This is a genomic window from Streptomyces sp. NPDC050433 (assembly GCF_044458565.1).
In the GTDB taxonomy this organism is placed as follows: Bacteria; Actinomycetota; Actinomycetes; order Streptomycetales; family Streptomycetaceae; genus Streptomyces.
In genome coordinates this window covers 1-56,585 of record NZ_JBITIB010000035.1, presented here as the reverse complement: position 1 = coordinate 56,585, position 56,585 = coordinate 1, and the positions used below count along the sequence as shown (strand labels likewise).

The 56,585-nt window shown below is 70.7% G+C and carries 49 protein-coding genes, 1 other RNA gene and 4 pseudogenes (1 of these 54 running past the window's edge); 27 read left to right on the top strand and 27 right to left on the bottom strand.

All coding sequences use genetic code 11. The features are described from left to right. The 3 genes from ACIBLA_RS32315 to ACIBLA_RS32305 all read right to left on the bottom strand — a co-directional run. Positions 1-691 carry the 5' portion of an ABC transporter ATP-binding protein gene (locus ACIBLA_RS32315; RefSeq protein ID WP_399200688.1) on the bottom strand. The gene continues 449 nt to the left of window position 1, outside the view, so only the first 691 of its 1,140 coding nucleotides appear in the window; the start codon lies at positions 689-691; its stop codon lies off the left edge, out of view. Then, positions 684-1,796, bottom strand: coding sequence for an ABC transporter substrate-binding protein (locus tag ACIBLA_RS32310; RefSeq protein ID WP_399200687.1), 1,113 nt, complete (start codon positions 1,794-1,796; stop codon positions 684-686). The genes ACIBLA_RS32315 and ACIBLA_RS32310 overlap by 8 nt, the downstream gene beginning before the upstream one ends. An 82-nt stretch (positions 1,797-1,878) precedes the next feature. Further along, positions 1,879-3,012, bottom strand: a complete 1,134-nt coding sequence (locus ACIBLA_RS32305; RefSeq protein ID WP_399200686.1) for a peroxidase-related enzyme — start codon at positions 3,010-3,012, stop codon at positions 1,879-1,881. A 376-nt stretch (positions 3,013-3,388) separates the two neighbouring features. On the opposite strand from ACIBLA_RS32305, the gene ACIBLA_RS32300 reads away from it, so the two are divergent. Then, complete coding sequence (locus ACIBLA_RS32300; protein WP_399200685.1) at positions 3,389-4,159, top strand: GntR family transcriptional regulator; 771 nt, start codon at positions 3,389-3,391, stop codon at positions 4,157-4,159. A 79-nt stretch (positions 4,160-4,238) separates the two neighbouring features. Next, entirely contained in the window at positions 4,239-6,575 is a 2,337-nt protein-coding gene (locus ACIBLA_RS32295; protein WP_399200684.1) for a zinc-dependent metalloprotease, read from the top strand. Positions 6,576-6,751: 176 nt separating this feature from the next. Here ACIBLA_RS32295 and ACIBLA_RS32290 read toward each other — a convergent pair whose 3' ends face one another. From ACIBLA_RS32290 to ACIBLA_RS32275, 4 genes are all read right to left on the bottom strand, one after another. Beyond that, on the bottom strand, positions 6,752-7,591 hold the full coding sequence (locus ACIBLA_RS32290; RefSeq protein WP_363243093.1) for a hypothetical protein: 840 nt from the start codon (positions 7,589-7,591) through the stop codon (positions 6,752-6,754). A gap of 281 nt (positions 7,592-7,872) precedes the next feature. Beyond that, on the bottom strand, positions 7,873-8,859 hold the full coding sequence (locus ACIBLA_RS32285) for an N-acetylmuramoyl-L-alanine amidase (protein WP_399200683.1): 987 nt from the start codon (positions 8,857-8,859) through the stop codon (positions 7,873-7,875). A gap of 31 nt (positions 8,860-8,890) precedes the next feature. After that, complete coding sequence (locus tag ACIBLA_RS32280) at positions 8,891-9,565, bottom strand: class I SAM-dependent methyltransferase (RefSeq protein WP_399200682.1); 675 nt, start codon at positions 9,563-9,565, stop codon at positions 8,891-8,893. 52 nt (positions 9,566-9,617) lie between these two features. Beyond that, on the bottom strand, positions 9,618-11,384 hold the full coding sequence (locus tag ACIBLA_RS32275) for an MFS transporter (protein ID WP_399200681.1): 1,767 nt from the start codon (positions 11,382-11,384) through the stop codon (positions 9,618-9,620). A 186-nt stretch (positions 11,385-11,570) separates the two neighbouring features. On the opposite strand from ACIBLA_RS32275, the gene ACIBLA_RS32270 reads away from it, so the two are divergent. Then, the gene (locus ACIBLA_RS32270; RefSeq protein WP_399200680.1) at positions 11,571-13,049 is read left to right on the top strand and encodes an MFS transporter; all 1,479 of its coding nucleotides are present in this window, start codon (positions 11,571-11,573) and stop codon (positions 13,047-13,049) included. Positions 13,050-13,085: 36 nt separating this feature from the next. Here the strand turns inward: ACIBLA_RS32270 and ACIBLA_RS32265 are convergent, their stop codons facing one another. The 4 genes from ACIBLA_RS32265 to ACIBLA_RS32250 all read right to left on the bottom strand — a co-directional run bounded on the left by ACIBLA_RS32265 (position 13,086) and on the right by ACIBLA_RS32250 (position 16,706). Further along, positions 13,086-13,691, bottom strand: a complete 606-nt coding sequence (locus tag ACIBLA_RS32265) for a response regulator transcription factor (RefSeq protein WP_363243088.1) — start codon at positions 13,689-13,691, stop codon at positions 13,086-13,088. Beyond that, entirely contained in the window at positions 13,688-14,980 is a 1,293-nt protein-coding gene (locus ACIBLA_RS32260; protein WP_399200679.1) for a sensor histidine kinase, read from the bottom strand. Before ACIBLA_RS32260 ends, ACIBLA_RS32265 begins: the two co-directional genes overlap by 4 nt. Before the next feature lie 175 nt (positions 14,981-15,155). Then, positions 15,156-15,326, bottom strand: a complete 171-nt coding sequence (locus tag ACIBLA_RS32255; protein ID WP_363243086.1) for a hypothetical protein — start codon at positions 15,324-15,326, stop codon at positions 15,156-15,158. Positions 15,327-15,467: 141 nt separating this feature from the next. Beyond that, positions 15,468-16,706: a hypothetical protein gene (locus ACIBLA_RS32250; protein WP_399200678.1), complete on the bottom strand. Its 1,239-nt coding sequence runs from the start codon at positions 16,704-16,706 to the stop codon at positions 15,468-15,470. A 287-nt stretch (positions 16,707-16,993) separates the two neighbouring features. On the opposite strand from ACIBLA_RS32250, the gene ACIBLA_RS32245 reads away from it, so the two are divergent. The 5 genes from ACIBLA_RS32245 to ACIBLA_RS32225 all read left to right on the top strand — a co-directional run bounded on the left by ACIBLA_RS32245 (position 16,994) and on the right by ACIBLA_RS32225 (position 21,787). Then, entirely contained in the window at positions 16,994-18,037 is a 1,044-nt protein-coding gene (locus tag ACIBLA_RS32245; RefSeq protein ID WP_363243084.1) for an iron-siderophore ABC transporter substrate-binding protein, read from the top strand. Between the two features lie 68 nt (positions 18,038-18,105). Next, positions 18,106-18,942 (top strand): Nif3-like dinuclear metal center hexameric protein, encoded by an 837-nt coding sequence (locus ACIBLA_RS32240; protein WP_363243083.1) that lies wholly within the window; start codon positions 18,106-18,108, stop codon positions 18,940-18,942. Then, positions 18,939-19,682 (top strand): C4-type zinc ribbon domain-containing protein, encoded by a 744-nt coding sequence (locus ACIBLA_RS32235; protein ID WP_363243145.1) that lies wholly within the window; start codon positions 18,939-18,941, stop codon positions 19,680-19,682. Before ACIBLA_RS32240 ends, ACIBLA_RS32235 begins: the two co-directional genes overlap by 4 nt. Then, entirely contained in the window at positions 19,683-20,936 is a 1,254-nt protein-coding gene (locus ACIBLA_RS32230; protein ID WP_363243082.1) for a bifunctional RNase H/acid phosphatase, read from the top strand. It abuts the gene before it with no gap. A gap of 17 nt (positions 20,937-20,953) precedes the next feature. Beyond that, positions 20,954-21,787, top strand: coding sequence for a GNAT family N-acetyltransferase (locus tag ACIBLA_RS32225; RefSeq protein WP_363243081.1), 834 nt, complete (start codon positions 20,954-20,956; stop codon positions 21,785-21,787). Between the two features lie 233 nt (positions 21,788-22,020). Here the strand turns inward: ACIBLA_RS32225 and eda are convergent, their stop codons facing one another. From eda to ACIBLA_RS32205, 4 genes are all read right to left on the bottom strand, one after another. Then, complete coding sequence (gene eda, locus ACIBLA_RS32220) at positions 22,021-22,635, bottom strand: bifunctional 4-hydroxy-2-oxoglutarate aldolase/2-dehydro-3-deoxy-phosphogluconate aldolase (protein ID WP_363243080.1); 615 nt, start codon at positions 22,633-22,635, stop codon at positions 22,021-22,023. A gap of 75 nt (positions 22,636-22,710) precedes the next feature. Beyond that, positions 22,711-23,511, bottom strand: a complete 801-nt coding sequence (gene yaaA, locus ACIBLA_RS32215; protein ID WP_363243079.1) for a peroxide stress protein YaaA — start codon at positions 23,509-23,511, stop codon at positions 22,711-22,713. A 55-nt stretch (positions 23,512-23,566) separates the two neighbouring features. After that, positions 23,567-24,421 (bottom strand): hypothetical protein, encoded by an 855-nt coding sequence (locus ACIBLA_RS32210; RefSeq protein WP_399200675.1) that lies wholly within the window; start codon positions 24,419-24,421, stop codon positions 23,567-23,569. After that, positions 24,414-25,166: a MerR family transcriptional regulator gene (locus ACIBLA_RS32205; RefSeq protein ID WP_399200674.1), complete on the bottom strand. Its 753-nt coding sequence runs from the start codon at positions 25,164-25,166 to the stop codon at positions 24,414-24,416. Before ACIBLA_RS32205 ends, ACIBLA_RS32210 begins: the two co-directional genes overlap by 8 nt. A gap of 95 nt (positions 25,167-25,261) precedes the next feature. Here ACIBLA_RS32205 and rnpB point away from each other — a divergent pair. Next, positions 25,262-25,663: RNase P RNA component class A (gene rnpB, locus ACIBLA_RS32200), an RNA gene on the top strand. Between the two features lie 315 nt (positions 25,664-25,978). Continuing rightward, positions 25,979-26,140: a hypothetical protein gene (locus ACIBLA_RS32195; RefSeq protein ID WP_363243061.1), complete on the top strand. Its 162-nt coding sequence runs from the start codon at positions 25,979-25,981 to the stop codon at positions 26,138-26,140. On the opposite strand, the gene ACIBLA_RS32190 is transcribed toward ACIBLA_RS32195, so the two are convergent. After that, a complete protein-coding gene (locus ACIBLA_RS32190) occupies positions 26,107-26,685 on the bottom strand; it encodes a hypothetical protein (protein ID WP_399200673.1) in 579 nt (192 codons plus the stop codon). The two genes, ACIBLA_RS32195 and ACIBLA_RS32190, sit on opposite strands and share 34 nt — an antisense overlap. A 19-nt stretch (positions 26,686-26,704) precedes the next feature. On the opposite strand from ACIBLA_RS32190, the pseudogene ACIBLA_RS32185 reads away from it, so the two are divergent. The 3 genes and pseudogenes from ACIBLA_RS32185 to ACIBLA_RS32175 form a co-directional block, all read left to right on the top strand. Beyond that, positions 26,705-26,902: pseudogene (locus ACIBLA_RS32185) on the top strand (transposase); the annotation flags it as partial. A gap of 23 nt (positions 26,903-26,925) precedes the next feature. After that, positions 26,926-28,146 (top strand): hypothetical protein, encoded by a 1,221-nt coding sequence (locus tag ACIBLA_RS32180; protein ID WP_399200672.1) that lies wholly within the window; start codon positions 26,926-26,928, stop codon positions 28,144-28,146. Between the two features lie 27 nt (positions 28,147-28,173). Next, a complete protein-coding gene (locus ACIBLA_RS32175; protein ID WP_399200671.1) occupies positions 28,174-28,362 on the top strand; it encodes a hypothetical protein in 189 nt (62 codons plus the stop codon). Between the two features lie 280 nt (positions 28,363-28,642). Here ACIBLA_RS32175 and ACIBLA_RS32170 read toward each other — a convergent pair whose 3' ends face one another. The 6 genes and pseudogenes from ACIBLA_RS32170 to ACIBLA_RS32145 all read right to left on the bottom strand — a co-directional run bounded on the left by ACIBLA_RS32170 (position 28,643) and on the right by ACIBLA_RS32145 (position 32,611). After that, positions 28,643-29,305 carry a hypothetical protein gene (locus ACIBLA_RS32170; protein ID WP_399200670.1) on the bottom strand — a complete coding sequence of 221 codons (663 nt, stop codon included), beginning with the start codon at positions 29,303-29,305 and terminating at the stop codon, positions 28,643-28,645. Between the two features lie 222 nt (positions 29,306-29,527). Further along, positions 29,528-29,785, bottom strand: a complete 258-nt coding sequence (locus tag ACIBLA_RS32165) for a Txe/YoeB family addiction module toxin (RefSeq protein ID WP_363243056.1) — start codon at positions 29,783-29,785, stop codon at positions 29,528-29,530. Continuing rightward, positions 29,782-30,054: a type II toxin-antitoxin system Phd/YefM family antitoxin gene (locus tag ACIBLA_RS32160; RefSeq protein WP_329144506.1), complete on the bottom strand. Its 273-nt coding sequence runs from the start codon at positions 30,052-30,054 to the stop codon at positions 29,782-29,784. Before ACIBLA_RS32160 ends, ACIBLA_RS32165 begins: the two co-directional genes overlap by 4 nt. A 431-nt stretch (positions 30,055-30,485) precedes the next feature. Next, positions 30,486-31,517: pseudogene (locus tag ACIBLA_RS32155) on the bottom strand (CBS domain-containing protein); the annotation flags it as partial. Then, positions 31,514-32,123, bottom strand: a pseudogene (locus ACIBLA_RS32150) (hypothetical protein); the annotation flags it as partial. The pseudogenes ACIBLA_RS32150 and ACIBLA_RS32155, both read right to left, overlap by 4 nt. 167 nt (positions 32,124-32,290) lie before the next feature. Then, complete coding sequence (locus ACIBLA_RS32145) at positions 32,291-32,611, bottom strand: DUF6059 family protein (RefSeq protein ID WP_363243055.1); 321 nt, start codon at positions 32,609-32,611, stop codon at positions 32,291-32,293. Between the two features lie 207 nt (positions 32,612-32,818). On the opposite strand from ACIBLA_RS32145, the gene ACIBLA_RS32140 reads away from it, so the two are divergent. The 4 genes from ACIBLA_RS32140 (at position 32,819) to ACIBLA_RS32125 (ending at position 36,357) form a co-directional block, all read left to right on the top strand. Then, complete coding sequence (locus tag ACIBLA_RS32140) at positions 32,819-33,619, top strand: BTAD domain-containing putative transcriptional regulator (protein ID WP_399200668.1); 801 nt, start codon at positions 32,819-32,821, stop codon at positions 33,617-33,619. 112 nt (positions 33,620-33,731) lie between these two features. Continuing rightward, positions 33,732-34,502: a thioesterase II family protein gene (locus ACIBLA_RS32135; RefSeq protein WP_399200667.1), complete on the top strand. Its 771-nt coding sequence runs from the start codon at positions 33,732-33,734 to the stop codon at positions 34,500-34,502. A 64-nt stretch (positions 34,503-34,566) separates the two neighbouring features. After that, positions 34,567-34,983: a DUF4260 family protein gene (locus tag ACIBLA_RS32130; RefSeq protein WP_363243052.1), complete on the top strand. Its 417-nt coding sequence runs from the start codon at positions 34,567-34,569 to the stop codon at positions 34,981-34,983. A gap of 138 nt (positions 34,984-35,121) precedes the next feature. Further along, a complete protein-coding gene (locus ACIBLA_RS32125; RefSeq protein WP_363243051.1) occupies positions 35,122-36,357 on the top strand; it encodes a cytochrome P450 in 1,236 nt (411 codons plus the stop codon). A gap of 131 nt (positions 36,358-36,488) precedes the next feature. Here the strand turns inward: ACIBLA_RS32125 and ACIBLA_RS32120 are convergent, their stop codons facing one another. Then, positions 36,489-37,748: an FAD-dependent oxidoreductase gene (locus tag ACIBLA_RS32120; RefSeq protein WP_399200665.1), complete on the bottom strand. Its 1,260-nt coding sequence runs from the start codon at positions 37,746-37,748 to the stop codon at positions 36,489-36,491. A 183-nt stretch (positions 37,749-37,931) separates the two neighbouring features. On the opposite strand from ACIBLA_RS32120, the gene ACIBLA_RS32115 reads away from it, so the two are divergent. The 10 genes from ACIBLA_RS32115 (at position 37,932) to ACIBLA_RS32070 (ending at position 51,741) form a co-directional block, all read left to right on the top strand. Beyond that, positions 37,932-39,854 (top strand): HAD-IIIC family phosphatase, encoded by a 1,923-nt coding sequence (locus ACIBLA_RS32115; RefSeq protein ID WP_399200663.1) that lies wholly within the window; start codon positions 37,932-37,934, stop codon positions 39,852-39,854. A gap of 128 nt (positions 39,855-39,982) precedes the next feature. Beyond that, positions 39,983-41,788 (top strand): fatty acyl-AMP ligase, encoded by a 1,806-nt coding sequence (locus tag ACIBLA_RS32110; protein ID WP_399200662.1) that lies wholly within the window; start codon positions 39,983-39,985, stop codon positions 41,786-41,788. 1 nt (position 41,789) lies between these two features. After that, entirely contained in the window at positions 41,790-43,610 is a 1,821-nt protein-coding gene (locus ACIBLA_RS32105; RefSeq protein WP_399200659.1) for an acyl-CoA dehydrogenase family protein, read from the top strand. Beyond that, positions 43,604-45,394 carry an acyl-CoA dehydrogenase gene (locus tag ACIBLA_RS32100; protein ID WP_399200658.1) on the top strand — a complete coding sequence of 597 codons (1,791 nt, stop codon included), beginning with the start codon at positions 43,604-43,606 and terminating at the stop codon, positions 45,392-45,394. The genes ACIBLA_RS32105 and ACIBLA_RS32100 overlap by 7 nt, the downstream gene beginning before the upstream one ends. A 107-nt stretch (positions 45,395-45,501) precedes the next feature. Beyond that, positions 45,502-45,789, top strand: coding sequence for an acyl carrier protein (locus ACIBLA_RS32095; RefSeq protein ID WP_363243045.1), 288 nt, complete (start codon positions 45,502-45,504; stop codon positions 45,787-45,789). Further along, entirely contained in the window at positions 45,789-48,845 is a 3,057-nt protein-coding gene (locus ACIBLA_RS32090) for a type I polyketide synthase (protein ID WP_399200657.1), read from the top strand. The genes ACIBLA_RS32095 and ACIBLA_RS32090 overlap by 1 nt, the downstream gene beginning before the upstream one ends. Next, the gene (locus ACIBLA_RS32085) at positions 48,842-49,864 is read left to right on the top strand and encodes a 3-oxoacyl-ACP synthase III family protein (RefSeq protein WP_363243043.1); all 1,023 of its coding nucleotides are present in this window, start codon (positions 48,842-48,844) and stop codon (positions 49,862-49,864) included. Before ACIBLA_RS32090 ends, ACIBLA_RS32085 begins: the two co-directional genes overlap by 4 nt. Then, positions 49,861-50,133, top strand: a complete 273-nt coding sequence (locus tag ACIBLA_RS32080; protein ID WP_363243042.1) for an acyl carrier protein — start codon at positions 49,861-49,863, stop codon at positions 50,131-50,133. Before ACIBLA_RS32085 ends, ACIBLA_RS32080 begins: the two co-directional genes overlap by 4 nt. Next, complete coding sequence (locus ACIBLA_RS32075; protein WP_363243041.1) at positions 50,130-50,978, top strand: 2-oxo acid dehydrogenase subunit E2; 849 nt, start codon at positions 50,130-50,132, stop codon at positions 50,976-50,978. Before ACIBLA_RS32080 ends, ACIBLA_RS32075 begins: the two co-directional genes overlap by 4 nt. Next, a complete protein-coding gene (locus tag ACIBLA_RS32070; protein WP_399200656.1) occupies positions 50,890-51,741 on the top strand; it encodes a 4'-phosphopantetheinyl transferase family protein in 852 nt (283 codons plus the stop codon). The genes ACIBLA_RS32075 and ACIBLA_RS32070 overlap by 89 nt, the downstream gene beginning before the upstream one ends. A 154-nt stretch (positions 51,742-51,895) precedes the next feature. Here ACIBLA_RS32070 and ACIBLA_RS32065 read toward each other — a convergent pair whose 3' ends face one another. From ACIBLA_RS32065 to ACIBLA_RS32050, 4 genes and pseudogenes are all read right to left on the bottom strand, one after another. After that, complete coding sequence (locus ACIBLA_RS32065; RefSeq protein ID WP_399200708.1) at positions 51,896-54,640, bottom strand: BTAD domain-containing putative transcriptional regulator; 2,745 nt, start codon at positions 54,638-54,640, stop codon at positions 51,896-51,898. A 38-nt stretch (positions 54,641-54,678) separates the two neighbouring features. Then, positions 54,679-55,683 carry an AfsA-related hotdog domain-containing protein gene (locus tag ACIBLA_RS32060; RefSeq protein ID WP_363243038.1) on the bottom strand — a complete coding sequence of 335 codons (1,005 nt, stop codon included), beginning with the start codon at positions 55,681-55,683 and terminating at the stop codon, positions 54,679-54,681. 156 nt (positions 55,684-55,839) lie between these two features. Continuing rightward, positions 55,840-56,160, bottom strand: a complete 321-nt coding sequence (fdxA, locus tag ACIBLA_RS32055) for a ferredoxin (protein WP_399200654.1) — start codon at positions 56,158-56,160, stop codon at positions 55,840-55,842. Then, positions 56,157-56,585, bottom strand: a pseudogene (locus tag ACIBLA_RS32050) (2-oxoacid:ferredoxin oxidoreductase subunit beta); the annotation flags it as partial. The pseudogene ACIBLA_RS32050 and the gene fdxA, both read right to left, overlap by 4 nt.

The following is a 56,585-nucleotide window of genomic DNA, read 5'->3' as shown; positions in this document are numbered from 1 at the left end:
CAGGGGTGCCCACCTGCTCGATCAGACCGTGGTTCATGACGGCGACACGGTCGGCCATGGACAGGGCTTCCTGCTGGTCGTGCGTGACGAAGACGGTGGTGACGCCGGTCTCGCGCTGGATCCGGCAGATCTCGTCGCGCATCGCGGAGCGCAGCTGGGCGTCCAGATTCGACAGAGGCTCGTCGAGGAGGAGCACGGCGGGTTCCACCACCAGCGCACGGGCCAGCGCGACGCGCTGCTGCTGTCCGCCGGAGAGCTGCGAGATACGCCGGCCGGCGAGATGACCGAGCCGCACCAGACTCAGAGCGTCGTCCACGCGGCGCTTCACGTCCACCTTGGAAATCTTGCGCATCTCCAGGCCGAAGGCGATGTTGCGGGCCACGTCCAGGTGCGGGAAGAGCGCGTACGACTGGAAGACCACGCCCATGTCGCGGCGGTGCACCGGCGCGTCCGTGATGTCTCGGCCGTCGACCCGTACGGTCCCCGCGGTGGGCGGGACCAGGCCGGCGATCATGCGTAGTGTGGTCGACTTCCCGCAGCCCGAGGGACCGAGGACGGCGAGCATCCGGCCGCGCTCCACGGCGAGGTCGATGCCGCGCACGGCGGCGCCGTCCTTGCCGGGATAGGTCTTGGCCAGGCCTTCGAGCACCAGGTGCCCGGCGCCGCCGTCGTGGGACTTCGTGTCACCCACCGATGACCTCCTGCTTGATGCGGTCGACCCAGCCGGTGTAGCGGGTGGTGAGCCAGTTCCAGTCGACGGGGATCTGGTTCTTCTGCTGCTCGGGGGAGGCCTGGGTGCGGTTCTCGGTGTCGGCGGCGAGCTTGACGTCCTTGTTCACGGGTGCGTAGAAGGCCTCGTCGTCGAACGCCTTCTGCGCCTCGGCGCCGATCGCGTAGTTGATGAACTTCTGTGCGGCCGCGGTGTTCTGGGACTTGTTGACCAGGTTGATGGTGTTGACCTGGGTGACCGTGCCCTCCTTGGGGAGGACCGGCTGTACGACTCCGCCGGACGAGTCCTTGTAGTACTGGCCGCGCGCGTTCCAGCCGACGGCGATGTCCGCGTCGCCCGACTGGATCGCGGTGTAGACATCGGGCGAGGGCTGCCAGGTCTGGACGCCGGAGGACAACTGCTTGAGCTTGTCGATCGCCGGATCGATGTCCTGCTTGTAGTCGGCCTGAAGGATCTTCTCCAAGGCGACGATCAGGGCCACTCCCCGGGTGTCCGCGATGGGCATCGCCAGCTTGCCCTTGTACTCGGCGTTCCAGAGGTCGTTCCAGCTGGTCGGCGCCTTCTTGACGTTCTTGGTGTTGAAGAGGATGGAGAGGCTGTCGAACGTGACGGCCGGCCCGTGGCCGTCCTTGCTCTTCGCGGCGTCGACGAGCTGGGCGAGGTTGGGCACCTTCGACGCGTCGAGCGGGGCGAACAGCTTCTCCTTGTTGGCCGTCGGCGCCACGGAGCTGTCCATGAGGGCGACGTCGGCGACCGGGCGCGCGGTGCTCGCGCGCAGCTTGGCCAGCACCTCGGTGGAGTTCTGAATCGGTACGTACTTGACCGTGATGTTCGGGTTGGCCTCCTCGAAGGGCTTGATCACGGTCTTGGTGAAGGCGTCCTGGAACGTGCCGTAGAAGCCCATGAAGGTGACGGTCTGCTTACCGCCGGAGTCGCCGGAGCCACCGGACGGCGAGGTGGCGGAGGACGAGCAGGCCGTCGCCAGCAGCGCGGTGCTGGTCAGCACGGCGGCGGCGGTGAGCGCGGGACGCAGGGAAGTGCGTGAGGAACTGCGGAGGGAAGGCATGACGGTCTCCGGTCGGACGGGGATCGGGAGGGAGCGGACCACGAGCGCGGGGCGACGTCGGGTCGGAGCCCACGGGGGACGGCTATGCGTCGCCTGCCCGTGAGGCCCGGCCCGACGTCTGGCTACAGGACTCCCGTGCGTCGTTGCGCGGAATGTCAGAGTCCGGCTGCCGCACGGGGTGTGCGTCGCCGAGGACCAGCATCAGACGGTTGGCCCAGCCGAAGAGCGCTACGGCGTGCACCAGGTCCGTGAGTTCGGCCTCGTCCAGCCCGGCCGCCCGGAGCGCGTGCACATCCTCGGCGCTGCCACGGGGCGGTGTGCGGGTCTGGGCTTCCGCGAAGCGGGCGATGGCCCGGCCGCGGGCGTCGTCGGCGGCGAGCCCGTCGCCTCCCTCGCTCAGGACGCGCTGGGCGGCGGCCTGGTCGCGGGACAGCTGCGCGTACTTGCGGCCGTGTACGGAGGCGCAGTAGACACAGCCGTTGGCCCGAGACACCAGCAGGGTCGCCAGCTCGCGTTCGGCCCGCGGCAGACCGCCGCGGCCGTACATGACGGCGTTGTAGACATGGGTCCGGTGGTCGAGCGCGGCCGGGTCGTGGAGCAGCGTCCGGTAGTACGGCGAGGTGACCGACAGCGTGGTGTGCGCGTCGATGACAGCCTGCTGCTCGGCGGTGAGCGCAGCGGCGTCGACCGAGGATATTCGTGGGCGCCAGGTCAGCTCGTCCAGGGTGAGGCGCTCCGCCCCGGGCGCGTGCGGCGCAGCCGGAGGCGGAGCGGGTATGTGGGTGGTCTCGGCCGCCGGGTGTCCGGCCAGCAGTGCGAGGCCGGAGACGACGCGGGCCTCGTACGAGACGAACGCGCAGATCTGCGCGAGTGCGACGACGGCCGGTGCGTCCAGCCCCTGTGCGGTGAGGCCACGCAGGACGTCGGGACCGGCCAGGCCTGGTGCGAGAGTGACGCGGTCGGTGAAGTCGTGGACGGCCGCCGTCAGCGAGGGGGCCGAGTCCGGGTCGACGCGGGGTGCAGCGGTTGCCATGGCCCGGTACTCCGCGGCGAGCCGGGGCTGTCCCGCCAGCTCGGCGGCGCGGGCGGCGGCCGAGATCCGCAGCCGGGGCGTGAGGATCTCCACGGCCCTCGGGGACCGCGGAGTGAGCAGGACGCGACGGGAGGCGGCAGTGTGCTCGCCCAGCCCGGCGCGGTGCTGCGTGCCGTCGCTCATGGTCGTCCTCCTCACCATCGCGTGCCTGTCCACCGCGTGTCTGTCCACGGCCGCGTCCGGCTGGTAAGACGCGCCTGCCGGACAGGAGGTGAAAGTTAGCTCCGCGCAGGGCCCTGTGCAAAGCCCCTGCCGCCTGGAACAGGGCTGCTCAGAGGGTCCGCGCGGCTCCATCGGCGGCCTGGGGGCGCCGCGTGCTTGATGCAACAGGTCCCGCTTGGGCGTGGCACACTGCGTGTGAAAGTGGATTATCGGCCTCACCTGATGCACCAAGTGCTCGGTGAGCCATCCAGAAGATCCGTTTCGGGTGCTCTCCGGTGGGTCTGACCCCATGGAAAACTTCTCACATATTGAGACGCGGCCCGGAAAGTGAGACACGATGGCCGTCGCTGCTTATCAGGTGGTTGCGGAAGACCTTCGGCGCCGTATCGAGGAGGGCGAGTTCACGCCCGGCGACCCGCTCCCGTCGCGCGCCGATCTCTCCCGCGCCTACGGCGTCGGCTCGAACGTCGCGGCTGCCGCGGTACGCGTCCTCGTCGCGGAGGGCCTGGTCAAAGGGCGTGCGGGGCTCGGCGTGTTCGTACGGGAGCAGCCCTCCTCCAGGACGATGGCCAGGTCGTGGACCCATGAACGCCTGCAGGGCAGGCTCGCGGTCACGGGGTACGGGCGCGATGTCACGGACGACGACGGCCGTTCGGTCCGTGGCACCCCTCGCTCCACCACGGGTGAGGCTCCGCAGGAGATCGCCCGGCGCCTCGGCGTCCCCGCCGCCGAAGCGGTGATCCGCAGCGAGTACCTGATCACCCGGGACGGCAGACCGGCCATGTTCTGCGTCAGCTGGGAGCCCCTCGGTATCACCGGGGGCACAGCCGTCTCCCTCCCCGGAGCGGGCCCCATGGCGGGCAGCAGCGTCGTGGCCCGTATGTCGTACATCGGGCTTCAGATCACACGCTCGACCGAGACCGTGACGGCCCGCACCGCCACCCGCGGGGAGGCGGACGTACTCGATCTGACTCCCGGCGCACCCGTCGCCGCCATCGAGCGCACGTACTACGCGGGGGAGCGCCCTCTGGAGACCGCGGACCTCGTCGTACCGGGCGAACGTTTCCGGCTCGCGTACGAGATCCCCGCCGAGCCCGCCGACGGCTGAGGAAGACCGGGCCCCAGGGCGGGGCGCGCCCCGGACGTACCATCTGCTTCTCCGATTCCGAGAGAGAAGCGAGTCCGGCGTGAGCGACCTGCCCTCAGCCCCGATATCCGCCGCCCCCCGGGACTTCCTCGAACTGTGCGCGGACACCGGCGGACACCGGCTCCTCCTCGGCGTCAGGCGATTCGGCGAGCCCTTCCTGCTGACCGCCGCCCTGTCCCACGGAGTGGGCTCCAGCGCTCTCGGACTCGACCGGGGCAAGGCGGGGAAGGTGAAGGTCGCGGAGTTCCGGCTGATCGCGGGCCGGGTCCTGCTGATGCTGCGCAACAAACACCATCTGGCCACGGGCGACACCGCGGCCGTCCGCGCGGGCGAGGAATCCTTCGCAGGCTCGGTGGTGTGGAGCGCCCCGGTGCTGCGCGAGCGGGACGGCGCCGTGATCGTCGACGGCACGGGACTGGCACTCACCGACTTCCACGGTGTCGCGGACGATCTGCGGGAGCGGGAGCAGGGCGCGTACGAGACCGACCCGACCGCGAGCTTCGCGCTCGTGGAAGAGGCACGGACCGGTCCCGGCGGCACCAGGCTGCCCGCTCTGCTCACGCTCCGGGCGCCGGCACCCGGCCCGGCCCTGCGGGCCGTGGTTCCCGCGCCGCGCTCCCTCACCGTGGTCCAGCAGCTCCATCTCGTCCCGCTGCCCGACCCGCCGCTGCCCGCCCGCCGGTACCACCCGGCCTCCGGCGGATACGGCATCGGCCACCACGACTACGGCGCCGCCACGAGGGCGGGCACCGGGACGAAGTTCCAGCCCCGCCACCGGCTCGAACCCGTCGATCCCACCTCCCCGGCCGGACCGGTGCGCGACCCGATCGTCTTCTACGTCGACCCCGCTGTCCCCGAACCCGTACGCACCGCCGTCGTCGAGGGCGGCAACTGGTGGCGGGACGCCTTCGAACGGGCCGGATTCCACGACGCCTACCGTGTCGAGGTGGCGTCCGAGCGGCTCGACGACAACGACCTCGGTGTCAACTCCGTCCGCTGGGTGCACCGGGACGGCCGCGGCTGGTCGCACGGGCAGGGGCTCACCGACCCGCGCACCGGGGAGATCATCTGCGGCCGGGTACGGCTCGGTTCCCAGCGCGTCGAGCAGATCACCGCGATCGCCGAGGCCCTGTACGCCCCTTACGGCAGGGCGGACGAGCGGGAGCGACTGGCCGCCGTCGAGCATCTGGTGCTGAGCAGGATGCGGCAGCTGGCGGCTCATGAGATCGGTCATGCCCTCGGCTTCATGCACAACTTCGCCAGTACGCACCATCCCCGCCCTTCGGTGATGGACTATCCGCACCCCCGTGTCACCGTCACGCCGGACGGCGGCCTCGACTCGTCGAACGCCTATGCCCAAGGGCTGGGCCCCTGGGACCACTTCCTGGTCGCCCACGCCTACGGACGCTTTCCCGGCGAGGACGAGGAGACCGCCCTGGCGCGACTGCGGCAGACTGCCGCCGACGAGGGGCTCGTGTACATCGCCGACGAGGACGCGCGCGGATCGGAGGCGGCGCACGCCGACGCGGTCGTCTGGGTCTCCCCGGTCCCGGACGCCTTCGCCGCACTGGACGAGGCGCTGGCCGTACGGCGAGTCGCGTTGGAGGGCTTCTCGCGCGCGGCGCTTCCGCCCGGACGGCAGACCGGGGAGCTGGAGGAGCGCGCGGTCCTCCTCCAGCTCTACCACCGCTCCCAGCTCTCGGCCGTCGCCCGGTTGATCGGCGGCACGAGATACGGGTACGGGCTCGCCGGGGAGGAAGGCGCCGGCACCGTACCGGTCGCGGCGGACGTCCAGCGGCAGGCGCTTGCCCGCCTGGCGGACCTGCTGCGCGCCGAGCATCTCGCCCTGCCCGCACACGTCCTGGACGCGCTCACCCCACCGGCCATCCGCCACGGGCGGACCTCCGAGTACTTCGACACCCGGGCCGGTCGCGTCTTCGACCCCTTCAGCGCGGTGGAGGCGACAGCGGCGCTCGTCACCGAAGCGCTGCTGGATCCGGCACGCCTCAACCGGCTCGGCTGGCAGCACGCCGCCGATCCCGCCGTGCCCGGCCCCGGAGACGTCGTGGACACGCTGCTGGACACCGTCTGGCGTCGGCACGACCCTGTCCCCGCGGACCTCGTCGCCGGAGAGGCCGTCCAGGAGACCGCGGGCTGGGTGGTGCTCCGCGCGGTACTCGGCGTACTGAAGAGCGATCTTCCGCACGGCACCGTACGGGCCCGGATCAGCGGTCGGCTCAGGCGGCTCGCCGAAGAGCTGCGCGAAGGCGGCGACACGGAGCGCGAGGCGGCCGGGACCATCACCGCCTTCCTGGCCGGCGAGGACGCGGCGCTTCCCGGCCCCGTACCCCGTGTCCCACCCGGTGCCCCCATCTGAGACCGTCCGAGACCGCGGGGGCCGCCGGCCGGCCATGGCGCAGGCATCACCCAAACGCTCACCTCGGCCGCCGAACTGGGCCACATGCCGTGTCCGGTGGACGCTGACGGCCCCTCACCCGGAAGGGGAGGGGCCGTCGGTGGTGCGTTGGTGCGTCGAAACGGGGTGCGCGCCGCTCAGCCGCGCTGGATGCCGCTCGTGTCCTGGAGCAGACCCCGACGGCCGTCCTGCGTCTGGGCGATCAGGCCCGGACCGCGCTGCTCGACGGCCAAGTACCAGGTACCGGGCGCGAGTTCGGCGATCGGGGACGGTGAGCCGTCCTCGCCGTACAGGGGACGGGCCACCGGCACGGCGAACCAGAACGGCTCGAAGTTACCGGCGGGCGCGCCGTCCTGCTTCGGCCCCGGGGCCCCCGGCTGTCCGCCCTGCGAAGGCTGACCGGGACCGGGCTGACCCGGCTGGGGACCGCCGTACGCGGGCTGCGGCTGGCCCGGCTGGCCACCGTACGGCTGCTGCTGGGCGCCCGGATAGCCGTAACCCTGGCCGGGGTGGCCCGGCTGGCCGTACGGCGAGGCGACCTGCGGCTTCGGGGCCCCGACGAGGGGCGCCTTCAGCGCGGGAACCAGCGGGGTGGCGAGCGCGCCCCCGGCGAGCACGATCGTGGAGAGCAGGCCGAGGATCAGGCCGGCGCCCGCGTTGTTCGCGTCGATGATGGTCCAGAACGCGGTCCACAGGGCGAACACGGTCAGGGCGACACCGAACTGGCCGAGGTCCAGACCGGCCACCTTGCGTCCGGGCATGCCACGACCGACGACGATGAGCGCGGCGCCGATGATGCCGGCGATGTAGATGCTCATCACAAGACCGAGTGAGTCCCAGGCGTTCGAGCTGTAGCCCGAACAGTCGACGCCCTGCGGGCAGTCGATACCGACCAGGTCGAGGAACGAGGCGATGAACAGCACCACCGCTGCTCCGATCACCACGCCATCGCCTCGTGTGAGGGAGCGGATGTTCACGTGAAAAGTCCTTCTTGGATCGTCTCGTCGGGGCGGTCGCCACCGGCGCGAAGGGCGACGGTGCGGAGTGCGAAGCTCGGGGGCGGCTCCCTATCGTACGGATGAATCTATCGTCTGCCCGAGCGGGTCGTCTCCTCGGTTCCTCGCCACCTCAATGAGAGGACCACAGCAGGCCCTCCAACGGTTGCGGGAGAGCGCGCCGAAGAATCGAATCACGGTCTTTTCGTTGTGAATCCGTTGCCGTTTCCGGGTGTTCGGTCACCCGCCGTTCGCGGCGCCGGCTATCGCTTCAGGAAACTGCTGATGCCGTCCGCCATTCCCTGCGCCGCCTTCTGGCGCCAGCCGGCGCTCGTCAGCAGGGCGATGTCCTTGCTGTCGCGCATGTTGCCGCACTCGATGAAGACCTTGGGCACGGTCGAGAGATTCAGTCCGCCGAGGTCGTCGCGGACATCGAGTCCGGTGCCGTCACCGACGTAATTGGAGGGGGCACTTCCGGTCGTACGTACGAAATGGCCCGCGACGCGTTCGCCGAGATCGCGCGAGGGAGCGACGATCTTCGAGGTGTCCGCCCCGCCCGACTTCACGAGTGCGGGGAGGATGACATGGAAGCCGCGGTTGCCGGCGGCCGAGCCGTCCGCGTGGACGGAGATGACGGCATCGGCCCCGGCCTTGTTGCCGATTTCCGCGCGCTCGTTCACACAAGGTCCCCACGGGCGGTCGTTCTCGTGTGTGAGTTTCACCGTCGCGCCCTCTTTACGGAGGAGAGTGCGGAGGCGCTGTGAAACATCGGCGGTGAATTCGGCCTCGGTGTAACCCGCGTTGCCCGAGGTGCCCGTGGTGTCGCATTCCTTGCGGTTGGTTCCGATGTCCACGAGCTTGTTGATCTCGGTGGTGTGCTTGAAGTTGCCCGGATTGTGACCGGGGTCGATGACGACGACCCGCCCCGCGAGCGGCCCGTCGACGGGCGCGGGCCGCGCGTCCCCCGGAGCGTCGTCGCCCGCCGCGGGCTTCGACGGCGACTTCGAGGGGGACTCCGACGGGGACTCCGACGGGGACGGCCTGGGCTCGGGGCCGGGGGAGCCGGGCTGCTCGGCGGGGGCCGACGTGCTCGCGGCCCGCGCGGCGGCGCCGTCGTCGGATCCGCCGGTGGTCTGCCAGATCAGCCACCCGGCGAAGGCGCCGGGCACCAGGGCCCCGACCGCGAGGACGAGCGGGGTGCGCGGGATCCGGCGGCGGGGGGCGGGGGAGTGGCTTTCGTCGTACGGCACCCGGCGATGCTAGTCCGTGAGGGACGGAGCGTCAGGTACCGACGCCGGTACGTCGCAGGACTCGCAGCGACTCGTACGCCGAGACCTCGGCGAACGCGCCCGACGCCAGCGCCCGCAGCCACACGCGGTACGGGGCCTGGCCGCCGTCCGCCGGGTCGGGGAACACGTCGTGGACCACGAGCAGCCCGCCGTCGGCGAGATGCGGCGCCCAGCCCTCGTAGTCGCCGTTCGCGTGCTCGTCGGTGTGGCCGCCGTCGATGAACACCAGGCCCAGCGGGCCGCCCCAGACGGCGGCGACCTGCGGGGAGCGGCCGACGAGCACCACGACATGGTCTTCGAGACCGGCCGCGTGCAGTGTGCGGCGGAAGGTCGGCAGGGTGTCCATCAGGCCGACCTCGGGATCGACGACCGCCGGGTCGTGGTACTCCCAGCCGGGCTGCTGCTCCTCGCTGCCGCGATGGTGGTCGACGGTGAGCGCGGTGACACCGGCGGCGCGGGCGGCGTCGGCGAGCAGGATGGTGGAACGGCCGCAGTACGTGCCGACTTCGAGCAGCGGCAGCCCGAGGGCGGCGGCCTCCGTGGCGGCGGCGTACAGGGCCAGTCCTTCGCCGGCCGGCATGAAGCCCTTGGCGGACTCGAAGGCCGCGAGGACGTCGGGGGAGGGGGAGGGGGCGGGGGCTGGAGCGGGGGCGGTCCCGGCGGTCATGGCTTCCTCCTGCGTCGTGCGCGCGTGCGGTGGGCCCATGCTGCCGTACGTCTTACGAGGACCGGACCGCCGCCCGAGGCGCCAGCACCAGATCGACATCCACCACAAGCGCCTCGCCCGGATACAGCGCGGAGTGGGCGTACGGGGCGAAGCCCGTGGCCGAGCCCGCCAGGACGTACCGGCCGGCCGCCGGAGCCACGAGGGAGTATCTGCCCTCGTCGTCCGCCGTGGTGAGACCCGCCTGACGGCCACGAGGGTCGATCAGCGTGACGTTCGCCCGCGCGACGGGAGCGCCGTCGGCGTCGAGCACCCGGCCGCGGAATCCCCGGACTCCGGACAGGGCGGTGTCGTCCTCGCTGCTGGCCAGCAACTCGGTGCGGGCCGGGGCATGGTGGGACGGCAGCAACGCCGCCAGAGCCAGACCGCCGAGCACGGCGGCGGTGGCGATCACGAACGAGATACGGAAGCCGTGCATGCTGGGCACGGCAGTGGGCCCCGTACCGATCGCCGTACGCGCCAGCACCATCCCGATGACGGCGCTGGAGACCGACGTACCGATCGAACGCGCCAGCGTGTTAAGCCCGTTGGCCGCGCCGGTCTCCTTCGGGTCGACGGCACCGACGATCAGGGCGGGCAGCGAGGAGTAAGCGAGACCGATGCCCGCGCCGAGGACCACCGAGATCACGACGGTCTGCCAGGCGGCGCTCATCATGACCAGCCCGGCGCCGTAACCGACCGCGATGACGGCCATGCCGATCATCAGCGAGACCTTCGCGCCGCGCCGTGCCGAGATCCGGGCGTAGAGCGGGGCGACGAGCATCATCGTCAGGCCGAGCGGGGCGACGCACAGGCCCGCGACCACCATCGACTGGCCGAGGCCGTAACCGGTGGAGGTGGGCAGCTGAAGCAGTTGCGGGAGGATCAGCGACACCGCGTAGAACGCGACGCCGAGCATGACCGAGACGAGGTTGGTGAGCAGCACCTCGCGGCGGGCGCTGGTGCGGAGGTCGACCAGCGGCGCCTTCAGCCGCAGCTCCATCCAGCCCCACAGCCCGAGGACGACGACGGCCACGCCGAACAGACCGAGCGTCGTGGACGAGGTCCAGCCCCAGGTGCTGCCCTTGGTGACCGGAAGCAGCAGGGCGACGAGACCCACGGAGAGTCCGAGCGCGCCGAACCAGTCGAACCGGCCGCCGGCCCGTACCGAGCTTTCCGGTACGGCGAGGACGGTCAGCACCATCGACAGCACGCCGAGCCCGGCGGCGCCGAAGAACAGCGTGTGCCAGTCGGCGTGCTGGGCGACCAACGCGGCGCCGGGCAGGGCGAGTCCGCCGCCGACCCCGATCGACGAACTCATCAGCGCCATCGCCGAGCCGAGCTTCTCGCGGGGCAGCTCGTCGCGCATGATGCCGATGCCCAGAGGTATCGCGCCCATCGCGAAGCCCTGGAGAGCGCGACCCACGATCATCACGGCCAGATCGTCGGTGAAGGCGCAGACCAGCGAGCCGACGACCATGACGGCGAGACTCGCGAGCAGCATCCGGCGCTTGCCGTAGAGATCACCGAGCCGTCCCATGATCGGGGTGGACACCGCACCGGCGAGGAGGGTCGCCGTGATGACCCAAGTCGCGTTGTCGGGCGACGTACGGAGCAGCGCCGGCAGGTCCTTGATGATCGGGACGAGCAGGGTCTGCATGACGGCGACGGTGATGCCGGCGAACGCGAGTACGGGAACGACACCGCCGGTCCCCCGCTCACGCGGAACGGCCCCGGGGACGGGGCCGGATCCGGTGTACTGGTCGGGCGTCGCTTGCGGCATAGGTGAAGCCTCCGGGCAGGCAGCGGGTGGTCGGCGAAGGGCGGCGCAAGGCATGGCGGCCCAAGTGGATGCATGCTGCAACGCTTCTTGGTGGCCCGCGTATTCCTGGCCTAGGTCTCGGGGTCCGGAGACATGGACCGAAATCCCGATGTACGGGGCAGGGATGGGGGTGGAACCATTACCGCCATGTCCCACGTCCCTGCAGGCACCGAAAACGACACCGCCAGCGAAACCGCACTCTATCCCCGGCCCGGCGCCGACCACGATTCCGGTGCCGTCGGTACGCGGTCGGCCCGCACCTGGGCCGTCATCCTCGCCGCGTGCGCCGGGCAGTTCCTCGTCGTCCTCGACGTCTCGGTCGTCAACGTCGCCCTGCCGTCGATGCGTACCGACCTGGGCCTGAGCACCACCGGCCTCCAGTGGGTGCTCAACGCCTACTCGATCGCCTTCGCCGGGTTCATGCTCCTCGGCGGCCGGGCCGCCGACATCTTCGGGCGCAAGCGGATGTTCCTCGCCGGACTCGGTGTCTTCACCGTCGCCTCCCTGGCCGGCGGTCTCGCGCAAGAGGGCTGGCAACTGCTCTCCGCCCGCGGGGTGCAGGGTCTCGGCGCCGCCGTACTGGCCCCCGCGACCCTCACCATCCTGACCGCCGCCGTCCCGGCGGGACCCGCGCGGACGCGGGCCATAGCGACCTGGGCGGCCGTCGGGGCGGGCGGTGGCGCGGCGGGCGGGCTCGTCGGCGGCGTCCTCACCGACGTCCTGTCCTGGCGCTGGGTGCTGCTGATCAACGTGCCCGCCGGCGCGCTGGTCGTTCTCGCCGCCGTGCTCTGGCTGACGGAGAGCCGGGCGAAGGAGGCGCGGCGCCGGCTGGACCTGCCGGGCGCCGTACTCGTCACCGGCGGGCTCGCCGTCGTCGCCTACGGCATCGTGCAGACCGAGCAGTCGGGCTGGACAGCCGCGGTGACCCTCGTGCCGCTGCTCGGGGGACTGCTGCTCCTGGCGGCCTTCCTGCTGGTGGAGGCGCGTACGAAGGAGCCGCTGATGCCGCTGAGACTCTTCCGGGTACGGGCGGTCTCGGCGGCCAACGCGGGGATGCTGGTGACCGGTTCGGCGTCGTTCGCGATGTGGTTCTTCATGACCGTCTACGCCCAGAACGTGCTCGGATACACGCCGCTGGAAGCGGGTCTGGCGCTCATACCGAGTTCGCTGAGTGTCGTGCTCGGCTCCAAGCTGGCGCCCTTGCTGATGCGGCGCATCGGTGCCCGGCACGTCGCGGTCGTGGGCGCGTTCGTGGGCGCCGCCGGATTCGGCTGGCAGTCGATGATGACCGCCGACGGCACTTTCCTCAGGACGATCCTGGGACCCGGCATCTTGATGATGGTCGGCGCCGGGCTGGCCATGACACCGCTCGCCGCGCTCGCGACGGCGAGCGCCGCACCCGGCGAGGCCGGTCTCGTCTCCGGCCTGGTGAACACCTCGCGGACCATGGGCGGGGCCATCGGCCTCGCGATCCTCTCGACCGTCGCGGCGGCGCGCACGTCCCACGGGACCGGTCCTGTCGCGCTCACCGAGGGGTACGCGCTGGCCTTCAGGACGGGTACGGGACTGCTGCTCGTGGCGGCGGTGCTGATGTTCTTCTGGCTGCCGCGTCACTCGGACACGTAACACCGCCCGGCACACCGCCCGGCCGGAGCGGCTGGTTCAGAGCCAGCCCTGCTGACGGGCGGCCCGTACGGCCTCCATACGGTTACGGGTACCGGTCTTGCCGATCGCCGACGAGAGGTAGTTGCGTACGGTCGACTCGGACAGACGCAGCCTCTCCGCGATGTCGGCGACGGTCGCCCCGTCGACAGAGGCGTTCAGGGTCTCCCGTTCGCGGTCGGTCAGCGGGCTCGGCCCGGCGCTCAGCGCGGCGGCGGCCAGCACCGGATCGACGACGGTCTCGCCCGCGAGCACCCGCCGGATCGCCTCGGCCAGCTCCTCCACCGGCCCGTCCTTGACCAGGAAGCCCGCCGCCCCGGCATCCATGGCCCGGCGCAGATAGCCCGGCCTGCCGAAGGTGGTGAGGATCAGCACCCGGCAGTCGGGGACCTCGTCGCGCAGATCGGCGGCGGCGTCGAGGCCGCTGCGGGCGGGGAGTTCGATGTCGAGCAGCGCCACGTCGGGGCGCGTGGTGAGCGCGGCGGAGACGATGGCGTCCCCGGTGGACACCTGGGCGACCACCTCCATGTCCCTCTCCATGCCGAGCAGCAGCGCGAGGGCGCCGCGCATCATGCCCTGGTCCTCGGCGAGAAGGACTCTGATCATGCCGGTCGCTCCGATTCGGTCGATGAGGGTGAGGTTTTGCCTGGAACCATTGCCGGATCCACCGGGAGCACGGCCGTCACCCGGAAGCCGCGTCCCGCCCTGTCCCGCGAACCGTCCGCCGCACCGTCCGTGGAATCGTCCGCCGAATTGTCCGCCGAACCCGCTTCGAGTGAACCTCCGGCGGCGGCCAGCCGTTCGCTCAGGCCCTTGAGCCCCGTACCCGCCAGGCCGACCGGTCCCGAGCGTACGCCGCGACCGTCGTCCGTGATCACCAGCCGGACCTGATGCGGCGCGCCGCTCACCGTGATCTCGCACCGGGTCGCCCCGCTGTGCCGTACGGCGTTGGTGACGCCCTCCCGTACGACCCAGCCGAGCAGCACCTCCGTGCGCGGCCCCAGCGGCGGCCCCGACTGCCGTACGACGGGCTCGATCCCGGCGGCGGTCAGCGCGGAGCGCGCCCGGTCCAGCTCGGTCGAGAGGCTGCCTTCGCGGTAGCCGGTGACGGCCTCGCGGATCTCGGTCAGCGCCTGCCGGCCGACGGACTCGATGTCGGTGACCTGCGCCAGGGCAGCGTCCATGTCACGCGGCGCGAGCCTGCGCGCGGCCTCCGACTTCACCACGATCACGGACAGCGTGTGGCCGAGCAGATCGTGCAGGTCGCGCGAGAAACGCAGCCGCTCCTCCTCGACCGCCGAGCGCGCCAGCTCCTGCCGGGTGGAGCGCAGTTCCACCACCGTCTCGGACAGGGCCAGGATCGCCGCCGTGACCAGCATCGAGATGACCGTGCCGTACGCGATGGTGACCGCGCCCCAGCCGTCGTGGACCGCCGCGACGAGCGCGACGACCACCGTCAGCGGGGCGCCGACCACGGCGAGGGCCCGGCCGCGCAGCACGGTGCCGCAGGCGAGTCCGAACAGCGGGAAGAACAGCAGCCAGCTGCCGCCGTACGCGCCGCCGAGGCCGAACGTCATCACGGCCATCCCGGCCAGCGCCCACCAGGTGCTCCGGCTGCGCCGCGCCGCCGGGTCGAAGGCGCGGAACACCACATAGATGTAGAGGGAGTTGAAGACCAGCAGCCCGACTCCGCCGAGCCAGGGGTTGGGGGTCTCGCCCTGCACGAGGTTGGAGAGCGAGCCGAGGCCGAGCAGCAGCCACGGCAACATGGCGAAGCCGGAGGCCGGGCCGGTCGGTGGCCCCAGCTGTGGCCCGCACTGTGCCCGGACCCGTCCGCGCCGTTCCTTCGCCGCGTCGTCGCCGACCGCGTGAGGCGCTGATGTGGGTTGCGTCATGCCGACGACGTTACGGCGGGCGTCCGGGCCTGCGGCAGATGCGCTTGTACGGACTCTGCCGGGACAAAAGTCCTACCGGCCGACAGCGCATGACCGCCGGGCAGGCCGTATACCCGGCCTGCCCGGCGGTCGTCGGCTGTCGGCCGGCGCTCGTGCGGTTCTCGTCCGGCGGAGCCTAGGCCGCCTCGGAGTTGTCGCCGGGACGGCGGTGGCGGCCGTGTGCCGACGACTGCGAGTCGTCGGTCGCGGCGGCCCCGCCCCGGTGTTTTCCGTGGCCGTTCTCGTCCTGGGCTCCGGCCATCTGCTGCGGACGGTCCTGGGCCGTGTCTGTTCGGCTTTGAGACATGAGGGAAGTCACCCCGTTAAATCGCTGCATCGCTGATGTCTCCGACATCGCTGCTGTCACTCTGTCACTGCTGGTACGGCGCGCGGGGGCCGGCCGTCCCCGTACCGACCGACCGGACCCGCGCCAAAATACTAACCAGGCCTATCGGGCGGCCGTACGCCCGGTGAGGGGGGCCTGCTGGAGCGGAACCGGCTTGCACGCGGCCCGAGTTGACCGGGGCGCGGACCCGTTTCCACCTGCGACTTCCACTTGTGCGGGTTCTGTGGCCAATTCGGGTCGTACGTCGGGAGGCTCGGCTCGTCCGTCGCGCGGCGCCTCCAGCCGGGCCACGCCGCACGGCAACGTGCCCGTGGCGTAGGGCAGTCGCAGCACGCCGTCCCGCGACCACAGCCCGGCCCCGGCCAACCAGCCTTCCGGCGCGGCCTGTTGATGGAGCTGCCGGCCCGAAGGACGCCACGTCCCCACCCACGTACCCGCCGGTCCGTCGATCCGCAGCGCGACCGCGCAGCTCTCCGGCATCAGTACCTGCCCCGGCTGCACGGCGAACGGTGTGACCGCACGCCCCGCCGGCCGCAGGCACTCCGGGAAGCGCACCGGCAGCGCACTGCCCAGCACACCCCACCCCAGCCGGTCATGGCCCGGCGCGTCCGAACGGATCAGCAGCAGACCGCTGTCGGCGTCGGCCAGCAGCAGCCGGTCGTTGCTCCCCTCCGTGATCTGGAGCAACGGGCTCACCTCGCCGCCCCGTTCCAGATCGACGGCCACGGCCTTCACGACGCCGTCCCGTTCGCGGTCGAGGGCCAGCAGCCGTCCCGTACCGTCCAGCCAGACGCCGCCCGTGCAGCGCCCTCGTACGGTCGCGACCGGTTCCGGGCCGAAGGCGCCGCCCGCCACGAGCCAGACGGTCGTGCCGTGTCCGCCGGGCGCCAGCGCGTACGCGCTCGTGCCGTCGGGTGACGGCGGCAGCAGTGTCAGCTCCGCGCACTCGACCGCGCCCAGCGGCAGTTCACCCGTCCCCGGCCCGGTCGGATAGAGCAGCGAGAACGCCTGCCGGTCCGCCACCCGCCGATGGATCAGCACCCGCCCGTCGGCCAGCGGCAACAACTCGGCGTCGGGCTCCTCGGGCTGGTCGAGCGGCAGCGGTACGGCGTACGGCTCCGGCCCGTCGAGCGTCCACCGCTCGGGGAACCAGGCCGCTCCCTCGCCCAACACCTCCTCCTGAGAAGGGCCGTTCGCGCCCGCGTTCGTACCGAGGGTCAGCCGAGCCGCGTACGAACCGTCCGCCGCGATCGTGAACCCCGCGCGCCGGACGTCCCCGTCCGGCGTGGCGTCGGCCTCGCCGGCCTCGCTCTCCACGCCCTCAACGACACAGGCTGTCATCGATCCGTCACCTCCGGCGACGAGGCTAATTTCGCACTCGCTGCCGAACAACAGGGGACAAGCCGCTTCACACGTAAGGGTGGCGGGTCCGGGGTTCGGCTGAGAGGGAAGAGGCGGCTGTGCTGAGCGCGTCGGACAAGGAGACCGGATCCTGGCTGCCGCCTCCGTACGCGAGAGCGGTACGCCTGAGCTTGCGGAGGGGGCGGTTGTGCCGAGCGAGTGGGGCGTGCATAAAGTAAGGCATCCCTAAGTGAGACGACCCTAAGTAAGACCCTTGGAGTGAACAGATGTCCGTCAGACGTCGCGGCACGGCCGCACTGGTGGCCCTCGCCGCCGCACTCTCCCTCGCGGCCTGCGGAAGCGACGGAGGGCAGGACAAGTCGCCGTCCACCGCCGCCGGTGCGGACAAGGCGGACAAGAAGTCCGTCGCGCAGGGCGGTGAGGACTTCGCGGAGGCCGCGAAGAAGACCGCGGGCTACGGCACCGACGCCAAGCCGGGCGAGTTCCCCCGTACCGTCACCCACGCCATGGGCGAGACCGTCCTCAAGGCGCGTCCCGAGCGCGTCGTCGTGCTCGACGTCGGCGAGTTCGACAACGTCGTGTCGCTCGGTGTCGAACCGGTCGGCTACGCGCCCACCGAGGGCGACGAGGGCATCCCCTCCTACCTGAAGCAGGGCGCGGGCAGCCCGAAGAACGTCGGCACCATCAACGGCCTCAACCTGGAGGCCGTCGCGGCGCTCAAGCCCGATCTGATCCTCGGCAGCCAGCTCCGCGCCGCCGACAAGTACGACGAGCTGTCGAAGATCGCCCCCACGGTGTTCGCCATCCGCCCCGGCTTCACCTGGAAGGAGAACTTCCGGCTCAACGCGGCGGCGCTCGACCGCAGCGCGGCGGCCGAGAAGGCACTCGGCGCGTACGACACGAAGGTCAAGGCGCTCTCCGCCGACCTCGGAGCCGACAAGCCGACCGTCTCGATGGTGCGGTACATGCCGGGCAAGATCCGCCTCTACGCCAAGGCGTCCTTCATCGGCACGATCCTCGACGACGCCGGCCTGCCGCGGCCCGCGAACCAGCAGATCAACGATCTCGCCGTCGAGGTCAGCCCCGAGAAGATCGACGAGGCGGACGCCGACTGGATCTTCACCGGTGTGTACGGCGACCCCAAGGCCACCAAGCGGGACACCGCACGCTCGAACCCGCTGTGGAAGAACCTCAAGGCCGTCGAGTCGGGCCAGGCCGAGGACGTACCGGACGAGACCTGGTACCTGGGCCTCGGCGTCACCGCCGCCGGACTCGTGCTGGACGACCTCCGCGGCTACCTGGTCAAGTGACCCGGCCGCTTTTACCGGTCAACCCGGCCATGGTGGGAGCACCATGGCCGGGAGGTAGCCTTTGCCCCGTGCCCCGCCTGTCAGAAGTTCTCGCCGAGTTCGACGCCCTCTGGCCGCCCGAGCGGGCCGAACAGTGGGACGCCGTCGGCACCGTCTGCGGCGACCCCGACGCCCCGGTGACCCGCGTCCTGATCGCCGTCGACCCCGTCCAGCCCGTCGTGGACGAGGCCCTGGAGCTGGGCGCGGACCTGATCCTCACCCACCACCCGCTCTATCTGCGCGGCACGACGACGGTCGCGGCGGGCACCTTCAAGGGCCGCGTCGTGCACACCCTGATCAAGCACGACATCGCGCTGCACGTCGCGCACACCAACGCCGACAGCGCCGATCCGGGAGTCTCCGACGCCCTCGCAGGCGCGCTCGACCTGCGCGTCGTGGGCCCCCTCGTACCCGACCCGACCGACCCGTCGGGCCGCCGCGGCCTCGGCCGGATCTGCGAACTCGACCGCCCGGCCACCCTCCGCGACTTCGCCGCGCGCGCCGCGCACCGGCTGCCCGCCACCGCGCAGGGCATCCGCGTGGCCGGCGACCCCGACTCCGTCGTCCGGACCGTCGCCGTGAGCGGCGGGTCCGGCGACAGCCTCTTCGACCATGTACGGGCGGCGGGTGCGGACGTCTTCCTCACCGCCGACCTGCGCCACCACCCGGTCTCCGAGGCCACGCAGCAGACGCCGCTGGCACTGGTCGACGCCGCGCACTGGGCCACCGAGTGGCCCTGGTGCGAACTCGCCGCCACCCAGCTCGACGAGATTTCCGACCGCCACGGCTGGGACCTGCGGGTCCATGTCTCGAAGACGGTCACCGACCCCTGGTCCTCCCACCATTCCTCAGGAGCCCCCAACTGAACGCCGAACCCGCCGACCAGATCCGACTCCTCGACGTCCAGGCCCTCGATCTGCGCCTCCAGCAACTCGCCCACCGGCGCGAATCGCTGCCCGAGCACGCCGAGATCGAGTCGCTGGCCAAGGACCTCACGCAGCTGCGCGACCTGCTGGTCGCCTCGCAGACCGAGGAGAGCGACACCGCGCGCGAGCAGACGAAGGCGGAGCAGGACGTCGACCAGGTCCGCCAGCGCGCCGTACGCGACCAGACGCGCCTCGACTCGGGCGCCGTCACCTCGCCCAAGGACCTCGAAAGCCTTCAGCGTGAAATCGTCTCGCTCGCCAAGCGCCAGGGTGACCTGGAGGATGTCGTACTCGAAGTCATGGAGCGCCGCGAGGCCGCCCAGGAACGTGCCGCCGAGCTGACCGAACGCGTCTCCGCCGTCCAGGCCAAGTCGGACGACGCCGTCGCGCGCCGCGACGCCGCCGCCGAGAAGCTGGGCGCAGAGGAGGCGACGGCGACCAAGGAGCGCGAGACCGTCTCGGCGACGATCCCCGCCGACCTCCTCAAGCTGTACGAGAAGCTGCGCGTGCAGCAGGGCGGCGTCGGCGCGGCCCGCCTCTACCAGCGCCGCTGCGAGGGCTGCCGGCTGGAGCTGAACATCACCGAGGTCAACGAGGTCAAGGCGGCGAGCCCCAGCACCGTCCTGCGGTGCGAGAACTGCCGCCGCATCCTCGTCCGTACCTCCGAATCGGGTCTGTAGATGCCGACATTCGTCGTCGAGGCGGACGGCGGGTCGCGGGGCAATCCGGGCCCGGCGGGTTACGGCGCCGTCGTCATCGACGGGGTGACCGGCCAGACGCTCGCCGAGGCCGCCGAGTACATCGGCGTCGCCACCAACAACGTCGCCGAGTACAAGGGTCTGATCGCCGGACTGAAGGCCGCGAAGGCGCTCGACCCGGCCGCCGACGTACGGGTCCGGATGGACTCCAAGCTCGTCGTGGAGCAGATGTCCGGGCGCTGGAAGATCAAGCACCCCGACATGAAGCCGCTGGCCGCCGAGGCCGCGCGGATCCTTCCCACGGGGCAGGTCCGCTACGAGTGGATCCCGCGCGAGAAGAACAAGCACGCCGACCGGCTCGCCAACGAGGCGATGGACGCGGGCAAGAAGGGCAAGCAGTGGGAGCCCTCGCGGTCCACGGCGGAGCTGGACGCGGGAGCGGGACGTACCGGCAGCCGTAAAGCCGCGGCTCCCGCCCCGGCCGGGCCGCCGGGGGACGCGGCGGCCGGCGCGGCCAGGGCGCGCGCGGCGCTGGCCGCCGCGGCCCACGAACTGGCCCCCGTCGTCCCCGAGCAGACCGCGCCGCCCGTCGGCTGGGGCTCCGCCGACCTCGGCACCCCCGCCACCTTCGTCCTGCTGCGGCACGGCGAGACCGCCCTCACGCCCGAGAAGCGCTTCTCGGGCAGCGGTGGCAGCGACCCGGAGCTGTCGGCGGCCGGCCGCAGGCAGGCCGACGCCGTCGCGACGGCGCTCGCCGCGCGCGGCACGATCGAGGCCGTCGTCTCCTCACCGCTACGGCGCTGCCGCGAGACGGCCGGCACCGTCGCCACCCGGCTCGGTCTGGACGTCAGCGTCGAGGACGGGCTGCGCGAGACGGACTTCGGTGCCTGGGAAGGGATGACGTTCACCGAGGTCAGGGAGCGGTACGCGGACGATCTCAGCGCCTGGCTGGCCTCGCCCGACGTGGCGCCGACGGGCGGCGGCGAGAGCTTCGCCTCGGTCGCGGTGCGGGTCGCCGCCACCAGGGACACGCTGCTCGCGCGGTACGCGGGGCGTACGGTGCTGGTCGTCAGCCACGTGACACCGGTCAAGACCCTCGTCAGACTGGCGCTGGGGGCACCGCCGGAGTCCCTGTTCCGGATGGAGCTGTCGGCGGCGTCGCTGTCGGCGGTCGCCTACTACGCGGACGGCAACGCGTCGTTGAGGCTGCTGAACGACACGTCGCATCTGCGCTGAGCGGCTGGGGGAGCGGCGTGGGCTGGCAACTGACCGACGACGTCGAGGAGTTCCGTACGGCGGCCGATCCGTGCCTCGCACGGGACGCCGCCCGTTCGACGCTGCTGCTGACGATCAGCGAGTCGTTTCGCGCCAACGGGGCGGCGACACCCGTACGGTTCGGCTACTGGCGCGCGAGCGACGCCGCCCCGGTCACCGCCGGTTTCGTCCAGACACCGCCGCTGCGTCCGCTGCTCGGTCCGATGCCGGAGCGGGCGGCGCGTGAACTCGTTCCCGTACTGCGGGCTGTCGACCCGGAGTTGACGTCCGTGCAGGGCGAGAAGGCGTGCGTGGAGGCCTTCGCCGCCGAGTGGACCGGGCGCTCGGGCGGGTGGCGGGTCTCGCACCAGGTACGGCTCTTCCGGCTGGACGAGTTGACCCCACCGGACCCCGCCCCCGACGGCCGGGCACGCCTCGCCGCCGATGCCGATCTGCCGCTGCTCGCCGAGTGGATGAGCGCCTTCGCCGCCGACACGGGTCAGCCGGACGTGGACTACACCCGGGCCACGGCGGAGCGCATCGTGGCGGGCCGGCTGTGGCTGTGGGACGTCGCGGGCGCACCCGTGGCGATGGCCTCCGTCTCCCCGGTCGTCGCGGGCCAGGCGCGGCTGTCACCCGTCTACACACCGCCCCGGATGCGCGGTCGCGGTTACGGGGGAGCGGTCACGGCGGCGGTCAGCCGGGCGGCGTCGGAAGCGGGCGCCGAACAGGTGCTGCTCTTCGCGGACATGGCGAACCCGACGAGCAACGCGCTCTACCGGCGCCTGGGATACCGGGTGCTGACGGAGAGTCAGGCGCTGACCTTCGAGTAGCGGCGAGTCGCGTGGAGCGCAAGGCGGAGGATCGGCGTTGTCGGAGTCGCCCAAGTACGCCCAGCCCAGTACGAGAGCGATCCTCCGCCTTGCGATCGCACGCACCGGACACCGTGGGGCCCGCCCTGCGGGCGGACGGCGCTACTTCTAAAACACGGCCTGGCCCTTCGGGCACGGGAAGCCGCGTTCGCACGCACTGACGTGACATCAGCCGCTGCCGCGGCGGGGCGCCCCTACCGCAGCGCCGCCGCCTCGCGGGCCAGTTTCTCCACCCGGCCCCAGTCCTTCGCCGCGATCGCGTCCGCCGGCAGCATCCAGGAGCCGCCCACGCAGGCCACGTTCCGCAGCGCCAGATACGACCCGGCCGACGCCGCGGAGACGCCCCCCGTGGGGCAGAACCGCGCCTGCGGCAACGGCCCCGACAGGGCCTTGAGATACGCCGTACCGCCCGCGGCCTCCGCCGGGAAGAACTTCATCTCCGTCACGCCGCGCTCCAGCAGCGCCACGACCTCCGACGTCGTCGAGACGCCCGGCAGGAACGGCACCCCCGACGTCCGCATCGCCTCCAGGAGCGTGTCCGTCCAGCCGGGGCTGACCAGGAAGCGCGCCCCGGCCTCGACCGAGTCCGTCACCGACCGCGCCGAGATCACCGTCCCGGCGCCCACCACGGCGTCCGGCACCTGAGCCGCGATGGCCCGGATCGCGTCCAGCGCGACCGGCGTGCGCAGTGTCACCTCGATCGCGGGCAGCCCGCCGGCCACGAGGGCGCGGGCCAGCGGCACGGCATCGGCGGCATCGTCCACGACGACGACAGGGACAACGGGGGCGAGGTCCAGCACGGAGGTCATGCCGCCATCCTGCCGCCCACCCACGCTCCTCGCAACGAGCGTTGCGCCCTGCGCAACGGTGGTGCGCGGGCGGTCTCAGTGGATCTCCGTCACCACCACGTCCAGCGACCACGACCGCCCGGCCCCGCCCGGTGCCGCGATCTCCACCACGTATCCCAACTCGCGCAGCGTCTCCACCAGTTGCTCGGGCGTCCTGGGACGGGCGCCGGACAGGAGGAGGTCGCGGACGAGGCGTCCCTTCGTGGCCTTGTTGAAGTGGCTGACCACCGACCGCTTCTCGACACCGTCCACGAACTGCGCGTGCAGGACGCGCACCGTCGCCGTACGCGCCGCGACATCGCCCGCCGGCTTCCACGCCGGCGCGTACGACGATGAGCGCAGATCCAGTACCAGCCCGTCACCCGCCACCTCGGGCAGCACCGGGGCCATCGCCTGCCGCCAGTGGGTGCTCAACGCCCCGATGCCCGGCAGCCGCACGCCCATCGAGCAGCGGTACGACGGAATGCGGTCCCCGACACGTACCGCGCCCCACAGCCCGGAGAAGACCAGCAGCGACTTCCCCGCGCGCCGCCGGGCGGCGGCGTCCAGCGTGGCCAGGCCGAGCGCGTCGTACAGGACGCCGGTGTAGATGTCCCCGGCCGGCCGCGTCCCCGCTGTCCGCAGCGCCACGTTCTTGGTGATCTCGCCGCGCAGGCCCTCGCTCAGGCCCAGGACCTCCGAGGCCTTCTCCTCGTCGGCGGCGCACAGCTCGACCAGCTCGTCCAGGACGGCGGCCCGTGCCTCGGCCAGTCCGGGCAGCGACAGTGATTCCGGCTTCAGCGGAGCCCCGCGGCCGGAAGCGGCCTTGCCTTCCGACGGCGGCAACAGCACGAGCACGGTGGTTCTCCTCAAGGACGTACGGACCGGGGGGTGGGGGCCCCGGTCCGCCAGGTTAAGCGACGCGGGGCGCGATCCCGTCGCTGAGCCCTCCGTCGGCGAGGGACGCCTTCAGCCGGGCCACCAGCGCCGCAGGGTCGTCCGCGTGGAAGCGGACCACCGTCGCCGAGCCGCGCCCGCCCATCGGACGTACGAACCCGACCGGCTCGCTCAGCTCCACCCGTACGGTCGTCTGGCCGCCCACGATCAGGTCGAGCGTCCCGCCGGGCTCGTCGATCCTCACCAACGAGCCGTCCGGGTAACGGCGTTCGACCCGCGCCGCCGTGATCAGACCACTCGCGATCGGCATGTCGAACAGCACACCCCAGCGCACCAGGAGCGACCCGTCGGCGCCGACGACATGCGGCCGGGTGACGCAGCCCGCGTGCATCGCGAGGACCATCACCACCCCGTACACATCCAGCACCAGCAGGATCATGTGCACCACCGGCCAGGGAATGAGCATCGCCAGCGCCACCGTCTCCACGACGGACACGAAGAGAAAGCCGTACATCATCGCCGTCTGCGGACCGGTGTACGAGGCGGCGAGATCACCCTCGCGTACGCCGTGCCTACGCCGGGCCACCCACCGTACGAGGCTGGTCAGACCGCGCGCCTCGTTGACGAGCAGCCGGCGCACGGTGGCCGGTACGGCGGCTTCCACGGCCCGCGCGAGGGCTGCCCGCCGCTCGGCCCCGGCCAGCCGCGCGGCCTTGTAGCGGCGCCGTACGACGACGGCCTCGACAACCACGACCGTCAGGACGACGGCCTCGGCGGCCCAGATCACCGGCGCCGGGACGGCCACGCCCGCCAGCAGACACCCGACCAGCGTCAACTCGGCCGGTACCAGCACCCACAGGGCTTTACTCATCTCCGCCCTTCCTCCTTCTCCGCCTCTGAGCGAGTGCGTCGGCCACCTGTCGCACCACCTCGGCCTGGGCGGGGGCGAAGTCGGCGAGAATCGCCTCCCCGACCCCCTCAAGCAACGGCCTCTCCGTGTCCGGCATCGAGTCCAGCACCGCCTCCGGGACCAGGGCCGTCAGAGCCGCGGCCAGCGGTCCGATACGCGGATCGTCGGTCGCGGCTCCGGCGAGCGCGTCGAGGCGGTCGTAGAGCGCGAGGACGTCCGGGTCGTCCATGAGGGGACGCATGGCCGCGTAGACGGTTTCGTCGCCACCCGCGGTGTCGAGCAGGGTGAGCAGTTCGCGGTCCTTCGCCGCCATCGCCGAATCCGTCTCCGGCATGGCCCGCAGCAACCGCGCCAGCGTGGGCGAGACCGGCCCTTCCGGAGGCAGCGTCCCCTCCAGCAGCTCGGCGAGCCTGCGCCGTCTGGTCCGGATCTCCTTCTCCTGCCGCGCCAGATCGGCGTCCAGTTCGCCGAGCACCTCCGCCAGCTCCCGCCCGGCGTCGTCGGCGAGCACGTCCCGTACCTCGTCCAGGCTGAGCCCCAGCTCCGAGAGCCGCCGGATCCGGGCGAGGAGGACGGCGTCGCGTACGGAGTAGACGCGGTATCCGTTGGACAGCCGCTCGGGCTCGGGCAGCAGGCCCATGTGGTGGTAGTGCCGCACCGCCCGCGAGGTGACCCCTACGAGCGCGGCGATCTCTCCGATGCGCATGAGCCCAGTAGAAACCCTGACGCTGCGGCAAGGTCAAGGACCCGGCCGGGCGGCCGTCCGCCCGCCCGGCCGGGTACCATGACGATCACGGCAGACGAGCCGGGCGGACGGCCGCGTGAGGATCCACGGATCTTCCCGAGGAACGTCCGGACTCCACAGGGCAAGGTGGTGGGTAACGCCCACCCGGGGTGACCCGCGGGACAGTGCCACAGAAAACAGACCGCCCGGCGCTCAGGCGCCGGGTAAGGGTGAAACGGTGGTGTAAGAGACCACCAGCGCCTGAGGTGACTCAGGCGGCTAGGTAAACCCCACTTGGAGCAAGGTCAAGAGGGGCCGTCGCGAGACGGCCCTGCGCGGACGTTCGAGGGCTGCCCGCCCGAGTCCGCGGGTAGACCGCAGGAGGCCGGCGGCAACGCCGGTCCTAGATGGATGGCCGTCTCCCCGGCCGCCGCGAGGCGACCGGGCGACAGAATCCGGCGTAGAGCCCGACTCGTCTGCCGCCCATGGTCTTTGACCAGCGCCTCGCTGGTCAGGGGCTCTTCTGCCTCAGATCCGGCGCTTGGCCAGACCCCGCTTCGTACGGGTTCGAACAGGGCCGCCCGGCTACGTACGTAGCCACGAGAGTAGCCATGAACAGTGGGGCCAGAGCTTGGCGGCAACTCGGCCGGGCCTGGCGCAAGTGGCCTCTGTCCTGGGTCATCCGGGTGGTCCCGGCGCGATACGCACGCATGGAGCCGACGCTCTTTCAACTTGTACCCCTCCGATAGCCCTTCTCGGCGGAGAAGCACTCCCCGGCTGTTCACCGGGGCCTGGTGCCGGTGTCCCTGTCGGGCTCGAAGTTCTACGGCGTCGCCGCCGACCCGGCCCCGGCGCGAGCCGCCTTCGCCGCGGCCCTCGGGGCGAACCTGCGGCTCCACCACGAGACGCAGGAGATCGCCGGTCACCCGGTGCTCCGCGTTGCGCTCCCGGACTGAGGGCCGCTGGGGGCGGCCAGCAGACCGAAGTGCTCCGTCACCCGCTGGGCGACCGCTGCGGGCGTCAAGGTGTCGGTGACGATGACGAACTCGTCCAGATCCGCCTCGGCGAGCTGGGCGGCGAGCGTCTCGTAGCGCTCCAGGTGCCACTGCAGGGCGTCGGGTCGGGCATCGGGATAGCGGCCGCGCAGCCGCGTCTCGGTGACCGCCGCGCCGGCCTCCAGTCGGACCGAGCGCACCGGGAGGGCGAGGGCCTCGGAGTAGCGGTGCCGGTCGGCGGCCGTGGCCAGCACCCCGGAGACCACCAGCTGGCGAGGCCCCACCCGTCGGTAATTCGTCCACACCGCGGCCATGTTGATGGCCTCGGTCAGGACGTTGTCCGGGTCGTCGTCGCCGGAAGGCCACGAGCGATGGAACCAGTCGACGTCCATCAGGCTGAAGGGCTGTCCGGTTGCTGCGAGGAGGTCGCCAACATGCTCCAGCACGGCCGATTTCCCAACGCCGTAACCGCCGTTGAGAAACAGGACGTAGTCGTTCGAGTGCATACGGCCACCCTACGGGCCGGTGCTCGAAGGAGGATGGGCAGCCGTAATAGAGCCCTTGTTGCCGCAGGCGGACGGGCGTGGCCGTCCGTGGCGTGATCACCGTCAGGTGGTCAACGGTGTGTTGTGGCGGTTGCGGACCGGGGTTCCGTGGCGCGACCTGCCCGATCGGTACGGGTCGTGGCAGACCGTACTCTCGCACCATCGATCACTTGCTGCTGTACTACTGGGAGAAGGCGAAGAATGACACCGACTGAGCGCGTCGAGGAAATAGCCTTCGCCCCTGAACTCTCTGTCGCTGACAAGGCGCAGAGCATCATTGAATACTTCTGCGCTCAGGGTGACCGAGGAGCGGAAAACGCCGGCGCGTGTCTCATGGAGACGACGGACGAAGCAGTGGCCGAGTATGTTGCGGAGTACCTTGAGCTCGTTCCTGACGCACGGCAGGTGAAGGTGCGAGCGGCCGAGCGGCTGCGCGCTGCGGGACCGGTCGTGCGGTCAGCGGCCCGGCTTGTTCCCTGGTTTCCGGAGTCTCTGACCGATGCGTTCATCGAGGATTACCTCTCATCTCCGGACCCCGACTCTCCGCTGGCTTCCGTCATCTTCAACATCGCCGCCTATCACCCCGATCGGCTACGCCCCTACGAGGATCGACTCGGCACTTCTCTCTATCGGGCCAGCCTCCTGTCCGGAGCCCCGGACGAACGGGCCGACTCCCTGCTGCGCGACTGGCGCGAGACCCACGATCGGACCGGCCTGCTCTCTCTCGCCCTCATCAGGACCCCTCATGCCGCTGACCTGATCACTTCGGTGCGTGACGAGGTCGATACCTATGACGAGTGGGAGTGGCTGATGCCGCTCGCGGGCCGCATGTCCGACAGCGGGGCCGCGGCAGGATTCCGCCCGGCGTTCATGGGGTTCGTCACCGACCGGGGCGAGAGCCCGCACGTGATGGGTGGACGGTACGAGCAGGACGTTCCTCTCTGCGCGCGGTGCAACGCGCCGGCGGACAGGGTGCTCACCCTCTCCGTTAGTGATCTGCCGTACGAGTTCAGCGGTGATCCCTCGTTCTTCTGGTTCTCCTGCGACTGCGACGAAGTCGACATCCTTTACGCACAGTTCACGGCCGACGGGACGCGTGCTTTCTATCAACCGCAAGGGCCTTCTGCCGAGACGTCACGCGTGGTTCCCGGCGAGTTGTCCATGACGCTGGAAACGCACCCCAACCAGACGGGTGTGAGTCGGGTGGCCATCACCGGAAGGTCGCGGCACCAGGTGGGCGGACTACCGCGCTGGCCTTCACCAGAGACGCACCCGCTCTGTCCTGGATGCGGAAACTTCATGCCTTTCCTTGTCGCGGTGGACAGCGGCCTGACTCCCTTCGGCCCGATGGGGTTCGGCGCTTCGCTCTTCGGCTTCTGGTGCGACCGCTGTTCCATGTCGGCCGCTCGGTCGCAGATCTGAACCCCCGGAAGGAGGAGCCGTGAGCCGATGGGCATGGACAAGCTGCACGAGGACGAGGAGAGCCTCTCCGACGTGGGCGATGTCGAGATGCTCATGGACAACTACAAGAGGGACCATCCGACGCTGAAACTCACCGGGCTGGATGTCCTGCTCGCCTCCCTTCGCGAGAAGGACGAAGAAATCAATGGAATTGGGAGTTCTAGGGACCTGAGTTGATCGCCGCAGGGGACTTGATCGAGTCGGAAGGCGGCCTGATGCCCGCCGCAGGCTCCTGATTCGTTGCGGTGGGCTCTCCTCATATCGTCGGGAGGGCCGCTGAGCCGGCAGGATGAGCAATCGCTATGCGATGGTTCGTTGACGACGCGAGTGATCGAAGGTGGGACGCTCTCGTGGGCAAGGCCATCGGCGAAGGATTTGTGCTGCTCCGGCCTCAGATCGAGCCGTGATCACGAGGAGTAGGTGGCGGGGCGCTCGACGCCCCGCAGCGCACCGAGGGTCAGTCTCGCGAGTCCTCGGACGTCGGCGGTGTGCTGCGTGTCAGCTCTGGCCATGACGTCGGGGGTGGGCCAAACGCGCGACGGCCGGCCCTCACCGCCAGAGTGGCGAGGGCGGCGTTGGCGCCGCCGCCGATCACAGCGCCGATACCGAACGGTGCCACTCGACCGAGAACGATGATTCCCTGCTTGGTCCCGTACTTCGTGATGAAGTTCTTCCCCAGAATCTTGTTGATCTGACGCAACGTCTCGACCGGCACCTTGGCGACAACCTGGCGACCCCAGTGTTGACCCGTGCGCTCCGCGACCTTGGAAATGGTGGTGGAGCCGCTCCCGCCGAGCATGAGTCCCATGACGATCGTTCTGCGGCGCTCGACCTCGTCGATGGGGACTCCGTGAACTTCGGCGATCGAAAGCGCGAAGAGAGCGCTCAGCTCAAGAGACGAGAGAGTCTCGCCTGCCGACATTGCCAGTGCGAGGCCCGTGCCGACGCCGGGCGCGGCTGCGGTTGCTCCCACCGCAGCACCCGTCCCGCTCAAGGCGCCGACGTACATCCGCTCCAGACTGCGGATCACCTGCGCCGGTGTCGCCTCTGGGTTCCGCTGGCGGGCTCGGGCGATGTTCTTGCGCACCAGCGGAGTCTGGAGGTCGATCGCCTTGTCCATGAGATCGAGGACTCGCTGCCCACGTGCGGTTGCTTCCGGATCCGGTCTGTCGTAGGTATCTGATGCCATGTCTGGGCCCCCAGGTCGTTACGCCCCATTTGTAGCTGACACTCAATCAGCCGAACGGACCTTGCGCCAGATGGAACAGGCCATGTCGAAGAGGGAGCCGACACGGCGGACGCCGACAGCCTCTGCGATGCACTGGCGCATGGGCGGGGGGCCTCAGTAGTGGAAGCGGGCCTTGAGGATCTTGACTTCCTTCTCGTCCACCCGGTAGACGAGCCGGTGCTCGTCGTCGATCCGGCGTGACCAGTAGCCGGACAGGTCGCCCTTCAGGGGCTCCGGCTTGCCGATGCCGGTGAAGGGGGTGCGCTGGATCTCCGCGATCAGCCGTGTGATCCTGCGGGCCATGCCGCGGTCCGAGCCGAGCCAGAACAGGAAGTCTTCCCATCCGGCCGGGTCGAAGTGGACGCTCCTCACCCGTCACCCGCCAGCTCTTCCAGCTCTTCCATGGTCCTGGTGACCACGGTCTCGCCGGCCCTGTCCCGTGCCACGGCTTCCATGAGGCTTCTCGCGTTGGCGGGGGAGCGCAGCAGGTAGACGGTCTCCTGCCAGGAGTCGTAATCCTCGGAGGACATCAGTACCGCGTCGCCGCTCTTGGAACTGATGCGCACGGGGGTGTGGTCGTCGTTGACGCGCTTGATAAGTGGGAAGAGGTCCTTGCGGGCCTCGCTGGCGCTTATCGTCATTTGCGACACCTCTCTCCTGATGGTACGGAATAATGGTACCATGCTGGTACTGAACTCCGGTACAAGTGGTGGAGTGGGCTGCGTTCGGTGTGGGCTCCTTGGCGTCAGCTGACCGCGCCGCCTCACTGCCGCGGCCCGAGTGGGACGTATCCGGCAAACCCGATCGGATTCCGACCGGTCAGGGGCGCGCAGGCTGACGATTGAACGATTGATATGAAGGCCGGTATTCGGCGCAAGGGGAGTTGGCGCCTGCCCGGCAGCCGAACCCTTCGCCGCCGACCTTCAGGCGGAAGTGGCGCGCAAGCCGCAGCAGAAGCAGGTCCACAAGGCCCTCGCCGCCCTGCTCGACGCGGGCGGCACCCTGCCCGTGACCGCGCTCGCCCAGCGGGCGGGCATGCCCACCACCCGGGGCGACGGCTTCGCCGCGGTTCCCGCAGCAGCTTCGCGAACGTCGTCAGCTCGTCGATCATCTCCTGCGGAAGCGGCTTCTCGTCGAAGTGGGCGATCCGATTGCGGATGTCCTTCACTCGCTTCAGGCGGCCGATGAACTGTTCCCTGGGCAGGTTGGGCCACTTCAGGGCTTCCCAGTTGGCGTCGGCGCTTTCGGCCAGCGACGTTTTCGTCTGGTCGCCATCAAGGAGCCTCAGGTAGTCGCCGAACATGAGGTCGAAAATCTGCCCTGTGCGGTGCTCGGGCTTCTTGTTCGTCTGGACGGCCTTGACGGTCTCCTCGTCCAGCGCCGTGCCCAGGCAGCGGCGCAGCAGGGACTCGATCTCCCCGACGATGAAGAAGGGCCGTGCCGCGCCCTCGAAGCGGTCCGTGACGTCCGCGGCGGTGACAATGCCGGAGAGACAGCCGTCGTCGCCTCGGACCAGGAGATACCCGTGCTCGCGGACGACCGGCAGAGCGGAGAAGAACTCCTGGAGGGTGCCGGCGACCGGGAGGGAGTCCTTCTCCATCGCGTTGTCCAGCGTCGGCTGCTTGCCCGCCTCGTACATCTTGGCGACGGATCCCCAGGTGACCACCCCGTGGATCTGCGCCATACCGGTGGTCACCAGGACCTGCGCGACGCCCTTTGTGCGCATCAGGAACGTGGCCTGTGGCAGGGGCGTGCCGGGGCCGACGGACACGAGCCCTCGCCGCGCCGACGGGATGTCCCCGAGCAGCAGACGCTGCGGAAGGGCGGCCGAGGGCAGGGACTCCTGCGTCTCGTCCTCCTCCACGTCGGCGGGGGCGACCTGCGCGGGCACGGACGCGAGCGGCACCACGTCGACGTTGCTGCGCTGGCCGCACACGGCGAAGTCCGGCAGCGTCGTCAGCCCGGCGTCCGTGAGTGCTTGCGAGATGCGGTGCACCGACCGGTGATCACGGACTCTGACCTGGAACAGGTCAAGGATGTCCTGCACGGGGACGGTTCTGCCCGTGAGCGCGGCGAGGTCCTGCCCGCCCGGTGTGGCCGTCATCGGGCGTGGCCCTCCGTGAGGTCATGGAGCATGGTCCTCTTGCCCGTGGCGGCGTGCACGAGATCCTGCAACTGCTTGGAACGGTCGCTGTAGAACCGTTCGTAGTTGTTGTCGCGGAGCGCTTCCGGATCGATGAGGTGGGTGGCGAGTACGTCGTCGAACCACTCGGGTCGCATGTCGGAGGCTAGGACGCTGGCGCCCCGGCCATGTCCATCGCCGCGCGGTAGGACAGCGGGGTCTTGTTCACGATGGAGTTCGTGGGCAGGCCCTCACTGTTGCCCCGCCGGAACCAGGTCTTGGGGAAGATCTGCCGGACGTCCACGCTGTACTCGTCCAGCCTGCCGGGGTTGAGCGGCCTGTCCGTGTGGTGCCAGTCCACCGCTCCCTGCTTGATGAGCAGGGCGTAGATGCCCTTGTAGGCGGCGCTGTCTCGGTAGAGCCGCCGTACATCTCGCCGAGGACCCCGCACCAGTACCACTGCTCGGTCTTCTCCTCCGCTCCCAGCCCGTCCAGTGCCGTGTCGAGGATGGCGCGGACGGCCGCGAGCGGGACGAGCTGTGTCTTGTACGGCAGATCGTTCGGGCGGACGATGCACTGCCGTTCGAGCGCATACAGCGGACCGCCTGCTCCAGGGCGGGGTGTCTCCTTACGTAGCGGTCAAGGTAGCCACACAAGCTCCCTCGCTACACGTTTGCGCAGGTCATTGCGCTGCGATGGCTCTCCCCGGCGTAGAGCCCGACTCGTCTGCCGCCCATGGCATTTGGCCGGCGAACCTACTGGCCGGCTTTCTTCACGTCGACGCCCAGTCCTGCCCACAGCTCCTGCTCGACCCGGCTCGGAGGGGTCGGGCAGTGTCGTTCCGGGTGGCCGGTCGGGGGCCCCTGGAGCCGGGCGCCGTTCCCGCGGCCGTGTGTGGCTTGCGGCGGCCGGGCTTCCTGCGGAGTGTGGTCGGGGTCCGGGGCAGGGTCGTCGAAGTGGACACCGGCCAGCGGTCCGACGGTGAGGGAGCCGTACTCGACGAGCATGTTCCACACGCCGGTGACCGCCTTGTCGAGCCAGGACCTCGGCCCCATGCCGCCCCTCTTCTCCCGCACTGGTACTGAGGCGCTCCTGCGACGACCTCCGATGGCGCCTATGCTCACCGCTTGGCCTGAAGCGTCGCTTAAAGCGCGTCGCGGAAGGTCGTGACCATGAAAATCTCATATTCCGGGGCAGACGGATTCCCGCCAAAATCATGATCGGCTAAGTGTCGCTGCGGGCGACAACGTGTCAGTGTTCCAGCAGGCGGAAGGAGCAGTTCCATGGAGATCGGGGTTCTCGGGCCGCTCGTGGTGAGCATCGACGGCACATCCGTGGTGCCAAGTGCGGCCAAACCGCGCCAGATGCTCGCACTGCTGGCGGTCAACGCGGGCTGTGACGTGAATGTGACGACGCTGACCGAGGAGTTGTGGGACTCAAGTCCCCCCAGCGGGCCCGCGGGAGTTGTGCAGACCTACGTCAAGCAGCTGCGCCGGGCCATCGCAGACGCCTTGGGACCGGAGCACGAGTGTGCCCCGAAAGAGGTGCTGAGCCGCAGCTATGCCGGATACGCGCTGAACATGCCCGCGCCCGTCTTGGAGGCCGACCTCTTCCAGCAGCTCACCGGTCGCGGGTTGCGGGCACTGGCCGGCGGCAACGACGAGACCGCTTCGGAGCTGCTGGGCGAGGCGCTCGGCATGTGGCGTGGGCAGCTCCTAGCCGACGTACGCATCGGACCCGCGCTCCGCGTCGAGCTGCTACGGCTGGAGGAGGCACGTCGCTCCGCGCTGGAGGGGCGGATCACCGCAGACCTCCGGCTCGGCAGGCACGCCGAAGTGATCGGCGAACTCCTCGCACTCACTGAGCGCTTCCCGCTCCAGGAGCGTCTGCACGGGCTGCTGATGCTGGCGCTCTACAGATGTGGACGCTCGTGGCAAGCGCTTGAAATTTTTCGAAAGCTACGCGCGTCGACCTCCCAGGAGCTGGGCATTGAGCCTTCCCTGCGCGTCCAGAAACTGCATCGGGCGATCCTGGCCGCCGACCCTCAGCTCGACCTCGCCGCACCGAGTTTGGCAGCGTTTTAGCGGTCCCCGGCAGCGTGGGCACCGCGTTGGCCGGGACCGCACGACCGGTTGACGCATCCCGCACCCGGACGGCCCGCTCACACCCTGGACTGAACCGAGACGGAGCGACACGATGCGATACCTGTCCCGGAAGCGACCGGGCTTCGAACCGGAGCCCGCGACACGGCTGTTCTGCTTTCCGTACGCGGGCGGCGGCGCCTCGGCGTACCGGCGATGGCAGCGCGGCCTCGACGCCCATGACGCCGGAGTACAGGTGATGCCGGTACAACTGCCCGGCCGCGAGGAACGGTACGACGAACCCAGGTTCACCGATCTGGACGCCCTCATCGACGACTTGGACGCACAGCTCGACAAGGAGCTGGCAGAGCCCCACATCTTCTACGGCCACAGCATGGGGGCGCTCATCGCGTACTCGCTCGCCCGGCGGCGGCAGTCGCGCGGGGCCGCCCTGCCCCGGGCACTCGTGCTGAGCGCCTACCGTGCCCCGCACCTGCCGTCCCCGGCGCTCGCGGACCCGGACGCCGGGGACGAGGAGCTCGTCGCCGGCCTGGCCGCGCTCGGCGGCATCCCGGAGACGCTGCTCGGCCATCCCGAATTCCTCTCCGCGCTCCTTCCGGTGGTCCGTGACGACCTCCGGCTGTGCATGGGCAGCGTCGCCCCGCACATCGAGCCGCTGCGGGTACCGCTGCACCTGTTCGCCGGACACGCGGACCGGCTGGTCACCGTGGACGAGATGCTCTCCTGGCGGAGGCACGCGGGGAGCGGCTGCGACGTGCGAACGATGCCCGGCGGACACTTCTTCGTCAGATCGGACGAGGGCGCCTTCCTGCGTGAACTCGCCTCCCTGACACGCCGGTACGCCTCGGAGCGGGTCGCGGTGTAGCCGACCGGCACCGCGACCGCGGCCGGCCGCTTGTACAGATCCATCGCGAAAGGAAGTAAGTCCCGTGACTCACAACGCCACGGAAGGCGCCACCAGGAGCTCGGCCTCACGGCCGGTCCGCGCGGTATGGGTGGTCGCGTTCGTCCTCCTCCTGGTCTTTGCGGTGTTCGAGGCGACGAAGTACGGCGGATGGGTGCTCGTCGCGGCACTCGCCGGTGCCATCGCACCCGACCTGTCGTTCCTCGCCGGCATCTCCGGCGGCCCGCACCAGCACGGCCAACTGCCCCGCAGAGCCGTACCCCTCTACAACCTTCTGCACCGGCCCGTCGTGCCCGTGGTCGTCATGCTCGCCTGCCTGATCCCCGAATCCCCGTCCGTCGCCGTCCCCGTGTTCAACTTCGGTCTGGCCTGGCTGGTGCACATCGCCGCCGACCGGGCCCTCGGATACGGCCTGCGCACCCCCGAAGGATGGCAGCGCTGACACATCTGGGGCGCTTTGGCCTCGCACAAGGCGTCGCTGCGAGGCTCGTCCAGGTCCCCGACCGCGTCTCTTGCCGCGCGTCGGTCACTCGAACCACCGCACAAGCAACCGCTGAGCACCTGTTGCCGGAGGAAACGTATGGACACGACGGACACGACGCATGGCGGGTCGGAGACCGACCGACCTGTACTGGAATACCCGTTCCACCGCCCTTCGGCCGTCGAAGTGCCTCCCGTCTACGAGGAGTTGCGGGGCAAGTGCCCTGTCGCCCATGTCCGGCTGCCCACCGGCGACGAGGGCTACGTGGTGACCCGCTACGACGACGTGCGCACCGTGCTCGCCGATGACAGGTTCAGCCGCGCCGCCACCATCTCCCCCGAGTCGCCGCAGCTCACCCCCACGCCTCCCGTGCCGGGCAGCCTGTTCACCACGGACGCGCCCGAGCACACCCGGCTGCGCAGGCTCGTCTCACGGGAGTTCACCGCCCGCCGCGTGCAGAACATGCGTCCCCGTATCCAGGAGCTGACCGACGGACTTCTGGACGAGATGGAGAAGCTCGACGGGCCGGTCGACCTCAACACGGCACTGGCCTTCCCGCTGCCGGTGATGGTGATCTGCGAACTACTCGGTGTGCCCTTCGAGGACCGCGACCGCTTCCGCGAGTGGTCGGACGCGTTCGTCTCCATTACCGCGCACACGTCGGAGGAGATGGCCGCCCAGCGCCAGCAGATGATCGGGTACCTCGGGGAACTCGTCAAGCGCAAGCGGGAGGAGCCGACGGACGATCTGATGGGGGCGCTCGTCGTCGCCAGCGACGAGGAGAGCAGCCTCAACGAGTACGAGCTGATCGTCATGGCGGCGACCATCCTCGTCGCCGGTCACGAGACCACCGTCAGCATGATCGGCAAGATCGTCCTGACCCTGCTGCGCCACCCCGAGCACATGGCCATGTTGCGCGAGCACCCCGAAAAGCTCGACCACGCCATCGAGGAGCTGCTGCGCGTCAACCCGATCGGTGACGGCGGCCCGCTGCGGATCACCCTGGAGGACGTCGAGGTCGGCGGCACCCTCATCCCCAAGGGCAGCGCGGTCCTGGCGGCGGTCTGCTCCGCCAATCAGGACCCCGACCGCTTCCCCGGTGCGCAGGCGAACGAGTTCGACCCCGAACGGCCCGAGGCCGTCCACCATGTCGCGTTCGGCCACGGCCCGCACTTCTGCGTGGGCGCCGCTCTGGCCAGGGCGGAGCTGCAGATCGTCATCTCCTCGCTGCTGAACCGCTTCCCGGGTCTGCGGCTCGCGGAGGAGGTCGATTCCCTGGAGCTGACGACCGGGATGATGGTGCACGGTCTGAAGGCGCTGCCCGTCACCTGGTGACGGACCAGGGCCGGTCCTGATCGCCCCGTCCGCCGGCCGGCCCACAGGGCAAGGGCCCGGCCCGCACGAGAACGTGCGGGCCGGGCCCCTGTCCTGCGTCCGCCGGTCGCGCCGGCGGACGGCACCAGTCATCACACTCGGGTGGCGGGCGACTGCGCCTCCACGACGTGCGGCCCCGGCTTCTGCAACTGGAAGTACGCGCCCGCCAGCACCCGTTCCTTCAGCTTCTGGCTCCGGTCGATCACCCGGTACAGCGAGCGGCGGCCGACACCGCCGACGCCGTGCAGGGCGAACAGCCGCTCCTGCCGCAGTTGCAGACCGCGCGACTTGGCGACCGACTCCTCCCGCGCCCGCTGGAACTCGGCGCCCGCACGCGCCAGCGCCGCCTCGTCCCCGCCTGCGTCGATGGCGTCACGCACCAGCGGCGCCAGCGTCACCGCGTCGATGATCGCGTGATTGACGCCCTGGCCGAGGATCGGCGTCAGCGTGTGTGCCGCGTCGCCGATCAGGACCAGGCCCGGCATGGACCAGCTCGGCACCATCGTGGTGAAGATGTCCAGCATCGAGGTGTCGGACCAGGAGCGGATCTCACTTCGTACCGACTCGGCCAGCTCGGGAGCGAGCCCGTCCAGCCGCTCGTACAGCGCGGGCAGACCCTGGGCGCGCAGTTCCTTCAACCCGCCCTTGGGGATGTTGAAACCGACACGCACACTGTCCGGGTGGGTCGGGATGAACAGCCCGTGCTGGTCGCCGCGGATCCGGATGCGATAGGTACGGTCGTCCCACTCGGACGGGAACGGCAGCTTCAGCCACACCACGTCACGTTCCAGCGGCACCTTCGTGTACGGCAGGCCCGACATGTCACGGACCTTGCTGAACCGGCCGTCCGCCGCCACCGTGAGCGCCGCGTGAACAGTCAGCTCGCCCTCCGGGGTACGGGCCACCACCCCCGTGACCGGACCGCTCTCGCCGCCCGAACGCAGCAGACGGGTGGCGGTCGCCCGGCGCACCAGGGTGAAGTGCTCCGGGTGCTCTTCCTGCCCGAGGGCCGCCAACGCCGAGAGCAGCGCCGGCTGGGGCATCTCCACGGGGTAGGGGTGCGGATACGGGAAGCGGCGGAAGTCGGCGCGCAGCACCGTGCTGCCGGAGTCGACGATCTCCATTCTGTGCATCTGCTGGTAGGCGCCGTCCAGTCGGCCGAGGACGCCCAGCTTGTCGAGCAGCCACACAGAGTCGGGAGAGACCGACTCGCCCCGGAACGACCGGTCGAAGTGACCGCTCTGTTCCACCACCACGACCGAGACCGAACGCTTGGCGAGCTCAACGGCCAGCGTGAGTCCCGCCGGGCCTCCTCCGACCACACACACGTCCGCGGTCAGCTCAGTTGTCATCGTCGCTGCTGCCTTTCCGAAGGAGTCATCATCCACGGATGGTCCGCAGCCCGCCTAAAGCAGCTCTTGCGGGCGGCCCGCGCGGCGGCCGGGGCACCCGCGCGCAAGCCCGTCTTTAGGGTCCGGGCACAAGCTCCCAGGCGCCCGCCCCCGCAGAGAGGCGAACCGACCGTGAGGACAGCAGTGACGACGTCCGACCTGGACCGCACCGGCCCCGTCAGCCCCCTCGTCCGGCTCCGCGCGTTGCACGGCGAGCAACGGCTCGCCGCCGAGTACCCGGTGGTGCCCGGACTGCTCGCCGAACTCGCGCAGCAGGACGACGGGTTCGCCCAGTTGTCCCGCGCGGGCAGGCTGCTCGCCAAGCTCGCTCCCGAGGACATCGCGGAGCGTCACACCGGCGTCGTACCCGCGACTGTCGCTGTCACGGGACACGGCACCGTCGACGGGCTGACCGCACCGCTCACCGCGGAACTCGCCCGCCACGGCATCCCGCTGCGCGTACGCGTCGGCGACCACGACTTGTGGCTGCGCGACCTCCAGGACACCAGCAGTGACCTGTACGCCCCGGGCACCGAACTCGCTCTGTGCCTTCTCGACGCCCAGATCGTTTTCGACGAACTGCCGCTGCCCTGGGGGACGGAGGACGTCGCCAGGAGCGTCGCCGGCAAACTCGAACTCCTCGACGGGCTCGCCTCCCGCTACGGCGAACACGGCACCGGAACGCTCGTGCTCAACACCCTGCCGCTGCTGCCCCAGCACACGCAGCAGCTGGTCGATCACCGGTCCCGCACCGAACTCTCCATCATCTGGCGGGAGTTCAACATCGGTCTGCTGCGACTCGCCGCCGCGCACCCGCGGCTGCACGTCGTCGACCTGGAGCCGTTGATCGCCGAGAGCGGACCGGTCCGTGACCCGCGGCTCGCCGCCTACGCCAAGGTGTACCTGGGGGAGGAGGTGCTCGCCCGGTACGCGCGTCAGACCGGCCATCTGCTCCGGACACTGCGCGGCAGGGCCAAGAAGGTCCTCGTCCTGGACCTCGACAACACCCTCTGGGACGGCATCCTCGGCGACGACGGACCCGACGGCATCGCCGCCGCCACCACCTACCGCGGTGAGGTCTTCGGCCGGCTCCAGCGGGTGGCCAAGCAGATCGGCGGCCAGGGCGTACTGCTCGCGGTCTGCAGCAAGAACGACCGGGAGCCGGTGCTGGCCGTGCTCCGCGATCACCCCGACATGACCCTGCGCGAGGCCGATTTCGTCCGGATCGTCGCCAACTGGGAACCCAAGGACGGAAACATCCGGCACATCGCCGACCAGCTCAATCTCGGCACCGACAGCTTCGTCTTCGCCGACGACTCGCCCTTCGAACGCGGCCTCGTCGCCTCCTCACTCCCCGAGATCGCCGTGATCGGCCTCGACGAGGAACCGGCGCTGCACATCGACCGGCTGCTCGCCGACGGCTGGTTCGACGTACGGGAGCTGACCACCGAGGACCGGGGCCGCGCCGTGCAGTACCGCCAGGAGGCGGAACGGCAGGACCTCCGGCGGACCACCGGCTCGATGGAGGAGTACCTGCGCGACCTCGGTGTGTCCGTCGAGGTCGCCCCGGTACGCGACCACGAAGTGGCCCGAGTCTCCCAGATCACCCTGCGCACCAACCAGTTCAACCTCACCACCCGCCGGCTCCAGGTCCCCGACGTCCGCGAACGGCTCGGCTCGACCGACGACTTGGTGCTCGCCGTGCGCTCCCGCGACCGCTTCGGTGACAACGGGGTCGTCGGCGCCCTCTTCGCGCACCGGGAGGACGAGGCCCTGCGCATCGACAACATGCTGCTCAGCTGCCGGGTCTTCGCCCGCGGTATAGAGCAGGCCACCATCGCCGCGCTGCTGGAGCACGCCGTGGACTCGGGCGCGGCCGAGGTACGCGCGAGCTACCGGCCCACCGCCAAGAACCACAAGATGCGCGCCTTCTACCCGTCGCTCGGCTTCGAGCAGGCCGCCGAATCGGCGGACGGCACTGTCGAGTTCAGGCACCCGCTCACCCGGCTGCCCGAGGTGCCGGGACATGTGACCCTCGACGCGACCATCCGCAGTGGCACCGGATGACGTGCTCCGCGCCACCGGGTGCCGGGAACGCACAAGCGTCTCCTTAGTGGCCCCGACGACGATCGTGATGTCAGAGCAACCCGTGCCGGCGCCATGCCAGCGGAACTCGGAGAGGTCGGAGAAAGACGTTGACGAACTTCCGAACCTTCACGGAACTGGTTCTTGCACGCACCGAGGCCCGCAACGACGCGGATGCCTTCGTCTTCCTGCCCGACGACGCCCACGGCTCGGTGCCGCAGCACCTCACCTTCGCCGGGCTCGACCAGGAGGCGCGCCGGATCGCTTCCTGGCTCCAGGAGCGGAAGGCCGCGAACCGCCAGGTCCTCCTGCTCTACCCGTCGGGCCTGGACTTCATCAAGGCGTTCACCGCCTGCCTGTACGCCGGTGCCGTGGCCGTGCCGGGAACGCTGCCCACCGAGCAGGGCCAGCACTTCGCCCGGATCTCCGGCATTCTGCGCGACGCCGAGGCGTGTGCCGTGCTCACCGACTCGGCCAACGCTCCCGCGATCTCCGCCTGGCTGGCCGCGGAGGGCTTCACCGACGTGGCGTGCCTGGCCACCGACGACCTTGCCCAGGGCGACGCTGCCGCCTGGCACGCGCCCTCCCTCACTCCGGAGAGCCTAGCCTTCCTGCAGTACACCTCCGGCTCCACCAGCGACCCCAAGGGCGTCGTGGTCTCGCACCGCAACCTGCTCGCCAACGAGGCGGCGATCCAGCGGTCGACCGGTTCCGGCCCGGAGTCCGTGTGCGGCGGCTGGCTGCCCTTCTACCATGACATGGGCCTGATCGGGCACATCCTCCACCCGCTCTACCTCGGTGGCAAGGGCGTCCTGATGGCACCCTTCACCTTCCTCAAGCGCCCCTATCGCTGGCTGAAGATGATCGGCGACTACGGACTCACCACCGGCGGCGGCCCCAACTTCGGGTACGACCTGTGCGTGCGCAGGGTCACCGACGCGCAGCTGGAGACGCTCGACCTGTCGTCCTGGACCGCCGCCTGCAACGGCGCCGAACCCGTCAGGGCCGAGACGGTCCGCGCCTTCACCGAGCGCTTCGCGCCCGCGGGATTCCGCCCCCAATCGATGTTCCCCTGCTACGGCATGGCCGAGACGACCCTGCTGGTCACCGGCATCCCGCAGACAGCCGTCGCCCGGGTGCTCGATGTCGACGCCGACGCCCTGGAGCGTGGCGAACTGGCCGACCCGCGCGCGGACGCCTCCACCCGCTCCCTCGTCAGCAGCGGAATCGCGCGGGACTTCGAGATCCGCGTCGTCGACCCGGAGACCTACGTCGAGAAGCCCGGGGGACACGTCGGCGAGATCTGGATCAAGGGCGAGAGCGTCGCCTCCGGCTACTGGAAGCGGCCGGAGACCAACAAGGAGATCTTCGACGCGGCGATCTCCGACGGCTCGGGCGGACACGACGACGGCGGCTGGCTGCGCACCGGCGACCTGGGCGTACTCCAGGACGGAGAGCTGTACGTCACCGGCCGGCTCAAGGAGTTGGTCATCCTCGCGGGCCGCAACCTCTACCCGCAGGACGTCGAACGCGCCATCCAGTCCACGGACAAGGCCTTCGGCACCGGCGTCGGCGCCGTCTTCGCCGTCGATACCGACCGCGAGCACCTGGTGGCCATCCAGGAGGTCCGCCCCGGCAGCGTCTCCACCGACCTGCGGACCGTTGCCTCCGGCGTCCAGAGCTTCATCAGCAAGGAGTTCAGCATCCCCGCCGGTAACGTCCTGCTGGTACGCCCCGGAACAGTCCGCAAGACCACCAGCGGCAAGATCCAGCGGACCCTGATGCGCAAGCTGTTCCTGGAGGGCGGGATCACCGCGCTGTACGAGGTCCTGGAGCCGGCCGTCCGCGAACTGATCGCCTCAGCCGAGGCCGCCGACGCCACCGACGCCGCCCCGTCCCTGGAATCGGTGGTCTGACGTGGAGCACCCGCCCTACCGGCTCGCGGAGGAGTTCGACCGCTTCCTCGGCGACCCCGACGACCCCGACGAGGTCTTCTCCTACGCGCGTTGCGCGGAACTCGACGACAAGGAGGAGTTCCCCGCCGACATCTGCCACAGCTTCCAGGAGTGGGGCCTGCCCGACCAGTACGTACCGGTCGAGTACGGAGGCAGGCTGCGCGACTACGAGCACGTGCTCCAGCTCGTCCGCACCGTCGCCCGCCGCGATCTGACCAGCGCCATCGGACACGGCAAGACCTATCTCGGCGGGGTCTGCGTATGGGTGGCGGGCTCCGCGGAGCAGGGCGCCCGGCTCGCCACCGACATCATGGCCGGGGTCCCCGTCTCCCTCGGGCTCACCGAACGGGCCCACGGCAGCGACCTGCTGGCCAATGACGTGCATACCGATGACAAGGCGGACAAGGCGGCGGACGCCGACGGCAAGGCGGACCACTGGGTGGTCAGCGGCGAGAAGTGGCTGATCAACAACGCCACGCGGGGGTCGGTGCTGTCGCTGCTGACCCGCACCCATCCGGACGGGGGCCCGCGCGGGTTCAGCGTCCTCCTCGTGGACAAGCGCGAACTCGACGAGGACACCTACCGCCACCTCCCGAAGATTCCCACTCTCGGCATCCGCGGCGCCGACATCTCCGGCATCGCCTTCGACGGCGCCCGGGTGCCGCGAAGCGCCCTCGTCGGTGCCGAGGGCGCCGGCCTGGAGATCGTGCTGAAGGCGCTCCAGCTCACCCGCACCATGTGCGCGGCACTGTCGCTCGGCGCCGGTGACCACGGACTGCGGCTCGGCCTGGACTTCGCCGAGGAGCGCGAGCTGTACGGACGGCGGCTGATCGACCTTCCCCAGGCCAGGCACCTGCTGGCCGGCGCCGCCGCCGACGTACTGCTGCACGAGGCGGTGGCCCTGGTCGCCAGCCGCGCCGTACAGACCCAGACCGCGGAACTCAGCGTCACCTCGGCCGTCATCAAGTACCTGCTGCCCACCGGCACCGACCAGGTGCTCGCCGACCTGACCGGGCTGCTCGGCGCCCGCGCCTTCCTCAAGGACGTCCACGCCGACGGCCGCTTCCAGAAGGTCGCGCGCGACCACCGCATCGTCGGACTCTTCGACGGCAACACCCTGGTCAACCTCAACTCCCTCGTCAACCAGTTCCGTCCACTGGTCCGCGGCTTCAAGCGCGGCACCGGCGACACGGCCGGCGGCGCCGCCGCCTGCGACCTCGCCACACCGCTGCCGCCCCTGGACCCCTCGAAGCTGTCGCTGGTCGCCCGGCACGGCAGCGGAGTCATGGCGGGCCTCGCCGCCTCCGTCGAGGAGATCACCCGGAGGGCGGGACTGAACCCCGCGCTCGAACCGGTGGCCGAGGCCGCGCGGCGGCTCCTCGCCGTCACCCACGCGGTGCACACCGAGATGGAGGAGTACCAGGGCGTGCTCGCCGAGGTCCCGGCCGCCGCCTTCGAGGTCGCACGCCGCTACACCCTGTGCTGGGCGGGAGCGGCCTGCGTAGGCCTGTGGACGCACAGCGTCGACAGCCTCCGCGACGACGCCGCCACGGGCGCGCTGTGGCGCGACGGCCTGTGGCTGCGCACCGCCCTCGACCGGTTGCTGGTCCGCCTCGGCGAACCGGCGGCGGACAACCGGGAGACGTACGACGAACTGCTCGGCGCCCTGCGGGCGGCCCGATCCTCGGGCCGGCTGTTCTCGTTGCTGCCGCAGCGGGGCCCCGAGCGGCAGCCCGCGATGCCCGCCGCGGCCGTCGGCGAGACTGAGAGGACGTCATGCTGATCGGCACAGAGCCCCAGGACACGCACCCGCCGACCGGGGCCGTACGGGACGGCGACGGGGCACCGGGCCAGGAGGCGCGGGCCGTGGCCCGCGTCGCCGAACTGGACCGGCGGATGGGCGACCCCACCGACGAGAACAACGAACTGTCCTACGGCCGGCTGCTCCAGGCGGACGAGGCCGGTGAACTCTCCGGGGCCGGCGAGCGCGCCCTCGACGAGCTGAGGCTCGGCGCCGACTTCGTGCCACGCGCCGAGGGGGGCCGCCTGGAGCGGCTCGACACCCTCGTACGTGTCATGCGACAGGTGTTCCGCCGCGACGTCGCCCTCGGCCTCGGCTACGGCGTGACCTCTTTCATGGCCGCCGTGAACGTCTGGGCCTCCGGGGACGCCGCGCAGCGCGAACGCCTCGCCCGGATCCTCACCGGCGGCGGCAAGATCTCGGTCGCCTACCACGAACTCGCGCACGGCAACGACTTCGTCCGCAACGAGTTCGAGGCCCGTCCCGTAGAGGGAGGCGGGTATCTGCTGAACGGATCCAAGCAGGTCATCAACAACGCCGATCGCGCGGACGCCTGGGTTCTGTTCGGTCGCACCAGCCCCGCGCCGGGCAGCCGCAGCCACTCCGTGCTCTTCGTCGAGCGCGAAGGGCTCGACACGGACACCTGGCAGGTACTGCCCCGCTACGACGCCGTCGGCGTGCGCGGCTGCCATCTGTCCGGACTACGGTTCGACAACACTCCCGTGCCCGCCTCGACGCTCGTAGGCGAGACCGGAAAGGGAGTCGAAACCGCCCTGCGCGCCTTTCAGATCACCAGGTCCGCGCTCCCCGGCATGGCGGTCGGCACCACCGACACGGCCCTGCGGACCGTCGTGCGCTTCGCGCTGGGCCGACGGCTCTACCGGAAATCCGTCATGGAGATCCCGCACGCCAGGGCCACCCTGTCCGGAGCCTTCACCGATCTTCTGACCTGCGACAGCCTCTCCCTGGCCGCGACCCGGTCGGTGCACCTGCTGCCCGAACAGACCAGCGTCTTCGCCGCCGCCACCAAGTACCTGGTCCCGAAGCTGCTCACCGACGCCATGCACGAGCTCTCCATCGTGCTCGGGGCCCGCTTCTACGTCCGTGACGGTGAGCACGGAATCTTCCAGAAGCACATCCGCGACCTGCCGGTGCTCAGCCTCGGCCACGCCGGCTCCGTGGCCTGCCAGGCCACGATCATTCCCCAGCTGTCCCGGCTCGCCCGGCGTTCCTGGTTCAGCGACGAACCGGCGCCCGCGGAACTCTTCCAGCCGCGCGCCGACCTGCCGGACATCCCCTACGACCGGCTCACCCTGGCCAGCGGACGGGACGGGCTCAGCGCCACGCTGATCGCGGCCGTGGACACGCTGCCCGGCGCGACTCCCGAGGAGCAGGCCGTCCACGGGCTCGCGCGCCAACTCGTCGACGAGCTGCGGCAGGTCCAGGAGGCGAGCCGCGCGCTCGCACCCGAGGACCGTACGGCGCTGGCCGCCCCCGGCACCTTCGCTCTCGCCGACCGCTACGCCGTCCTGCTCGCGGCGGCCTCGGCGATCGGTGTCTGGCAGCAGGCGTCCCGCGACGGCGGCGACACATTTCTCGCCGACCCCGCCTGGCTCGCCGCCGCGCTGCACCGGCTTGCCCGGCGGCTCGGCCGGCGGCCCGCCGAACTCCCGGCGTCCGTGGACGCCCGGGTGCACGAGGAGGTACTGCGCAGGTTCCACGCGCGCAGCAGCTACGACCTGTACGACACCCCGCTCGCGGGCTGACGGAAACCTGCCCGGCCGCCCACCGGACTCCGGCCCGTTCCCCGACGGCCGCCGGACGACATCACGACAGCAAGCGAGAACCGCTCATCCCCGCCGAGGAGTCCACCATGCCCGTTCCGACCACCGGACATACCACCGAGTCTCTGACCACGTGGTTGGCCGAGCGCATCGCCCTCTACCTCAAGCGGCGGCCCGACGAGATCGCCTCGGACGTGCCGCTCGCGGAGTACGGCCTCGACTCCGTCGCCGCCCTCAGCCTGTGCGGAGACATCGAGGACGACTTCGACCTCGTGGTGGAGCCGACGGTTGCCTGGGACTACCCGACCGTCGAGGCGCTCGCCGGCCACCTCATGGAGGAGATCGCCGCGGATACCGCGAAGGGCGGCGGCGCTTGATGGAGCCCGTAGCCATCGTCGGCATCGACTGCAGATTCCCGGGGGCGCCCGACACCGGCGCCTACTGGGACCTGCTGATGCGCGGCGCAGACGGGGTGAGGGAGGTGCCCCGGCAGCGCTGGGACGCCAAGGAGTTCCACTCCGAAGCCGGAGAAGAAGGACACACCAACACCACCCAGGGCGGCTTCATCGCCGATCCGGACGCCTTCGACGACGAGTTCTTCACCATCTCGCCGCGCGAAGCCGCCGCCATGGACCCCCAGCAGCGGCTGCTGCTCCAGTCCTCGTGGCGGGCGGTCGAGGACGCGGGGATCGCGCCGCGCAACCTCGCCGGTACTTCGACCGGGGTCTTTGTCGGCGTCATGGGCAACGAGTGGGCGCAACTGCACCTCACCGACTACGCGAACGTCACCGCCCAGATCGGCTCCGGCAACGGCTACTGCATGACCGCCAACCGGATCTCCTACCATCTCGACCTGAAGGGCCCCAGCCTCGCCGTCGACACCGCCTGCTCGTCCTCGCTGGTCGCCGCGCATCTCGCGGTGAACGCCCTGCTGTCCGAGGAGTGCGACCACGCGCTCGTCGGCGGCGTCAACCTGGCGCTCACCCCGGCTCTGTCGATCTTCTACACCCAGGCCGGGCTCTCGGCCCCCGACGGGCGCTGCAAGCCCTTCAGCGCCGAGGCGAACGGCATCGGCCGCGGCGAGGGCGTCGGCGTGATCGTGCTGCGCAGGCTGCGGGACGCGATCGCCGACGGACAACGCGTGTACGCGGTCATCCGTGGCATCGCCGTCAACCAGGACGGCCGCAGCAACGGGCTGACCGCTCCCAACCGCTGGGCCCAGCAGGAGGTGCTCGGCGCCGCCTACCGCAGGGCCGGGGTCGAGCCCTCCGACGTGGTCTTCACCGAGGCCCACGGCACCGGCACCGGTCTCGGCGACATGATGGAGGTCAAGGCACTCGGCCACCACCACGCCGACCGCGCGGGCAAGCCCCTGGCACTCGGCTCGGTCAAGGGCAACCTCGGCCACACCGAGGGCGCCGCCGGCATCGCGGGGCTCATCAAGGTCGCCCTTTCCCTGCACCACCGGGTGGTCCCCGCCAGCCGCTCCGCGGCCAAGGAGAACAAGCAGCTCAAGCTGCGCGACCACGGGCTCCGGCTGCTCAAGGCACCGCTGCGGCTGCCCGCCGGCCCCACCGTCGCCGGACTCAGCAGCTTCGGCATGGGGGGCACCAACGCCCACGCCGTCCTGGAGTCCGCGCCCGGCCACGCCGCCCGTCCCGAACCGGTGAACGGCGCAGTGCCGGGCGGTATCGGCGCCGCCGTCTTCACCCTCACCGCGCCGAACACCGACGCGCTGCGCCGCAACCTGCTGACCCAGGCGGACGCGGCGGCGGCCCGCCGCGTACCGCTGGGCCCGCTGGCCAGGGCCGGCAACCGGGTCAAGGCCGGCCATCGCCACCGCTTCGCGATCACCGCCACCGACACCGCCGAACTCGTCGCCGGGCTGCGCGAGTCGGCCGCCGACCCCGATCTGCTGGCCCGGCTCTCCGGCCGGCCCGCCGCGCGCCCCCGCACCGCGTTCCTGTTCACCGGGCAGGGCTCGCAGTACCCCCGTATGACCGCCGCGCTGTACGAACAGTCGCCGCTGTACCGGCACTTCCTCGACGAGGCCGACGCCGCACTGCTGCCGTACACAGAGCGTTCCGTGCGCGACCTGGTCCTCGCCGGCGACGAGGCGATCCACAGCACCCGGTGGACGCAGCCCGCACTGTTCGCCGTCGGCTACGCCCTCGGCCGGACCCTGATGGCACTCGGCGTGCAGCCCGGTCTGCTCCTGGGCCACAGCGTCGGCGAGTTCGCCGCCGCCGTCCTGGCCCGCGCCCTCCCGCTGGACGGTGCCGCCCAGCTGATCGCCGCCCGCGGTGCCCTGATGCAGGAACTCCCCCCGGGCGGCGGCATGCTGTCCGTCCGGGCGGCCCACGAAGACCTTCAGGCGTGGATCGAGCGAGAGCCCCTGGTCGGCCTGGCCGCGGTCAACGGCCCCACCTCCACGGTGCTCTCCGGCGACCTGGAGGCCCTGGAACGGATCGGTGCCGAGATCGAGGCCGAGGGATTCACCACCCGCAAACTCCAGGTCTCGCACGCCTTTCACTCACCGCTGATGCGGCCCGTACTGGACCGCTTCGCGAAGATCGCCGCCGAGGTCGGCGGGGGAGTGCCGGAGATCCCGCTGTACTCGACCGTGCGGGGCCGGGTGCTCGACGGCGAGGCGATGGACGCCTCGTACTGGGTCGAACACATCAGCGCCACCGTGCAGTTCGGTGACGCCGCCGCCGCGCTGCTCGCCGACGGCCCGACCCACCTCGTGGAGATCGGTCCCCAGCCGGTGCTCTCCGGGATGGTGCGCCGCCTCGACCGGCCCGCCGAGGGCGCGGGCCCGGCACATGTCCTGCCGGTGCACGGGCCCGAGTCCGCCGGCCAGGCCCTCGCCGAGGCCCTCGCCGAGCTGTACCGGGGCGGCGTCGAACCCGATTGGGACGCCGTGTACGCACCCGAGGAAAGGGTCGCGCACCCGCTGCCGCCGTACACCTTCTCGACGGAACACCGTTACTGGGCGCGGAACCCGGTGCGGGGGCCGGGCACGACGGCCCCCGTGCCGGCGGGCTCGGCGCTCGTACCGCATCCGGAGCCGGAGACCGCCCCCGCGTCCGTCCTCACCCTGGACCGGCCCGGCGGCTCGGCGGATCCGGTCGCGGACGCCGTTTTCGGGGCCGTCCGGCTGGTCGGCGGCTGGACCGAGATCGGCCCGCACGACCGGCTGTACGAGGATCTCGGCTTCGACTCCGTCATGATCATGGAACTCAAGAACCGGCTGGAGGCCCGGCTCGCCGGCATCGGCACCCTGACGGTCCAGGACCTGCTGCCCCGCCTCTCCTCGGTCGGCGACCTCGTCGCCTTCCTGCGCGAATTCGGCGCGTCGGTGCCCGGTCCCGTGAGCTTCGGCGACACCGAGGAGAACCGGTCGCTCATGGAAGAAGAGAGGACAGCATGACCACTCCGACGAGCTATCTCGCCTCCATCGGCACCGCACTGCCCGGTGACCCGGTGGACAACGCCACCCTGTCCAAGGTGCTCGGCATCAACGAGGAGTGGATCGAGGTCTTCATCGGCACCAGGACGCGGTACTTCGCCCGCGACCTCGGCACCGGCGTGGTGCGCTGGTCGCTCGCCGACCTGTGTGCGCAGGCCGCCGAGCGGGCTCTCGCCGCCCCCGGTGTCGACCCGTCCGAGATCGAGTTCATCGTCCTCGGCACGGCCACCCCGGACAACCTGATGCCCGCCACCGTCAACCATGTCGCCGACCAGCTCGGCCTGGACCAGGTCCCCACCCTCCAGCTCCAGTCCGGTTGCGCCGGCGCCGTACAGGCCCTCGGCGTCGCCCAGTCGATGATCGCTTCCGGTCAGTACCGCACCGGTCTCGTCATCGGCGGCGACGTGTGCAGCAAACACCTCGACCTCCAGCGCGACGTGTCCGGCGCCGCCCCCGGCGACCTCGTCAACTACGTCCTGTTCGGTGACGGAGCCGGCGCGGCCGTCCTCACCGACGAGCCGCGCGGACAGGGCGTCGCACTGCGCCAGGTCCTCAACCGCTTCACCGGGCTGGGCCGCAAGCCCGGTCAGGTCATCGAGTGGTTCGGGCTCGCCGACCGGTACGACGACCGGCAGGCCCTCACCGAGGACTACAAGGCCATCGAGGAGTTCGTGCCCGTCATGGCGGTCGAGATCCTCTGGGAGATGCTCGGTGAGCTCGACTGGGAGGCCGATCAACTCGACTATCTGCTGCCGCCCCAGCTGTCCGGCCGGATGACCCGCCGTATCACCGAGGAACTCGACGTGCCGACCGCGAAGGAAATCTCGTGCGTCGCGGACACCGGCAACAACGGAAACGCCCTGCCCTTCCTGCAGATGGAGAAGTTGCTGGAGGGGATGTCGGGCGGCGAGCGGGCCCTCGCGGTCGCCGTCGAGTCCAGCAAGTGGATCAAGGCCGGCTTCGCCCTGGAGAAGATATGAGCATCGACAGCACCACGCCCGCGTCCGTTCCCGACGCGGGCGGCTTCACCCTGGACGACTATGTCCTGCTCGTCAACGACGAGATCGGTATGCCGCTCGCACCCGAGCAGGTGGCCGCCGACTTCGACGAACTCCCCGACTGGGACTCGCTGTACCTCCTCAAGCTCATCACGGCCCTGGAATCCGCCATCGGCCGCAAGGTCCCGGTCGGCAAGGTCCTCCAGGCCCGCAGCCTCAAGGAGATCTACGAGCTGGCGGTGTCCGGGTGAGCACCGCCGCCGTACGCCGCCGCCGCCACACCCTGTACTTCCTGGAGTGGGCGGCGGCCCAGCGGCCCGTACACCTGGACACCGACGTCGACATGACCCGCATCCAGGCGCACCGTGCCGCCGCCCGCGACAACGGCCGGCGCTATTCGGTCGTCGGGTATCTGCTGTACGCCGCCGGGCGGGTCCTCGACCGTCACCCGGAGGCCAACGCCGTCATGGCGCCCGGCTGGCCGGGACTGCTGCGCCGCCCGAGGATCGTCCGCTTCGACGGCGTCACCGCCAAACTCGCCCTGGACCGGCCCGTCGAGGGCGAGCGCACCGTACTCTCGGCGCTCGTTCCCGGCCTGGAGACCGCGAACCTGCGTGAGATCCAGGAACGAATCGACCGCTACCAGGGCGAACAGGCCGCCGAACTCCCCGAGTTCAAGGGCGTACGGATGCTCGGCCGGCTTCCGGTCCCGTTCGGCAGAGCCGCCTTCGCCGCGGCGCTGCGCGATCCGAAGAGGCGCGCCGGCGTGTTCGGAACCGTCTCGGTCAGCTCGCTCGGCCACCGCAACGTCGACGGCTTCCACTCGGCCGGCGGCACCGCCGTGACTCTCTGCGCGGGCCGCATCGTGGACCGTGCGGTGGTCCGCGACGGCGTCGTGGTGCCCGCGCCGATGATGCGACTGGGCCTCACCTTCGACCACCGGGTGATCGACGGCGCGACCGCGGCCGACGTGCTGTCCGATCTCCACCACACGATGGAGACCTTCGATGACGGCACCTGGGCGCCGGACCCCGGCCCTCGGGGAGCCGATCGTGATCCCCGGCCCCTCGGCGGACTGGAGCAGAGTACGCGCTGACCTGGACCGGCACGGGGTCGCGGTGCTCTGCGCCCGCCAGGACGACTGGCGACCGGAAGGGGCGGGCGGGCGGCTGCGCGCGCTCCTGGGCCACGACTGGGAGCGCTATCTGGAGCTGACGCACCGTCGGGTCCGTACCCGGTTCGCGGCCTCCCGTGTCCTGCTGAAGTTCGGGGCCGCAGCCGCGCTCGGCGTACGGCCCGAGTCCGTCGAACTCGGCTACGGCCTCAACGGGCGTCCCTGTCTGCGCGGCTACGACGGTGTGCACATCAGCCTCAGCCACACCGACGACCTGCTGCTGGTCGGCCTGGCCACCGACGGCGCCATCGGCGTCGACGCCGAGCGCAGCGACCGTGTTCTGTACGGTTCCGGTCTCGCCCGGCACATGTGCACCCCGTACGAGGCGGAGCGGATCGAGGCCATGCCGGTCGCCGAGCGCAACCCCGCGATGCTCCGCCTGTGGACCCTGAAGGAGGCCTACAGCAAAGCCATCGGTCTCGGCATGCTGCTCGGCTTTACCGACTTCGGCTTCAGCCCGGACCGAGCCCCCACGGATGTGCTGCGCCCCGACGGCACCCCCGGAACGGTCGGCGCGTGGGCCTTCCACACCTTGTCGTACGCCGGCCGCTACACCCTCGCCGTCGCCGTCGGCGACGCCGGCTTCGGCCGCACGACGGACCCGGCGGCGGCCACGGCCCTGGACCCGGGCACCGTCGACGCCCTGCTGGCGGCACTCGGCGAGGAGGAGCAGGACACCCGCTAGTGCCCCTCCCGGCAGGCTTTGCCCCGTTGCGTCGTCCAGCACGCTCGCCCGCACCGGACGACGCTCCTTCAGGGCAAACATTGCCGGTCGCGGCACTAGGCCCTGTCCGGGCGATCTGTGCCGAGTCTCCCCGTCGAAACTCGGCACAGACCCCTCAGCACATGGCGGGCAGACCCCACTCGGCCTGCTGGTCCGATGGCGACGGGTGGAAGAGCCAGACACCCGGGCGGACTTCGAGCGGGAGCGAGGACGCCCCGGCCGACTGGCCCGACGCGAGTGCGATGCGCAGGGCGGACGCCGTGCGCGACGCGTACTCGGTCCAGCGGTGGTCGCCCGCGGTGCGTGCGGCGCTCTCGCACTCCTCCATGCGGGCGAGTGCGTCCTCCTGGCGGCCCTCGCGCTGCGCCACGAGGGCCAGTCCGCGCAGCGACTCGGCCGAGCCACGCGCGTCGTCGACCAGCCGGCTCACCGACAGAGCGCCCGCATAGGCGTGCCCGGCCCGCGTGACCTGCCCCATGGCGAGGAGCGCGTCCGCCTCGGCGGACTGACAGCGGCCCGCCGCCACCCGGTCACTGTGGCGGGTGAACAACTGCCGGGCGAGGCGGTACCGGTCGAGCGCCAGCGAGGTCTGGTGGCGTTGCCAGGCCAGGTCGCCGAGGGAGCGCTGGATCACGGCCTCCGCGTGAATGTCACCGGACCGGCGAGCCGCGTCCAGCGCGAGGTCGTGCGTTGCCTCCCACTCGTCCCACAGGGCGCCCGCCTCGTAGTAGCCGGCCGTGGCCGAGGCCAAGGAGCAGCACAGACTCCACAACCCGGCCTCATGCGCCTGCCGCACAGCTCCGAACAGGGCGGCGGACTCCTCCTGGAACCAGCGCAGCGGCGCGTTGCCGACCACATCCTCGGGGGAGATCGCGGGCAGTGGTTCGGCCTCGTACGTGAGCCGTTCCCTGCCGGGCGCCAGTTGCGCGTCCGCGTGCCTGGCCAGGGTCAGAAAGGCACGGCACAGCCGTTCCACGGCCGCCGGGCCCTCCTGCGGGGACTCCTGGGCGAGCACCTCAAGGGCCAGGGAGCGCAGCAGCGCGTGGAAGCTGTAGCGCACGGGGGCCAGCCGCCCCGGCTGCCGCCGTGCCTCCAGCAGATGCGCCTGCACCAGCTCTTCGGTGATCCGCTCGGCCTCCAGCGGGTCCGTGGCGAGCAGCGCGGTCCCGGTCCAGGGGGCGAAGTCGGGCAGTGCGGCCAGCCCGAGGATCCGGAAGGCGCGCCTGGCCTTCTCGTCCACGTCGTGGTAGGCGGTCAGCAGGGTGCTGCGTACGTCGAGATCGCCCAGTGCGAGCGCGGGCAGCCGGGTCCGTTCGTCGCGCAGCCGCTTGGCGAGTCCGGCAGCGGTCCAGTGCGGGCGGGCCGCGAGTCCGGCGGCTGCCACCCGAAGGGCCAGCGGCAGTCGGCCGCAGAGCTGGGCGATCTCTCGTGCCGACTCCGGATCGTCCCGCATCCGCGGGCCGCCGCACGCCGTGAGCAGCGCCTCGGCCTCACGGGCCGAGAGCACGTCGAGGGTCAGGTGCCGCACGCTCTCCAGCGCACCGAGTACTTGACGGCTCGTCAGGATCACCGTGGCTTCGGGCACGGCGGACAGCAACGGCCGGACCTGTGCCTCCGAGACGGCATCGTCCAGGATGAAGAGCACTCTGCGGCCCTCGGTGCGTCCGTGCAGGAGCTCCGCGAGTTCAGTCTCGGACGACGGCAGCGGTTCCGCGCCCGAGTCGGCACCCGTCGCCCACGGCCCGCGCAGTCGTCGCAGGAGGGTCGCCATGACAGTCCTCGGTTCGACGGCTCGCCCGTTGGCGTCCCGCAACGACACCAGGACCCGTCCGTCGGGGAACCGGTCGGTGGCGCTGTGGGCCAGTCGCACGGCCAACGCCGTCTTTCCGGCGCCCGCCCGGCCCGACAGCAGGAGCACTCTGTTCCCGCCGGGCTGACCATCCGCCAACAGCCGGTTGCCGAAGGCCAGTTGGTCCTCCCGTCCGGTGAAGTTCGCCACGGTCGGCGGCAGCCACACCGTGGGCCTCGCGTCCTGGCCGTACGCCGCGAACCCGTTGCCCTGCCCGCCGGCCGGACGGTCGTCGGATCCGCCGACGGGAACGACGCCGCGCTGGGGCTCACCGTGCCAGGCCAGCGAGGGGTCGGAGGAGAGGATGCGCTCCTGAAGTCTGCTCAGCACCGGTCCGGGCTCCACCCCCAGTTCGTCGACGAGTGAGCGCCGCGCCTGGTGAAAGGCCTGAAGGGCGTCGGACTGCCGGCCGGACCGGTAGAGCGCCACCATCAGATGACAGTGCAGCGTCTCGCGCAGCGGATGTTCGTGTGCCAGGGCCATCAGCTCACCGACCAGCTCATGGTGCAGTCCGAGCCGCAGATCGGCGGAGATCCGCTGTTCCAGGACCTCCGCGCGCAGTTCGTTCAGCCGGATCGCGGAGGTCTCCAGCGAGGGCCCGTGCGGTATGCCCGAGAGCGCGGGCCCCGTCCACAGCCCGAGCGCGCGGCTCAGCGCCCGCGAGGCGGACTCGTACTCGCGCCGCCCGTACGCGGCCCGGCCCTCGGCCCGCAGCGACTCGAAGACGGCCAAGTCCAGTTCCTCCGGGGCGATCTGCATCAGATAGCCGGGGGGCCGGGTCAGCAGGGGTTGCACCGTGCCGGTCCCCGCCGCGGCCTCGCCGGTGTCCTCCAACAGGGCCTTGCGCAGCTGGGACACGTACACCTGGAGGGTGGTGGTGGCCGTGCGCGGCGGTCCCTCAGCCCACAGTTCGTCGATGAGGGTATGGGTCGACACCACTGTGTTGCTCCGCACCAACAGGGTGGCGAGAACCGCGCGCGGCTTGGCCGCGGACGGCGTACGAGGCGTCATACGCACGGGGCCGAGTACTCGGTATCTCATCGCGCGGCTCAGCAGTCCTGCAGCACGGACGCGGAGACCCGCGCGACGACCCGGCTGCCCTGGAGGAACGACAGCCGCAGCTCCACCACGGGCCGGCCCGCCGCGTCCCGGCACACCTTCCCGTCCTTCCTCCGCACCCCCTCTCGCACCGAACAGTGCAGCGGCAGTCCGGGCTCGGTGAAGCCGCGGAACGTGGCCTGCCATCGGGACAGCACGGCGTACGAGGGGACGAAGCCGCGCAGCTCAGCGGCGGCGAGCAGCCCCACCTGGCGGGACACCTCCAGGAACAGCATCGGCGGCACGTCGTCCGGTGCGTCGGCCTCGAACCGCAGCTCGGCAGCTGCCTTGGCGTCGATGGGGAAGAGCAGTTCGTCTTCGCCCTCCGCGCCGGTGCGCTCGGGCAGGCCGACCACGACGTTACGGCTGTCCCGGTGACCCACCTGTTCGGGCAGCGGCATGCCCGGGGACACCGGATCACAGAGCCAGGCGGCGGACTCCTCGCTCTGCCGCCGCCCGAGTTCGCGATGGTTGTCGTAAACGCCCTGGGCGAGGAAGGCCAGCCGGACCGAGGCGATGCCACAGCGCTCGCCGTCGATGGAGACTGCGGCCTCGCACTCCAGACCGTGCGGCACGCCGCCCACGATGTCGAGGGGCGTCATCCCGAGTTCCAGAGCGATCCCGGCCCGTCTGTCGCCGCGGCGCCAGGCGTCCAGATGGGTGATCTCGGCGCTGCCGGAAGCCACCACCGGGTGTCTGCTCGCGGGCACTCTGAAGTACCGGCGTGCCGCGAACAGCATGGTCCGGCGCAGTGACTCCATGGGGAACAGCAGATCGTGGTAGCGGGACACGGAGTCGCCGAACAGCCGGTGCTCTTCGGGTAGTTCTGCGGAGAAGGCGAAGTTCTGCCGTATCGGCGCGGTGGCCTTCAACAGAAAGGCCTCGGGGCTGGCCGGTCTGTGGACCAGATGGTGCGTGCCGAGGAAGGAGGGGGAGGGTGCGGTAAAGGTGTCCATGGGGTTGGGATTCCTTTGCTGCGGTGTCCGGCGGCTCCGCGGAAACGCTTGCGGGGTATGTGCGTCTGACTGGATGCACGTTGCCGGACTCCGCTGAAGGACCGGGGAAGCCACACTGAAGTGCGAATGTCGGCCACCCCCGCACCTCTGGACGCTTTAGCCCGCTTTCACCGGTTCTCCCTCGACGATCGGGTGGTCCTGGGCCAGTGAACCCGCCCCGCTCGCACCGCCGGACGCTCCTGTTGTGACGAAGACCTCACGTTCGGCGGCGAGATAGCCGGACCACTCGTCGGGCAGATCGTCCTCGTAGAAGATCGCCTCTACCGGACAAATGGGCTCGCAGGCACCGCAGTCAACACATTCATCGGGGTTGATGTACATCTTGCGCGGACCTTCGTAGATGCAGTCGACGGGACACACGTCGACGCATGCCTTGTCCTTGAGATCCACGCAGGGCTGGGTGATGACGTACGTCATGCGGTCTGCACCGTCCATGTGTCGTTGCCGGCGAGGAGCTGGGTCAGGTCGCCTTTGCCGTTCTGTTCGATGGCTGTGTCGAGTTGGTCGTTCATGAGGGTGTCGTAGACGGGGCGTTGGATGCTGCGCAGGACGCCGATGGGGGTGTGGTGGAGGGTGTCGGGGTCGGCGAGGCGGGAGAGTGCGAAGGCGGTGGTGGGGCTGGTGGTGTGTGCGTCGTGGACGAGGATCTGGTGTTCGTTGTCCGCTGTGACGGGGACGACGGCGAGGTCGCCGGTGGCGGGGTCGCGCACGACGCCTTTCGTGTTGTCGGTGCCGAAGCGGATCGGTTCGCCGTGTTCGAGGCGGATGACCGCTTCCTGGGCGCGTTCCTTGTCCTTGAGGGCTTCGAAGGCGCCGTCGTTGAAGATGTTGCAGTTCTGGTA

Bases quoted from the DNA above. Each gene is read 5' to 3' on its own strand.
- ACIBLA_RS32310 (WP_399200687.1), bottom strand. From the start codon at position 1,796: ATGCCTTCCCTCCGCAGTTCCTCACGCACTTCCCTGCGTCCCGCGCTC.
- ACIBLA_RS32305 (WP_399200686.1), bottom strand. From the start codon at position 3,012: ATGAGCGACGGCACGCAGCACCGCGCCGGGCTGGGCGAGCACACTGCC.
- ACIBLA_RS32300 (WP_399200685.1), top strand. From the start codon at position 3,389: ATGGCCGTCGCTGCTTATCAGGTGGTTGCGGAAGACCTTCGGCGCCGT.
- ACIBLA_RS32280 (WP_399200682.1), bottom strand. From the start codon at position 9,565: ATGACCGCCGGGACCGCCCCCGCTCCAGCCCCCGCCCCCTCCCCCTCC.
- ACIBLA_RS32275 (WP_399200681.1), bottom strand. From the start codon at position 11,384: ATGCCGCAAGCGACGCCCGACCAGTACACCGGATCCGGCCCCGTCCCC.
- ACIBLA_RS32270 (WP_399200680.1), top strand. From the start codon at position 11,571: ATGTCCCACGTCCCTGCAGGCACCGAAAACGACACCGCCAGCGAAACC.
- ACIBLA_RS32265 (WP_363243088.1), bottom strand. From the start codon at position 13,691: ATGATCAGAGTCCTTCTCGCCGAGGACCAGGGCATGATGCGCGGCGCC.
- ACIBLA_RS32260 (WP_399200679.1), bottom strand. From the start codon at position 14,980: ATGACGCAACCCACATCAGCGCCTCACGCGGTCGGCGACGACGCGGCG.
- ACIBLA_RS32255 (WP_363243086.1), bottom strand. From the start codon at position 15,326: ATGTCTCAAAGCCGAACAGACACGGCCCAGGACCGTCCGCAGCAGATG.
- ACIBLA_RS32250 (WP_399200678.1), bottom strand. From the start codon at position 16,706: ATGACAGCCTGTGTCGTTGAGGGCGTGGAGAGCGAGGCCGGCGAGGCC.
- ACIBLA_RS32245 (WP_363243084.1), top strand. From the start codon at position 16,994: ATGTCCGTCAGACGTCGCGGCACGGCCGCACTGGTGGCCCTCGCCGCC.
- ACIBLA_RS32230 (WP_363243082.1), top strand. From the start codon at position 19,683: ATGCCGACATTCGTCGTCGAGGCGGACGGCGGGTCGCGGGGCAATCCG.
- eda (WP_363243080.1), bottom strand. From the start codon at position 22,635: ATGACCTCCGTGCTGGACCTCGCCCCCGTTGTCCCTGTCGTCGTCGTG.
- ACIBLA_RS32210 (WP_399200675.1), bottom strand. From the start codon at position 24,421: ATGAGTAAAGCCCTGTGGGTGCTGGTACCGGCCGAGTTGACGCTGGTC.
- ACIBLA_RS32205 (WP_399200674.1), bottom strand. From the start codon at position 25,166: ATGCGCATCGGAGAGATCGCCGCGCTCGTAGGGGTCACCTCGCGGGCG.
- ACIBLA_RS32190 (WP_399200673.1), bottom strand. From the start codon at position 26,685: ATGCACTCGAACGACTACGTCCTGTTTCTCAACGGCGGTTACGGCGTT.
- ACIBLA_RS32180 (WP_399200672.1), top strand. From the start codon at position 26,926: ATGACACCGACTGAGCGCGTCGAGGAAATAGCCTTCGCCCCTGAACTC.
- ACIBLA_RS32175 (WP_399200671.1), top strand. From the start codon at position 28,174: ATGGGCATGGACAAGCTGCACGAGGACGAGGAGAGCCTCTCCGACGTG.
- ACIBLA_RS32170 (WP_399200670.1), bottom strand. From the start codon at position 29,305: ATGGACAAGGCGATCGACCTCCAGACTCCGCTGGTGCGCAAGAACATC.
- ACIBLA_RS32160 (WP_329144506.1), bottom strand. From the start codon at position 30,054: ATGACGATAAGCGCCAGCGAGGCCCGCAAGGACCTCTTCCCACTTATC.
- ACIBLA_RS32140 (WP_399200668.1), top strand. From the start codon at position 32,819: ATGGAGATCGGGGTTCTCGGGCCGCTCGTGGTGAGCATCGACGGCACA.
- ACIBLA_RS32135 (WP_399200667.1), top strand. From the start codon at position 33,732: ATGCGATACCTGTCCCGGAAGCGACCGGGCTTCGAACCGGAGCCCGCG.
- ACIBLA_RS32125 (WP_363243051.1), top strand. From the start codon at position 35,122: ATGGACACGACGGACACGACGCATGGCGGGTCGGAGACCGACCGACCT.
- ACIBLA_RS32120 (WP_399200665.1), bottom strand. From the start codon at position 37,748: ATGACAACTGAGCTGACCGCGGACGTGTGTGTGGTCGGAGGAGGCCCG.
- ACIBLA_RS32100 (WP_399200658.1), top strand. From the start codon at position 43,604: ATGCTGATCGGCACAGAGCCCCAGGACACGCACCCGCCGACCGGGGCC.
- ACIBLA_RS32095 (WP_363243045.1), top strand. From the start codon at position 45,502: ATGCCCGTTCCGACCACCGGACATACCACCGAGTCTCTGACCACGTGG.
- ACIBLA_RS32090 (WP_399200657.1), top strand. From the start codon at position 45,789: ATGGAGCCCGTAGCCATCGTCGGCATCGACTGCAGATTCCCGGGGGCG.
- ACIBLA_RS32085 (WP_363243043.1), top strand. From the start codon at position 48,842: ATGACCACTCCGACGAGCTATCTCGCCTCCATCGGCACCGCACTGCCC.
- ACIBLA_RS32080 (WP_363243042.1), top strand. From the start codon at position 49,861: ATGAGCATCGACAGCACCACGCCCGCGTCCGTTCCCGACGCGGGCGGC.
- ACIBLA_RS32070 (WP_399200656.1), top strand. From the start codon at position 50,890: ATGACGGCACCTGGGCGCCGGACCCCGGCCCTCGGGGAGCCGATCGTG.
- ACIBLA_RS32065 (WP_399200708.1), bottom strand. From the start codon at position 54,640: ATGACGCCTCGTACGCCGTCCGCGGCCAAGCCGCGCGCGGTTCTCGCC.
- ACIBLA_RS32060 (WP_363243038.1), bottom strand. From the start codon at position 55,683: ATGGACACCTTTACCGCACCCTCCCCCTCCTTCCTCGGCACGCACCAT.
- fdxA (WP_399200654.1), bottom strand. From the start codon at position 56,160: ATGACGTACGTCATCACCCAGCCCTGCGTGGATCTCAAGGACAAGGCA.